At 69.5% G+C, this 54971-nt stretch carries 58 protein-coding genes and 1 pseudogene (2 of these 59 only partly in view); 42 read left to right on the top strand and 17 right to left on the bottom strand.

The window, feature by feature from the left end; genetic code table 11:
• From NF4_RS08295 to NF4_RS08280, 4 genes are all read left to right on the top strand, one after another.
• Nucleotides 1-1027 carry the 3' portion of an NAD(P)H-dependent amine dehydrogenase family protein gene (locus tag NF4_RS08295; RefSeq protein WP_063126647.1) on the top strand. Its footprint begins 50 nt before the window's first position, so only the last 1027 of its 1077 coding nucleotides appear in the window; the start codon falls outside the window, past its left edge; the stop codon is at nucleotides 1025-1027.
• A gap of 112 nt (nucleotides 1028-1139) precedes the next feature.
• On the top strand, nucleotides 1140-1328 hold the full coding sequence (locus tag NF4_RS08290) for a hypothetical protein (RefSeq protein ID WP_063126646.1): 189 nt from the start codon (nucleotides 1140-1142) through the stop codon (nucleotides 1326-1328).
• Between the two features lie 85 nt (nucleotides 1329-1413).
• Nucleotides 1414-3300 carry a hypothetical protein gene (locus NF4_RS08285; RefSeq protein ID WP_232330356.1) on the top strand — a complete coding sequence of 629 codons (1887 nt, stop codon included), beginning with the start codon at nucleotides 1414-1416 and terminating at the stop codon, nucleotides 3298-3300.
• 254 nt (nucleotides 3301-3554) lie between these two features.
• Entirely contained in the window at nucleotides 3555-4433 is an 879-nt protein-coding gene (locus NF4_RS08280; RefSeq protein WP_063126645.1) for a hypothetical protein, read from the top strand.
• A 12-nt stretch (nucleotides 4434-4445) separates the two neighbouring features.
• Here the strand turns inward: NF4_RS08280 and NF4_RS08275 are convergent, their stop codons facing one another.
• Both NF4_RS08275 and NF4_RS08270 read right to left on the bottom strand, forming a co-directional pair.
• Nucleotides 4446-4880: a ferritin-like domain-containing protein gene (locus tag NF4_RS08275; protein WP_063126644.1), complete on the bottom strand. Its 435-nt coding sequence runs from the start codon at nucleotides 4878-4880 to the stop codon at nucleotides 4446-4448.
• Nucleotides 4877-5440, bottom strand: a complete 564-nt coding sequence (locus NF4_RS08270; RefSeq protein ID WP_357981313.1) for a hypothetical protein — start codon at nucleotides 5438-5440, stop codon at nucleotides 4877-4879. Before NF4_RS08270 ends, NF4_RS08275 begins: the two co-directional genes overlap by 4 nt.
• 159 nt (nucleotides 5441-5599) lie before the next feature.
• Here NF4_RS08270 and rimP point away from each other — a divergent pair, with 159 nt between their 5' ends.
• From rimP to truB, 11 genes are all read left to right on the top strand, one after another.
• Nucleotides 5600-6223, top strand: a complete 624-nt coding sequence (gene rimP, locus NF4_RS08265; RefSeq protein ID WP_063126642.1) for a ribosome maturation factor RimP — start codon at nucleotides 5600-5602, stop codon at nucleotides 6221-6223.
• The gene (gene nusA, locus NF4_RS08260; protein ID WP_063059735.1) at nucleotides 6220-7248 is read left to right on the top strand and encodes a transcription termination factor NusA; all 1029 of its coding nucleotides are present in this window, start codon (nucleotides 6220-6222) and stop codon (nucleotides 7246-7248) included. The genes rimP and nusA overlap by 4 nt, the downstream gene beginning before the upstream one ends.
• Complete coding sequence (locus NF4_RS39970) at nucleotides 7245-7736, top strand: YlxR family protein (RefSeq protein ID WP_369690917.1); 492 nt, start codon at nucleotides 7245-7247, stop codon at nucleotides 7734-7736. Before nusA ends, NF4_RS39970 begins: the two co-directional genes overlap by 4 nt.
• Before the next feature lie 108 nt (nucleotides 7737-7844).
• Complete coding sequence (infB, locus tag NF4_RS08250; protein WP_063126640.1) at nucleotides 7845-10826, top strand: translation initiation factor IF-2; 2982 nt, start codon at nucleotides 7845-7847, stop codon at nucleotides 10824-10826.
• A 117-nt stretch (nucleotides 10827-10943) separates the two neighbouring features.
• On the top strand, nucleotides 10944-11234 hold the full coding sequence (locus NF4_RS08245) for a DUF503 domain-containing protein (protein ID WP_030521718.1): 291 nt from the start codon (nucleotides 10944-10946) through the stop codon (nucleotides 11232-11234).
• 92 nt (nucleotides 11235-11326) lie between these two features.
• Nucleotides 11327-11767: a 30S ribosome-binding factor RbfA gene (gene rbfA, locus NF4_RS08240; RefSeq protein WP_063126639.1), complete on the top strand. Its 441-nt coding sequence runs from the start codon at nucleotides 11327-11329 to the stop codon at nucleotides 11765-11767.
• 12 nt (nucleotides 11768-11779) lie between these two features.
• Nucleotides 11780-12787, top strand: a complete 1008-nt coding sequence (locus NF4_RS08235; RefSeq protein WP_063126638.1) for a DHH family phosphoesterase — start codon at nucleotides 11780-11782, stop codon at nucleotides 12785-12787.
• A gap of 99 nt (nucleotides 12788-12886) precedes the next feature.
• Nucleotides 12887-14236 carry an MATE family efflux transporter gene (locus NF4_RS08230; RefSeq protein ID WP_063126637.1) on the top strand — a complete coding sequence of 450 codons (1350 nt, stop codon included), beginning with the start codon at nucleotides 12887-12889 and terminating at the stop codon, nucleotides 14234-14236.
• A gap of 58 nt (nucleotides 14237-14294) precedes the next feature.
• Nucleotides 14295-15254: a metallophosphoesterase family protein gene (locus NF4_RS08225; protein ID WP_157120051.1), complete on the top strand. Its 960-nt coding sequence runs from the start codon at nucleotides 14295-14297 to the stop codon at nucleotides 15252-15254.
• Nucleotides 15255-15353: 99 nt separating this feature from the next.
• Nucleotides 15354-16022: a 4'-phosphopantetheinyl transferase Npt gene (gene npt / locus NF4_RS08220; protein WP_063126636.1), complete on the top strand. Its 669-nt coding sequence runs from the start codon at nucleotides 15354-15356 to the stop codon at nucleotides 16020-16022.
• Nucleotides 16022-16921: a tRNA pseudouridine(55) synthase TruB gene (gene truB / locus NF4_RS08215; RefSeq protein WP_063126635.1), complete on the top strand. Its 900-nt coding sequence runs from the start codon at nucleotides 16022-16024 to the stop codon at nucleotides 16919-16921. The genes npt and truB overlap by 1 nt, the downstream gene beginning before the upstream one ends.
• Before the next feature lie 10 nt (nucleotides 16922-16931).
• Here truB and NF4_RS08210 read toward each other — a convergent pair whose 3' ends face one another.
• From NF4_RS08210 to NF4_RS08200, 3 genes are read right to left on the bottom strand one after another with little or no spacing between them, the layout of a single operon-like run.
• Nucleotides 16932-17612 carry a GntR family transcriptional regulator gene (locus tag NF4_RS08210; RefSeq protein WP_063126634.1) on the bottom strand — a complete coding sequence of 227 codons (681 nt, stop codon included), beginning with the start codon at nucleotides 17610-17612 and terminating at the stop codon, nucleotides 16932-16934.
• Entirely contained in the window at nucleotides 17599-18330 is a 732-nt protein-coding gene (locus tag NF4_RS08205) for a maleate cis-trans isomerase family protein (RefSeq protein ID WP_063126633.1), read from the bottom strand. The genes NF4_RS08210 and NF4_RS08205 overlap by 14 nt, the downstream gene beginning before the upstream one ends.
• Before the next feature lie 45 nt (nucleotides 18331-18375).
• A complete protein-coding gene (locus NF4_RS08200; RefSeq protein ID WP_198165271.1) occupies nucleotides 18376-19095 on the bottom strand; it encodes a maleate cis-trans isomerase family protein in 720 nt (239 codons plus the stop codon).
• Nucleotides 19096-19202: 107 nt separating this feature from the next.
• On the opposite strand from NF4_RS08200, the gene NF4_RS08195 reads away from it, so the two are divergent.
• Nucleotides 19203-20168 (top strand): D-2-hydroxyacid dehydrogenase, encoded by a 966-nt coding sequence (locus NF4_RS08195; RefSeq protein WP_063126631.1) that lies wholly within the window; start codon nucleotides 19203-19205, stop codon nucleotides 20166-20168.
• 13 nt (nucleotides 20169-20181) lie between these two features.
• A complete protein-coding gene (locus NF4_RS08190) occupies nucleotides 20182-21585 on the top strand; it encodes an amidase (RefSeq protein WP_084532945.1) in 1404 nt (467 codons plus the stop codon).
• Nucleotides 21586-21626: 41 nt separating this feature from the next.
• Here NF4_RS08190 and NF4_RS08185 read toward each other — a convergent pair whose 3' ends face one another.
• The 3 genes from NF4_RS08185 to NF4_RS08175 all read right to left on the bottom strand — a co-directional run bounded on the left by NF4_RS08185 (nucleotide 21627) and on the right by NF4_RS08175 (nucleotide 24426).
• Nucleotides 21627-22121 (bottom strand): DUF3830 family protein, encoded by a 495-nt coding sequence (locus NF4_RS08185; protein WP_063126629.1) that lies wholly within the window; start codon nucleotides 22119-22121, stop codon nucleotides 21627-21629.
• A 62-nt stretch (nucleotides 22122-22183) separates the two neighbouring features.
• Nucleotides 22184-23431 (bottom strand): aspartate aminotransferase family protein, encoded by a 1248-nt coding sequence (locus NF4_RS08180; RefSeq protein ID WP_063126628.1) that lies wholly within the window; start codon nucleotides 23429-23431, stop codon nucleotides 22184-22186.
• A 251-nt stretch (nucleotides 23432-23682) separates the two neighbouring features.
• Nucleotides 23683-24426: a metal-dependent transcriptional regulator gene (locus NF4_RS08175; RefSeq protein WP_084532944.1), complete on the bottom strand. Its 744-nt coding sequence runs from the start codon at nucleotides 24424-24426 to the stop codon at nucleotides 23683-23685.
• Between the two features lie 271 nt (nucleotides 24427-24697).
• Between NF4_RS08175 and NF4_RS08170 the strand changes: the two genes are divergently transcribed.
• The 4 genes from NF4_RS08170 to NF4_RS08155 all read left to right on the top strand — a co-directional run bounded on the left by NF4_RS08170 (nucleotide 24698) and on the right by NF4_RS08155 (nucleotide 30209).
• The gene (locus NF4_RS08170; RefSeq protein ID WP_198165254.1) at nucleotides 24698-25663 is read left to right on the top strand and encodes a bifunctional riboflavin kinase/FAD synthetase; all 966 of its coding nucleotides are present in this window, start codon (nucleotides 24698-24700) and stop codon (nucleotides 25661-25663) included.
• Nucleotides 25664-25849: 186 nt separating this feature from the next.
• On the top strand, nucleotides 25850-26119 hold the full coding sequence (gene rpsO, locus NF4_RS08165; protein ID WP_030521700.1) for a 30S ribosomal protein S15: 270 nt from the start codon (nucleotides 25850-25852) through the stop codon (nucleotides 26117-26119).
• A gap of 402 nt (nucleotides 26120-26521) precedes the next feature.
• A complete protein-coding gene (locus NF4_RS08160; protein ID WP_063126626.1) occupies nucleotides 26522-28819 on the top strand; it encodes a polyribonucleotide nucleotidyltransferase in 2298 nt (765 codons plus the stop codon).
• Nucleotides 28794-30209, top strand: a complete 1416-nt coding sequence (locus NF4_RS08155; RefSeq protein WP_084532943.1) for a M16 family metallopeptidase — start codon at nucleotides 28794-28796, stop codon at nucleotides 30207-30209. Before NF4_RS08160 ends, NF4_RS08155 begins: the two co-directional genes overlap by 26 nt.
• Before the next feature lie 17 nt (nucleotides 30210-30226).
• On the opposite strand, the gene NF4_RS08150 is transcribed toward NF4_RS08155, so the two are convergent.
• Nucleotides 30227-30565 (bottom strand): ArsR/SmtB family transcription factor, encoded by a 339-nt coding sequence (locus tag NF4_RS08150; RefSeq protein WP_063126625.1) that lies wholly within the window; start codon nucleotides 30563-30565, stop codon nucleotides 30227-30229.
• Nucleotides 30566-30656: 91 nt separating this feature from the next.
• Here NF4_RS08150 and NF4_RS08145 point away from each other — a divergent pair, with 91 nt between their 5' ends.
• Nucleotides 30657-31856 (top strand): MFS transporter, encoded by a 1200-nt coding sequence (locus tag NF4_RS08145; RefSeq protein ID WP_063126624.1) that lies wholly within the window; start codon nucleotides 30657-30659, stop codon nucleotides 31854-31856.
• Between the two features lie 2 nt (nucleotides 31857-31858).
• Here NF4_RS08145 and NF4_RS08140 read toward each other — a convergent pair whose 3' ends face one another.
• Entirely contained in the window at nucleotides 31859-32254 is a 396-nt protein-coding gene (locus tag NF4_RS08140) for a VOC family protein (protein WP_063126623.1), read from the bottom strand.
• 138 nt (nucleotides 32255-32392) lie between these two features.
• Here NF4_RS08140 and NF4_RS08135 point away from each other — a divergent pair, with 138 nt between their 5' ends.
• The 4 genes from NF4_RS08135 to NF4_RS08120 all read left to right on the top strand — a co-directional run bounded on the left by NF4_RS08135 (nucleotide 32393) and on the right by NF4_RS08120 (nucleotide 35552).
• Nucleotides 32393-33493, top strand: coding sequence for an alcohol dehydrogenase catalytic domain-containing protein (locus NF4_RS08135; RefSeq protein WP_063126870.1), 1101 nt, complete (start codon nucleotides 32393-32395; stop codon nucleotides 33491-33493).
• Nucleotides 33494-33818: 325 nt separating this feature from the next.
• The gene (gene dapB / locus NF4_RS08130) at nucleotides 33819-34571 is read left to right on the top strand and encodes a 4-hydroxy-tetrahydrodipicolinate reductase (protein WP_063126622.1); all 753 of its coding nucleotides are present in this window, start codon (nucleotides 33819-33821) and stop codon (nucleotides 34569-34571) included.
• A 53-nt stretch (nucleotides 34572-34624) separates the two neighbouring features.
• A complete protein-coding gene (locus NF4_RS08125; RefSeq protein ID WP_063126869.1) occupies nucleotides 34625-35068 on the top strand; it encodes a hypothetical protein in 444 nt (147 codons plus the stop codon).
• Between the two features lie 31 nt (nucleotides 35069-35099).
• A complete protein-coding gene (locus tag NF4_RS08120) occupies nucleotides 35100-35552 on the top strand; it encodes a flavodoxin family protein (RefSeq protein WP_063126621.1) in 453 nt (150 codons plus the stop codon).
• An 85-nt stretch (nucleotides 35553-35637) separates the two neighbouring features.
• Here NF4_RS08120 and NF4_RS08115 read toward each other — a convergent pair whose 3' ends face one another.
• On the bottom strand, nucleotides 35638-36084 hold the full coding sequence (locus NF4_RS08115) for a hypothetical protein (protein ID WP_063126620.1): 447 nt from the start codon (nucleotides 36082-36084) through the stop codon (nucleotides 35638-35640).
• Between the two features lie 148 nt (nucleotides 36085-36232).
• Between NF4_RS08115 and dapA the strand changes: the two genes are divergently transcribed.
• Nucleotides 36233-37141 (top strand): 4-hydroxy-tetrahydrodipicolinate synthase, encoded by a 909-nt coding sequence (gene dapA, locus NF4_RS08110; protein WP_063059760.1) that lies wholly within the window; start codon nucleotides 36233-36235, stop codon nucleotides 37139-37141.
• Nucleotides 37138-39114: a ribonuclease J gene (locus NF4_RS08105; protein ID WP_063126619.1), complete on the top strand. Its 1977-nt coding sequence runs from the start codon at nucleotides 37138-37140 to the stop codon at nucleotides 39112-39114. Before dapA ends, NF4_RS08105 begins: the two co-directional genes overlap by 4 nt.
• A 71-nt stretch (nucleotides 39115-39185) precedes the next feature.
• Here NF4_RS08105 and NF4_RS08100 read toward each other — a convergent pair whose 3' ends face one another.
• Both NF4_RS08100 and NF4_RS08095 read right to left on the bottom strand, forming a co-directional pair.
• Entirely contained in the window at nucleotides 39186-39746 is a 561-nt protein-coding gene (locus tag NF4_RS08100; protein WP_063814525.1) for a WKL family lipoprotein, read from the bottom strand.
• 67 nt (nucleotides 39747-39813) lie between these two features.
• Complete coding sequence (locus NF4_RS08095; protein ID WP_063814524.1) at nucleotides 39814-40209, bottom strand: DUF4189 domain-containing protein; 396 nt, start codon at nucleotides 40207-40209, stop codon at nucleotides 39814-39816.
• A gap of 124 nt (nucleotides 40210-40333) precedes the next feature.
• Between NF4_RS08095 and NF4_RS08090 the strand changes: the two genes are divergently transcribed.
• The 3 genes from NF4_RS08090 to NF4_RS08080 all read left to right on the top strand — a co-directional run bounded on the left by NF4_RS08090 (nucleotide 40334) and on the right by NF4_RS08080 (nucleotide 44970).
• Entirely contained in the window at nucleotides 40334-40957 is a 624-nt protein-coding gene (locus NF4_RS08090) for a TIGR03085 family metal-binding protein (RefSeq protein WP_157120049.1), read from the top strand.
• Between the two features lie 255 nt (nucleotides 40958-41212).
• Complete coding sequence (locus tag NF4_RS08085; RefSeq protein WP_063126616.1) at nucleotides 41213-43837, top strand: DNA translocase FtsK; 2625 nt, start codon at nucleotides 41213-41215, stop codon at nucleotides 43835-43837.
• A 128-nt stretch (nucleotides 43838-43965) separates the two neighbouring features.
• The gene (locus NF4_RS08080; protein ID WP_063126615.1) at nucleotides 43966-44970 is read left to right on the top strand and encodes a TerC family protein; all 1005 of its coding nucleotides are present in this window, start codon (nucleotides 43966-43968) and stop codon (nucleotides 44968-44970) included.
• A gap of 47 nt (nucleotides 44971-45017) precedes the next feature.
• Here NF4_RS08080 and NF4_RS08075 read toward each other — a convergent pair whose 3' ends face one another.
• A complete protein-coding gene (locus NF4_RS08075; RefSeq protein ID WP_063126614.1) occupies nucleotides 45018-45302 on the bottom strand; it encodes a YciI family protein in 285 nt (94 codons plus the stop codon).
• A gap of 81 nt (nucleotides 45303-45383) precedes the next feature.
• Nucleotides 45384-45935 (bottom strand): amino-acid N-acetyltransferase, encoded by a 552-nt coding sequence (locus NF4_RS08070; RefSeq protein WP_030521678.1) that lies wholly within the window; start codon nucleotides 45933-45935, stop codon nucleotides 45384-45386.
• 110 nt (nucleotides 45936-46045) lie between these two features.
• On the opposite strand from NF4_RS08070, the gene pgsA reads away from it, so the two are divergent.
• From pgsA to NF4_RS39105, 9 genes are all read left to right on the top strand, one after another.
• The gene (gene pgsA / locus NF4_RS08065) at nucleotides 46046-46699 is read left to right on the top strand and encodes a CDP-diacylglycerol--glycerol-3-phosphate 3-phosphatidyltransferase (RefSeq protein WP_084532985.1); all 654 of its coding nucleotides are present in this window, start codon (nucleotides 46046-46048) and stop codon (nucleotides 46697-46699) included.
• Complete coding sequence (locus tag NF4_RS08060; protein WP_063126867.1) at nucleotides 46696-47211, top strand: CinA family protein; 516 nt, start codon at nucleotides 46696-46698, stop codon at nucleotides 47209-47211. Before pgsA ends, NF4_RS08060 begins: the two co-directional genes overlap by 4 nt.
• 107 nt (nucleotides 47212-47318) lie before the next feature.
• Nucleotides 47319-47753, top strand: coding sequence for a helix-turn-helix domain-containing protein (locus tag NF4_RS08055; protein ID WP_063126866.1), 435 nt, complete (start codon nucleotides 47319-47321; stop codon nucleotides 47751-47753).
• Nucleotides 47754-47975: 222 nt separating this feature from the next.
• On the top strand, nucleotides 47976-48806 hold the full coding sequence (pspA, locus tag NF4_RS08050; protein ID WP_063126613.1) for a phage shock protein PspA: 831 nt from the start codon (nucleotides 47976-47978) through the stop codon (nucleotides 48804-48806).
• 32 nt (nucleotides 48807-48838) lie between these two features.
• Nucleotides 48839-49780 (top strand): phage shock envelope stress response protein PspM, encoded by a 942-nt coding sequence (pspM, locus tag NF4_RS08045; protein WP_063814523.1) that lies wholly within the window; start codon nucleotides 48839-48841, stop codon nucleotides 49778-49780.
• Nucleotides 49781-49889: 109 nt separating this feature from the next.
• On the top strand, nucleotides 49890-50063 hold the full coding sequence (locus NF4_RS38480) for a hypothetical protein (RefSeq protein WP_030521672.1): 174 nt from the start codon (nucleotides 49890-49892) through the stop codon (nucleotides 50061-50063).
• A gap of 96 nt (nucleotides 50064-50159) precedes the next feature.
• Nucleotides 50160-50873, top strand: coding sequence for a PIG-L deacetylase family protein (locus tag NF4_RS08040; protein WP_063126612.1), 714 nt, complete (start codon nucleotides 50160-50162; stop codon nucleotides 50871-50873).
• Between the two features lie 109 nt (nucleotides 50874-50982).
• Nucleotides 50983-52146, top strand: coding sequence for a glycosyltransferase (locus tag NF4_RS08035; RefSeq protein ID WP_063126611.1), 1164 nt, complete (start codon nucleotides 50983-50985; stop codon nucleotides 52144-52146).
• Between the two features lie 42 nt (nucleotides 52147-52188).
• Complete coding sequence (locus tag NF4_RS39105) at nucleotides 52189-52383, top strand: DUF3046 domain-containing protein (protein ID WP_063126610.1); 195 nt, start codon at nucleotides 52189-52191, stop codon at nucleotides 52381-52383.
• Between the two features lie 22 nt (nucleotides 52384-52405).
• On the opposite strand, the pseudogene NF4_RS39100 reads toward NF4_RS39105, so the two are convergent.
• A pseudogene (locus tag NF4_RS39100) lies at nucleotides 52406-52600 on the bottom strand (CGNR zinc finger domain-containing protein); the annotation flags it as partial.
• A gap of 198 nt (nucleotides 52601-52798) precedes the next feature.
• Here NF4_RS39100 and recA point away from each other — a divergent pair.
• Entirely contained in the window at nucleotides 52799-53836 is a 1038-nt protein-coding gene (gene recA / locus NF4_RS08025) for a recombinase RecA (RefSeq protein WP_030521664.1), read from the top strand.
• Between the two features lie 55 nt (nucleotides 53837-53891).
• A complete protein-coding gene (gene recX, locus NF4_RS08020; RefSeq protein ID WP_084532984.1) occupies nucleotides 53892-54548 on the top strand; it encodes a recombination regulator RecX in 657 nt (218 codons plus the stop codon).
• Nucleotides 54549-54728: 180 nt separating this feature from the next.
• Here recX and NF4_RS08015 read toward each other — a convergent pair whose 3' ends face one another.
• On the bottom strand, nucleotides 54729-54971 hold the 3' end of the coding sequence (locus NF4_RS08015) for an amino acid ABC transporter permease (protein WP_063126609.1). 651 nt of this gene lie beyond the right edge of the window; 243 of the gene's 894 nt are visible here — the last part of the coding sequence; its start codon lies off the right edge, out of view; its stop codon occupies nucleotides 54729-54731.

The following is a 54971-nucleotide window of genomic DNA, read 5'->3' as shown; positions in this document are numbered from 1 at the left end:
CCTCACCCAGCTCATCACCGACGAGCGCTTCGAACTGGTCGGGGTAGGGGTGTCCGATCCGGCCAAGATCGGGATCGATGCGGGGGAACTGGCCGGGCTCGGCGCCGGTACCGGGATCACGGCGGTCGGCGACCTCGACCAGCTGCTCGCCACCCGCCCGGACTGCGCGGTGTACTGCGCCATGGGCGACACCCGGCTGGTCGAGGCGATGGCCGATATCCGCCGCATTCTCGCCGCCGGAGTGAACGTCGTGGGCACCGCGCCCGGACTGCTGATGTATCCGTGGGGGACGCTGCCGGCGAAATTCTTCGCCGAGGTGGAGGCGGCCGCCGCAGCAGGCGGCGCGAGTCTGTTCGTCAACGGGGTCGATCCGGGTTTCGTCAACGACCTGATCCCGTTCGCACTGGCCTCCACCTGCCGGCAGATCGAGCAGGTGCGCTGCCTGGAACTGGCGGACTACGCCACCTACGACGGCTCCACGGTCATGTTCGACGTCATGGGGTTCGGCACGCCGCTCGACAAGACGCCGATGCTGCTGCAACCGGGTGTGCTGGGTATCGCGTGGGGTGCGGGGATGCGGGCGCTCGCGGACGGGCTCGGCGTGCAGATCGACGAGATCACCGAAACCTACGAGCGGGAGCCCGCCCCGGAGAGCTTCCGGGTCGCGGTGGGCGAGGTGCCCGAGGGTACGCAGGCCGCGCTGCGGTTCGAGATCACCGGCCATGTGGCCGGTCGCCCCGCCATCGTGGTCGAGCACATCACCCGGCTGCGCGACGATCTGCGACCGGACTGGGCGCGGCCGGCGCAGCCCGGCGGCTCCTACCGGGTGGAGATCACCGGCGAGCCCTCCTACGCGGTGGACATCTGTCCGTCGAGCCGGCACGGCGACCACAACTACGCGGCGATCCTGGCCGGTGTGGGCCGGGTGGTCAACGCCATACCCGCCGTGGTGGCCGCCGAACCGGGTATCCGAACCACCGGTGACCTGCCGTTGTACACCGGACCGGGGCTCCGGGCTCTCGGCTGACCAGGGGGATCTCCCTGCGGATTCGGCGGCGATCCGACAACGCACCTAAGCTCGGATGCCGGAGCGTACGAGCCGCTGGCTCGGCGCCGAACCTCCAGGGAAGGTGCGCTGTATGTATGAGCCCGAACGGTCCGGCCATCGCGAGCCGAACCTGACCGAATTGCGCGAACGGGCCGCGCACGGTGATTCCGACGCCGTCGCGCAACTGCTGGATCTCGGGGACGAACGCACCGATGCCGTGGATCTGAGCGAGTACGACCTCGGCGTGGACGCCGAGCCGAAGGCCGAGGCCGACCAGTAGGACCCACCGTGGAAAACCGTCGCCGACCCGGCTGGAGCACCGATCCCACGGTGCTCCAGCCGGGTCGCTTGTAGGGTGGGTCGACATGGGAACCGCTCCGGCACTCACACCGGAGCGAACGTCTATCCGGAGCCCGGCGGCGTTCCCGGCGCACGCGCGGGCCGCGCTGGGGAACCGGCTGCGGGCCCCCGGCGTCACCGTGCTGTGGGTGGCGGCCGGGCTCATCGCGGCACAACTCGCGGTCCGTGCGTGGGTGACCGCGCACGGATACTTCTACTGGGACGATCTGATCCTGGCCGGCCGGGCCGGGACCCTGCCGCTGCTGTCCGGTGATCTGCTGCTGCACGATCACGACGGCCATTTCATGCCGCTGGCCTTCGGGGTGTCCTGGCTGGTCACCACCATCGCACCGCTGAACTGGGGGGTGACGGCGGCAGTGTTGCTGGCCGGCCAGCTGGCGGCCTCGCTCGCGGTGCTGCGCATGTTGCTGGTGCTACTCGGGCGGCGCCGGGCGCTGCTGATCCCTCTGGCGTTCTATCTGTTCTCCCCCCTGACCCTGCCCGCTTTCGCCTGGTGGTCGGCGGCGCTGAACGCCCTCCCCCTGCAGTTCGCGCTCGCCTGGGTGGTGGGCGACGCGGTGCTGCTGGACCGTACCGGCCGCCGCCGGTACGCGATCTCCGGAGTCCTGGTCACGACGGTGGGGCTGCTGTTCTTCGAAAAAGCGGCCGTGGTGCCGTTCGTGGCGTTCGCCGTGGTACTGCTGCGGCGCTACGTCGACGGGCGCCGTCCGGCCGTGCCGGAGGTACTGCGACGCGGCGCGGGGCTGTGGGCCGGGGCCGCGGCGGTCCTCGCGCTGTGGGCGGTGTGCTATCTGGCGGCAGTCGGGATTTCGAGCGGCGAGGGCGGCTCCGCCGACCTGGCCCATATGCTGCCCCGCGCGGCCTGGGCCGGAGTGGTGACCGCGCTGCTGGGTGGGCCGTGGGGCTGGGAACGGTGGGTGCCGTCGGCGCCGTGGGCGGTGGCCCCCGGCTGGGCGGTCTGGGCGGCGTGGGCGCTGCTGGCCGCCGGAATACTGCTGACCATCCGGGCCCGGCGCGTGGTCTGGCCGGTGTGGGTGGCTGCGGTGGTCTATGTACCCGCGGTGCAGATTCCGGTGGTCCTGATGCGGGCGGGGCCCAATACCGTCGACGAACTCATGATGTCGCTGCGCTATCTGGCCGATGCCGCGGTGGTACTCACCGCCGCGGGCGCCCTCATCCTGCGGGCCTTCGTGCGTGGCCGCGCGGTGGGCGGCGCCCCGCGCGGACACCCGACGGGAGACAGCCGGTGGCGCGGACCCCTTTCCGCGATCGTCGTGGTGGCGGTGTTCGTGCTGAGCAGCCTCTGGTCGACCTACACGTTCACCCGCAGCTGGTCCGAGGGGCCGACGAAAGCCTATGTGACCACGGTGAAATCGGAGTTCGCGCAGTGGGACGGGGCTCCGCTGCTCGCGCAGGAGGTGCCGTGGACCGTGCTGAATCCGACGGCCTACCCCGAGAACGAGGCGGGCCGGGTGCTCTCGTCGATCGCCCCGCCCGGCGCCTTCGCCGCCGCCACCGACCGCCTGCGCATGATCACCGACTCGGGCGAATTCGCCGACGCCCGGGTCTGGTGGAACCGCGGAATCCTGCCCGGTCCGGAACCGGGCTGCGGTTACCGGATCGGCGGGGATCGCCCGGTCCGGGTCGCTCTCGACGGCCCCATGATCGCGCACGAATGGACCGCTCAGCTCAACTATTTCGCCGATCGCGACGTGACTCTCACCGTGGGGCTCGAACGCGGTGACCGGGTCGAGGCGCCCGTGCGGGCCGGACTGAACACCGTCTACGTGCGGATCGTCGGCAGCGGCTCGGCACTGATCATCCGGAACGGGACCCCCGGATCGGTGGTGTGCCTGGGTACCGGTCCGGTCGGAGTCGCGTCGTATTCGTAGCGAGGTGCCGCCGCGTCGGCGGCTCGGGTGCCGGGTGCTTCCGCCGCCGAATTACGCTCCCCGAGCATGCCTTCCCACTCCCGGTGGTAGCAGCCGGGAGTGGCGGTGGTTACGTGTCGGATGTCGTGTGGTGTCCGGGCCCACGGCCGAAGGCCGGGTTGGTCCGCTGTCGGCGGCGCGAGGTTTCGTGCACGGTTCAGCGGTCGCGGTCGCGGTCGCGACTGCCGGCCCGATGGTGAAGTGAGGCGGTGACGATGACCGAGGACGGTGCCTCCGTGGACTCCGTCGCCGGAGAGTTGGCCACCAGGCTGGGGGCCGTCGGGGGGTACGCCGGCGAGGCGATGCGACGCGGCGTGCGGGACGCCGCCGGTGGGGCACAGACGATCGCTCGGTTGGTGCAGGCGGACGCGGAGGCCGCGCAGCACATCGAGTCGGCCGATATCGTCGCCCCGGCCGCGCCCGGCCCCGCGGAGCCCTCGGCCGTTGGGGAACGCCCCCGGCCGGAGGCGGAGACCCCGCCCCCCGGGGGTGAGCGTCTCCGCGCGGGGGAGAAGGCCACCGAAACCGGTGTGGCCGATAACCACTCCGGCTCCGGTGACCGGCCGACGGCCGACGTCCCCCCGGCGCCCCCGGCCACTGAGAGAGTGGTAGGCGACCGGCCCGTTCCGGACCCGGCCGCGGCACCGCACGCGGCGGCCGAGGCGCACCCGGAGCAGGACACCACTTCGGCCCCGAAACCACCCGAGGCCGCCCCGCACCCGCCGGACCCGGGGCAAAACCAGGCGGAGCCTGCCCCCACCGCGGGCGACCCGCCTCGGGCCGACACCGCGCTCCCGCCGGCCGAGCCGATCGCCGCGGCGGCCGGCCATCACACCCCGTGGACTCCCGCGGGAGCCGAACAGGCATCCGGTCATACGCCCGGGTCCACGCCGTGGAACTCGGGGGCGGGCTCACCGATGCCCTACCCGCCCGGTATGCCGGGCGGGCTGGGATCGCTCACCCCGCAGGAACGCCCACCGCGGGGCAGCGCGCCCTGGTCGCGTGGCCGCGGTAGCCAGGAGGAGACGGTCTTCCCCCGGCCCCGGCCCGATCGGTCGAACTCGACCAACCGCACGGAATGGGCACCGCCCTGATCCGGAATCGGATCAGGGTTGCCCGGGGAACGCGGTGGTCGCCGGGGCGATACCGGCCGCCGCCTGCCAGACGGCTCGCCGCCCGGCCGATTCGGTGAGCGCTTCCAGACCGGTGCGCCGGAGGAGCTCGGTCCCGGCGTGTTCGATCACCGCGCGCCAGGCCACTGCAGTATCGGTTTCCACCACGACGGCCAGCCGTGCGGCCGACGCCGGGTCGGTGACCTCGACGGGCGCGGTATAGGCGGGCTCGGGAGGTGGCACGGCGGCCCCGTCGCCGGTGAGGAGATCGGCGGTGCCGTCCCGGCGGGCGCGGTGCGCGGCGGTGTGCTCGTTGACCGTGCGCCGCAGCTCCGGGCTCGAATGGGCGGCGATCACGCCGTAGGCGTAGATCGCCGCGTATTCGGCATCGAGGGCGTCGCGCAGCGCCTGCTGTTCTTCCCCGCTCATACCAGCAGTACCCCCACCTGGACCGCGCAGGCGGCGCTGATCGAGGCGAGCAGGCCCGCCCGGTAGCCGGACTGGGTGACGGCGAGATCGGACGCGGCCCGCTGCGAGGACGTCAGCTGATCGCGCAGCGCGGCGATACTCGGCGGCGCGTCCGGGGCCGGGGTCGTAGTGGGCGCGGGGGTGCGTACGGCGGGGGTCGTCCCGTCGCCGTAGACGCCGATCGCCCGATCGATCTCGGTGCGTAGCGCCGCCGCGTGCGCGGTGCGTTCGGCGGCGATGACGGTGAGCGCGTCCGTGCGCTGCGGCTCGAGCGCGATGGCGGCGGTGGCCGCCGCGGCATCACTGCGGGCCGAGAACTCCTGGGCGACCAGCACATCGGGCTCGGTGATCGGATCTTCCGCGCAGGAGGCCAGGGCGCCGACGGCGAACAATCCGACCGTGCCGCCGCCCGCGACCCGTAGCGCGGTACGGCGATTCATCCGGCGGGCGCTGCCCGGCCGGTCGGGGGAGGGGCCGCGGGGACACCCGGCCGCGGGCCGGTCGGTAACGCGCTCGGTCACCGGACCATCGTGCCAGACCGGAGGTGCCACCCGGCTGCGGGCACCACCGCGTGGACTTACCGCCGACCGCTGGTCCTTTACCTTCTCCGGGCGCGTTACGCTAGGTCACCGGCACAGAACATTTCCGTCCGCGTGACAACTGAACCAGGAGCTGCCCATATGCCCATGCCGACCGAGGAGAGGGTGAGCCGGCTCGTCGCCGGACTCGTCGCCGGTCGAGGATTCGATCTCGAGGGTGTCGAGGTTTCGACCGCGGCGGGACAGACCCGGGTACGGGTTATCGTGGATAGTGACCGCAGCGCCGACCTGGACAGTATCGCCGAACTCAGCGCGCAGGTGTCGGCTTGCCTGGACGACGCGGACGACGAATTCGAGGCCGCCCGGTACCTGCTCGAGGTGACCACCCCCGGAATCGACCGCCCGCTCACCGCCCCCCGGCACTGGCGCCGGGCTCGCGGCCGGAAGGCCGAGATCACCCTGAAACCGGGCGTCGAACCGCCGGAACCCGGCCTGCCGACGCGCTTCACCGCCCGGATCGGTGTCCTCGACGACGACCGGATCGCACTGGTACTGAGTGGTAAACCCGGACCGCGCCTGGCGAGCGTCGATCTGGCGGATATCGCGCGCGCCGTGGTGGAGGTGGAGTTCTCCCCGCCGAACGCGCGCGAACTCGAACTCGCCGGGGGCGTGGCCGCCGGCCGCCCACCCGCGGGAGTGGACGCCGCGGAGCCCACCGGAACTGCTGTCGCCGCGTCCGATTCGACCGAAGGGACCATGGAATGAACATCGAAATCGAAGCCCTGCGCGCCATCGTGGCGGATAAAGGGATATCGATCGAAACCGTGATCTCCGCGATCGAATCCGCGCTGCTCACCGCCTACAAGCACACCGAGGGCCATCAACCCAACGCCCGGGTCGAGATCAATCAGCGCACCGGAGTCGTGCGGGTGCTGGCCACCGAACTCGACGCCGACGGCAATGTGATCTCCGAATGGGACGACACCCCCGAGGGTTTCGGCCGGATCGCCGCCACCACCGCGCGTCAGGTCGTACTGCAGCGGTTGCGGGACGCGGAGAACGAGAAATCCTTCGGCGAGTTCTCGACCCACGAGGGCGATATCGTCGGCGGCGTAGTGCAGCGCGACGCGCGCGCCAATGCCCGCGGCACGGTGGTGGTGCGGATCGGCAGCGAGTTGCACGGGACCGAGGGTCTGATCCCGTCCGCCGAGCAGGTGCCCGGCGAGAGCTACGAGCACGGCGACCGGATCAAGTGCTACGTGGTGGGGGTATCGCGGGGCCCGCGTGGTCCGCAGATCACGCTGTCGCGGACCCATCCCAACCTGGTCCGGCGCCTGTTCGCGCTGGAGGTGCCGGAGATCGCGGACGGGTCGGTGGAGATCGTGGCGGTGGCCCGGGAAGCGGGGCACCGGTCCAAGATCGCGGTGCGTTCCACGGTCTCCGGGGTGAACGCCAAGGGTGCCTGTATCGGTCCGATGGGGCAGCGGGTGCGCAATGTGATGAGTGAACTGGCCGGCGAGAAGATCGACATCATCGATTACGCCGACGATCCGGCGACCTTCGTCGGCAATGCGCTCTCGCCGTCGAAGGTGGTTTCCGTCACAGTTGTGGACCCGGATGCGCGGGCGGCCCGGGTGGTCGTCCCGGATTTCCAGCTGTCGCTGGCCATCGGCAAGGAGGGGCAGAACGCCCGTCTCGCGGCCCGGCTCACCGGCTGGCGGATCGATATCCGCAGCGACGCGGCCCCGGATGCCGGAGGCGCGGTGCGAACGGAGGCGCATCGCCGGTGACACCCGACCCCGAATCGGCGTCCGCGCGGCGGGCGACCCGCGACCAGCGAACACGCCGCGCCGACTCGGTCCGCGCGCCGTCATCGGGGGCGGGGTTGGAGAGCACGCAGCGGTCAGCGGTAGAGTGGTACGAGGTTCGGTCCGAGTCTTCGGTTACCGACCGCGAACGCGGCGATGAGTCGGCGGCGCTCCGGCGCCCGGCGGTTCCGGTGCGAACGTGTGTCGGTTGCCGGAAACGCGAACCGGCCCCCGAACTGCTGAGGATCGTGGTGTGCGGATGTTCGACCGGCGACGGTACGGACACTGTCACGATCGTTCCCGATCCACAGCGCAGACTTTCCGGGCGGGGTGCGTGGCTGCACCCCTTTTCGGCTTGTCTGAGCACAGCGGTCCGGCGCCGAGCGATCGGCAGAGCACTACGAGTGTCCGGACATCTGGATATCTCAGCCGTGGAGCAACACCTCGAGAACAGGCACGAGCACTCATGAGCACACCGTGAAGTACCAACGATGAACGTCCATCGGAGTTAACCCGAGGTCGTGCGGGTCCCCGCCAGCAGGCGGGCGGCACTGCTCGACCTCTCAGTGAGGAGAGCAGTGGCAGGCAAGGCCCGCGTGCACGAGTTGGCCAAAGAACTCGGTGTCACGAGCAAAGAACTACTCGCGAAGCTCAAGGAGCAGGGCGAGTTCGTGAAGTCTGCGTCGTCGACGGTGGAGGCACCCGTCGCGCGCCGGCTGCGTGAATCGTTCGCGGCGAAATCCGCCCCGGCGAAATCCGGATCCAACGGATCCAAGACCACCGCGCGCCCCGGTCCCTCGGGCGCGGCGAAACCGGCGGCGCCCGGACCGCGTCCCGGACCGCGGACCCCCGCGGCCCCGAGCCCGGCCGATACCGCGCCGACCGCCGAGTCCACCGTGGCTCCGGCCGCCGGTGACGCCCCGAAACCCGCGGGTCCGCGTCCCGGCCCCGCGGTGAAACCGGGTCCGGCGCCCGCCCGGGAGCCCGAGCGTCCCCAGGCGCAGGCCCCCGCGGCCAAACCGGCCACTTCCGGCGCGCGTCCGGTGGGTAACGCCCCGCGTCCCGGTCAGCCGCGTCCGGCCGCCGCCCCCGGCCAGAGCCCGGCCCGGCCGGGCCCGAAACCCGGCCCCAAGACCCCGCGCGTCGGCAACAACCCGTTCTCGTCGGCGCCCGAGCGTGAGCGTCCGTCCCCGCGTCCGCAGCCGGGCCCCCGCCCGACTCCGGGCCAGGGCGGCCCGCGTCCCGGTCCGGCGCAGGGCGGACCGCGCCCGCAGGGCGGTCCCCGTCCCGGCCAGAACGCCCCGCGTCCCGGCCCCGGCGGTCCCCGTCCGGCAGCCGCTCAGGGCGGTCCCCGTCCCGGCGGTCCGCGTCCGAGCCCCAACTCCATGCCCCCGCGTCCGACCCCCGGCGCGATGCCGCAGCGTTCGGCCCGTCCGGGTCCGGCAGCCGGTGGTCGTCCCGGTCGTCCCGGTGGCGGTCCCGGTGGCGGCGGTGGTCGTCCCGGTGGTGGTGGCGGCGGCGGTGGTTACCGCGGTGGCGGCGGCGCCCCCGCCGGTACCGGTGCTCCCGCCGGTGGCGGCGGTTTCCGCGGTCGTCCCGGTGGCGGCGGTGGCCGTCCGGGCGGTCCCGGTGGCCGTGGTGGTGCGGCCGGTGCGTTCGGCCGTCCCGGTGGTGCGCCCCGGCGTGGTCGCAAGTCGAAGCGGCAGAAGCGCCAGGAATACGATTCGATGCAGGCCCCCTCGGTCGGCGGCGTGCGGTTGCCCCGTGGCAACGGTGAGGTGATTCGCCTCGCTCGCGGTGCGTCGCTGTCCGATTTCGCGGAGAAGATCGACGCGAACCCGGCCGCCTTGGTGCAGGCCCTGTTCAACCTGGGCGAGATGGTCACCGCGACCCAGTCGGTCAACGACGAGACCCTCGAGCTGCTCGGCGGCGAGATGAACTACGTCGTGCACGTGGTCAGCCCCGAGGACGAGGACCGCGAGCTGCTGGAATCGTTCGACCTGACCTACGGTGAGGACGAGGGCGGCGAGGAAGACCTCGAGCAGCGTCCGCCCGTGGTCACCGTCATGGGCCACGTCGATCACGGTAAGACCCGACTGCTGGACACCATCCGTAAGGCGAATGTCCGCGAGGGCGAGGCCGGCGGTATCACCCAGCACATCGGCGCCTACCAGGTGCTCACCCATCTGGGCGACGACGACCGGCTCATCACCTTCATCGACACCCCGGGTCACGAGGCATTCACCGCCATGCGTGCCCGCGGTGCGAAGGCCACCGATATCGCGATCCTGGTGGTCGCCGCAGACGACGGCGTCATGCCGCAGACGGTGGAGGCGATCAACCACGCGCAGGCGGCCGACGTGCCGATCGTGGTGGCGGTCAACAAGATCGACAAGGAAGGCGCGAACCCGGAGAAGATCCGGCAGCAGCTGACCGAATACGGGCTGGTGGCCGAGGAATACGGTGGCGACACCATGTTCGTCGACATCTCCGCCAAACAGGGCACCAATATCGACGCCCTGCTGGAGGCCGTACTGCTCACCGCGGACGCCGCGCTCGACCTGCGGGCGAACCCGGAGCAGGACGCCCAGGGTGTGGCCATCGAGGCGCATCTGGACCGCGGTCGCGGCCCGGTCGCCACGGTGCTCATCCAGCGCGGCACGCTGCGGGTCGGCGATTCCATCGTCGCCGGCGACGCCTACGGCCGCGTCCGCCGGATGGTCGACGAGCACGGCGCCGATGTCGAGGCCGCCCTGCCGTCGCGGCCGGTGCAGGTGGTCGGCTTCACCTCGGTGCCCGGCGCCGGTGACAACCTGCTGGTGGTGGACGAGGACCGTATCGCCCGCCAGATCGCCGACCGGCGCAACGCGCGGAAGCGCAACGCGCTGGCCGCACGCAGCCGCAAGCGCATCAGCCTGGAAGATCTGGATGCCGCGCTGAAGGAGACCAGCGAGCTCAACCTCATCCTCAAGGGCGACAACTCCGGTACCGTCGAGGCGCTGGAAGAGGCCCTGCTCGGGATCGAGATCGACGACGAGGTGCGCCTGCGGGTCATCGACCGCGGTGTCGGTGGTGTCACCGAGACCAACGTCAACCTGGCGTCGGCATCGAACGCGATCATCATCGGGTTCAATGTCCGGGCCGAGGGCAAGGCCACCGAGCTGGCCAACCGCGAAGGCGTGGACATCCGGTACTACTCCGTGATCTACCAGGCCATCGACGAGATCGAGAGCGCGCTCAAGGGCATGCTCAAGCCGATCTACGAAGAGGTGGAACTGGGCCGCGCCGAGATCAGGGCGATCTTCCGGTCGTCCAAGATCGGTCTCATCGCCGGTTGCATGGTCACCTCGGGCAGCGTCAAACGCAATGCCAAGGCCCGCCTGCTGCGCGACAACGTGGTGGTCGCCGAATCCACGACGATCAGCTCGCTGCGCCGGGAGAAGGACGATGCCACCGAGGTCCGCGAGGGCTTCGAATGCGGTATGACGCTGACCTACTCCGATATCAAGGAAGGCGACATCATCGAGGCCTACGAGTTGCGCGAGAAGCCGCGCGACTGAGCTGATACGGACCGGGCGGAATTCCACCGCCCGGTCCGGCCATCGATATCGGCACAGCGGTACACCTGCCCATGGGGGTCCCGCCGGGCCGGAATGTCGCAATAACCGGGAGGTTGCGTGTACCTGGGTGCACTCGAATTCGACATCCTGCTGGGTGATGTGCACTCGCTGAAGGAGAAGCGTTCGGTGATCCGGCCGATACTGGCCGAACTCCAGCGCTTCGGGGTGAGTACCGCCGAGGCGGGGGAACACGACCGATACCGCCGCACCCTGCTCGGGGTGGCGATGGTGTCGGCCGGAATGGACCATCTGACGGCTGTGCTGGATCGATGCGAACGACATGTCGCGGCACGTCCGGAGTTACAGTTGCTGGCAGTACGCCGGCGAGTCTTCGGACCCGAGGACTGACCGGCCGCGAGTGATATCAGCGGTGGCCGCGGTCCGTGCGGCAGGTCTCGCGCGGACCGTCCCACCGTCGCTGAACAGGGAAAGGAGCGGCCATGGTGGATCAAGCCAGGGCACGCCGGCTCGCCAAGCGGATCTCCGCGATCGTGGCCACGGCAATCGAATACGAAATCAAGGATCCGCGGCTGCGTTTCGTCACCGTCACCGATGCGCGGGTGACCGGCGATCTGCACGATGCGACGATCTTCTACACGGTGATGGGTGAAACCGTCGACGCCGAACCCGACTACGACGCCGCGGCCGCCGGCCTGGAAAAGGCCAAGGGTGTGCTGCGATCGAAGGTGGGCGCGGGCACCGGGGTGAAGTTCACACCCACGCTCGGCTTCGTGCTCGATACCGTGCCGGACGCGGCGCGGCAGATGGAGAATCTGCTGGCGCGGGCCCGGGCCGCCGACGACGAAGTCGCGCGGGTGGCCGCCGAGGCCACCCCGGCGGGCGATGCGGACCCGTACAAAACACCCCGCGACGACGACTGAGTCGCGGCCGATATGACCACAACCGGTGCCGCGGTCGATTTCACCGCGGCCGTCGGGGCGCTGGACAGCGCGCGTTCGGTGACCGTCCTGTGCCATATCCAGCCCGACGCCGACACACTCGGCAGCGGTTTGGCGCTGGCTGCGGTACTGGACCGCCGCGGCGTGCCGGTACGGGTGTCGTTCGCCGAACCGGCCGAACCGGCGGCCGGACTGCGCACCCTGCCGGGGATGCGGTTCCTGGTGCCGCCCGGCGAGGTGCCGGCCGAGGTGGATCTGCTGGTCACGGTGGACTGCGGCAGCGTGGGCCGGCTCGGCGCACTCGCCGACCGGCTGCCCGGGGCGTCACGCACGCTGGTGATCGACCATCATCGGTCCAATACCCGGTTCGGGGAGATCAACCTGATCGATCCCGACGCCGTGTCCACCGCCAGTGTCATCACGGCCCTGCTGGACGCCTGGGACGAGCCGATCGACGCCGGGATCGCCCACTGCCTGTTCGCCGGGCTGGCCACCGACAGCGGGTCGTTCCGGTGGGTGACCCCCGGAACCCATGCGCTGGCCGAACGGCTGCTGGCCACCGGGATCGACGGCGCCGCCATCACCCGCACCCTGATGGACACCCATCCCTTCGCGTGGTTGCAGATGTTGTCGACGGTGCTCGCCTCGGCCCGGCTCGATCGCGCGGCGCACGGCGGAACCGGGCTGGTCGCGGCGTTCGTGCTGGCCACCGATCTCGCGGAGGTGCGGCAGGAAGAGGCCGAAAGTGTGGTCGATATCGTGCGCGCGACCGCGGAGGCCGGGATCGCGGCGGTGTTCAAAGAGGCCCGGCCGACCGATGAACGACGCCGCTGGACGGTATCGCTGCGGTCCAAGGACAGCGGTTCCGGGACCGGCGACGGCGCCGATGTCGCGGCCGTGGCCGCGGGTCTGGGCGGCGGCGGTCATCGCTACGCGGCCGGGTACACGACCTACGGTGAGCCGGCGGACATCCTGGCGCAGTTGCGCACCGCGCTGGGCTAGCGTGCGAGCCGCTCGCGACAGTTGAGGAGGCGCCCCGCGGCGCGACCCGGGGCCGCCGGGCGCGCCCGCACGGGGCGAGTAACGGACGGGAAGCCGACGATGCACACGGAGCTGACCGGGCCACCGGCCCCGGCGGTGGAGGCCGGGCCCCGGCGCATCCTGGGTCTGGCGCTGCCGACCCTGGGCGTGCTGGTGGCCGAACCGATCTACCTGTTGTTCGATCTCGCCGTGGTGGGCCGGCTGGGGGCGCTGGCGCTCGCGGGACTGGCCGTCGGTGGCCTGATCCTCGCCCAGGTCAGTTCGCAGCTGACCTTCCTCGCCTACGGGACGACCGCCCGCTCGGCGCGGCGACACGGCGCGGGGGACGAGCCGGGAGCGGTCGCGGAGGGCGTCCAGGCGAGCTGGCTGGCCGGCGGTATCGGGCTGGTGATCGTCCTGGTGGTGCAGGTGGCGGGGGTGCCGATCGCCGGCGCCGTCGCGGGGGACGCGGAGATCGCGGCCGAGGCGCTGGCCTGGTTGCGGATCGCCCTGTTCGGGGTGCCGCTGATCCTGCTGTCCATGGCCGGGAACGGGTGGATGCGGGGAGTGCAGCAGACTCGGCGACCACTCACCTATGTGGTGCTCGGGCTGGGCTTGTCGGCGGTGTTGTGCCCGCTGCTGGTGCACGGCCTCGCCGGGCTGCCACGGCTGGGACTGCCCGGGTCCGCGGTGGCCAATGTGGTGGGTCAGGCGGTGACGGCCGGGCTGTTCCTGGGTGCGCTCGCCCGGGCCCGGGTGCCGCTCGCCCCGCGGCTGCCCGTGATGCGGGCCCAGCTGGTGCTCGGCCGTGACCTGATCGTGCGCAGTCTCGCCTTCCAGGCGTGTTTCGTCTCGGCCGCCGCCGTCGCGTCCCGGTTCGGGGCGGCGTCGGTGGCGGCACATCAGCTGGTCCTGCAGCTGTGGAACTTCCTCGCCCTCACCCTGGATTCGCTGGCCATCGCGGCGCAGACGCTGGTGGGATCGGCGCTGGGTGCCCGGAACGCGGCGGGCGCGCGGGCGGTGGCCCGCCGGGTCACCGGCTGGTCGGAGGTGTTCGCGCTGGTCCTGGCCGCGGCCTTCGCGGCCGGCGCGGTGCTGATTCCGCCGCTGTTCACCACCGATGCGGCGGTCCTGGACCGGACCGGCGTCGTGTGGTGGTACTTCGTGGCCATGATTCCGGTGGCCGGTGTGGTCTTCGCGCTGGACGGGGTGCTGCTGGGCGCGGGGGACGCCGCCTATCTGCGCACCACCACCCTGGGGGCCGCCCTCGTCGGTTTCCTGCCGGCGATCTGGCTCTCGCTGGCCTTCGATTGGGGGATCGGCGGAATCTGGTGTGGGTTGATCGCGTTCATGCTGTTGCGACTGGCGGCGGTGAGCGCGCGGGCGCTGTCCGGGCGCTGGATCCGTGTCGGTGCCGAAATCCCGTCGTGAGCGGGTGGCCGGGTACAGACGTGCCGGGCGACGCAGGCGATATGCGAAGGTGGGTGTGGTGATACCCAAGTTGATGGCGGTGAGCGATATCCATGTCGGTCACCAGGGCAACAAGCCGGTGGTCGAGGACATCCGTCCCGATTCCCCGGAGGACTGGCTGATCGTCGCCGGTGATGTCGCCGAACGCAGTGACGATATCCGCTGGGCGCTGAAACTCCTGCGGGAGCGGTTCGCCACTGTGATCTGGGTGCCCGGCAACCACGAACTGTGGACCACCGCCAAGGACCCGGTACAGATGCACGGGGCGGCGCGCTACGACTACCTGGTCTCGATGTGCCGGGATCTGGACGTGCTCACCCCGGAGGACCCGTACCCGGTGTGGACCGGCGCGGGTGCCGAGGCCCACGGCGGCGCGGTGACCATCGCTCCGCTGTTCCTGCTCTACGACTACTCGTTCCGGCCCAAGGGCGCCCGCACCAAGGCCGAGGGACTGGCGATCGCGCGGGAGCGCAATGTCGTGGCCACCGACGAATTCCTGCTGTCGCCGGACCCCTACCTCACTCGCGACGCCTGGTGCGCGGCCCGGCTGCGCGCGACCCGGCGCAGGCTCGACAATCTGCCCGAGGGCACCCCGCTGGTCCTGATCAACCATTTCCCGCTGCTGCGCGAGCCCACGGATATGCTCTGGTATCCCGAGTTCGCGCTGTGGTGCGGGACCGAGCAGACCGCCGACTGGCACACTCGCTACAACGTGCTCTGCGCTGTCTACGGGCATCTGCACATCCCGCGGACCACCTTCTACGACGGGGTCCGGTTCGAGGAGGTCTCGCTCGGCTATCCGCGGGAATGGCAGAAGCGCGGTAAGCCCGACAACCTGCTGCGCCAGATCCTGCCCGACCCGAAGTACGCCCCGGGTGATCTGAACGAATGGGGCGGCCATTTCCGGGTGACGCCCGAGATGGCGGCCGCCGCGGCGGAGATGCGGGCCAAGGCACAGCGCCGGCGGGGGCTCGACTGAGATGCCCGGCCGTACCCCGCAGTCCCCGGCAGCGCCGCGCGCGGGCGGTGGGCGGTGTGCCCGGCGTCGCCGGGTGCGCACCCAGTAGGCTCGGCGACGATGATCGAGACAATCCTGCCCGCCGATGTCGCCTCCGCCGAGTTGTTCGACTATCCGGAGGATCTGAAACCGCATCCCGCCGAGGAGCACCTCATCGCGAAATCGGTGGACAAGCGGCGCCGTGACTTCATCGGTGCGCGGCACTGCGCCCGTCAGGCCCTGGCGCAGCTCGGCGAACCGGCGGTCGCGATCGGCAAGGGGGAGCGGGGCGCACCGGTGTGGCCGCGTGGAATCGTGGGCAGCCTCACGCATTGCGACGGTTTCCGCGGGGCGGCATTGGCCCACAAGATGCGCTACCGGTCGATCGGAATCGACGCCGAACCACACGACACCCTGCCCGAGGGGGTTCTCGATTCGGTGAGCCTGCCCGCCGAACGGGAATGGCTGCGCACCAGCGATTCCGCGCTGCACCTCGACCGCCTGCTGTTCTGCGCCAAGGAGGCCACCTACAAGGCGTGGTTCCCGCTCACCACCCGCTGGCTCGGTTTCGAGGACGCGCACATCTCCTTCACCGTGGACGAGGCCACCGACAACACCGGATCGGGGACTTTCCGGTCGCAGCTGCTGGTACCCGGCCAGACCGGTGACGGCGGGCTGCCGCTGACCTCCTTCGACGGGCGCTGGCGGATCACCGGCGGTTTCATCGTCACCGCGATCGCGCACAGCTGATGACGGATCTGCTGGGCGGTCTGCTGATCGTCGACAAGCCGGAGGGCCCGACCAGCCACGATATCGTGGCGAAGACGCGGAAACTGCTGCGCACCAAGAAGGTCGGGCACGCGGGCACGCTCGACCCCATGGCCACCGGGGTGCTGGTGCTCGGAGTGGAACGCGCCACCAAACTGCTGGGACTGCTCACCCTCACCACGAAGAGCTATACCGCGACCATCCGCCTGGGTCGGTCCACCACCACCGACGACGCGGAGGGTGAGGTGCTCACCACCACGGCGGCCGACGGCGTCGACGACGCCGGGATCGCCCGGGTCGTCGCCACACTCACCGGGGAGATCCAGCAGGTGCCCGCCACCGTGAGCGCGATCAAGGTCGGTGGGGAGCGTGCCTATGCCCGGCATCGCGCCGGTGAAGAGGTGAAACTCGCGGCGCGTCCGGTCACCGTTTCCCGGTTCGAGGTGCTGGCGCGCCGCGACCTGCCGGACGAGGGCCTGGTCGATCTGGACGTGGCGGTCGATTGCTCGTCGGGCACCTATGTGCGCGCGCTGGCCCGCGATCTGGGAGCGGCGCTGGGGGTGGGTGGTCATCTGACCGCGTTGCGGCGGACTCGGGTCGGGCCGTTCACGCTGGAGCACGCGCGCACCCTGGAGGAGCTGGCCGAGGATCCGGTGCCTGGCTTGGATATCGATGCCGCGGTGGCCCTGTGCTTCCCGCATCGCGCGATCGACGCCGCCGAAGCGGAGAAACTGCGGGACGGGCGCTGGCTGGAACCCGTCGGGACAGCGGGCGTGTACGCCGCCCGCACCGCGGACGAGAAGGTGATCGCGCTGCTTCAGGAGAAGGGCAATCGTGCCTCGCCGGTGCTGGTGGTGCGCCCGCGCGGGCTGATCGACTGATCGCCCGGAGTCAGCCGGGGATCGGTTCGGCGGTGTACCCCCCGCGCAGCCGCTGGACCGCGTCGTCCATATGGTCACGCAGCAGCCGGTGTACCCGGGGGGCTGTGGCCGCCCCGATCGCCTCGCGCAACGCCACATGCTCCTGGGCCTGGACTCCCAGGTCCGGGTAGGTGGTCTGCAGGGCGCCCAGGCACATCCGGGTCTCGATCAGCAGCGTGCGCGCCGCCCGGACCAGCCGCGGGCTACCGGCGGCCGCCACCAGCGCCTCGTGGAACCGCCGATCGGCATCGGAGACGCCCGCGGCATCCCCGGCCTCGGCTCGGTCGAGCATGGCCTGCACGCTGGGAGCCAGTGCCTCGTAGGCGATCTCCCGGCGGCCGTCGAGGATCAGGGTGAGCGCCCCGCCCTCGATGGCGGTGCGCGAACGGTAGATATCGACGACATCGGCGAGGGTCAGCTCGATGACGAAGATGCCGCGATTGCGGATACTGCGCAGCAATCCCTCGGACACCAGACGCTGCATGGCTTCCCGGACCGGCCCCCGGGAGACCCCGAACCGCGCGGCCAGATCGGCCTCGCCCAGCTGGGCGCCCGGTTCCAGACCGCCGCGCACGATCGCCTCGCGCAGTTTGTCCGCGATCACCTCGGCGGTGGACCGCTGATCGACCGGTTCGAAATCAACCACCGACATGGACAGACCTTTCCGCGAACAATGCGCCCAGCGATGACGATATCGGGGTGCGGCCCGCGAGTCGCAATCCTTCCCAGATGGTGACCTGGTTCGCGGTGAGCACCGGTTTGCCCAGCGCGGCCTCCAGGCGCGGCAGCACCTCGAGGGTGTGCATGGCGGTATCGGGGATCAGCAGCGCGTCCGCTTCGGGATGGTCGCTTGCGACCGCGAGTTGGAGCACCTGCTCGGCGGTCAGCGTGCCGACCTCCGCCGCGGTGTCGATACCCGCGCTCCGGAACGCCACGACCGTGATCCCGGCATCGGCCAGGAAATCGGCGAACAGCCGCGCCACGTCGTCGGGGTAGCTCGCCGCCACCGCCACCCGGCGCACCCCGAGCGCCCGGGCCGCTGCCACGAAGGCGAAACTGGTGCTGGAGGCGGGAACCCCCGCGGCGTCGGCCAATCCGCGGACCTGTTCGCGGGCTCCCTCCGGACCGTAGACGAAACTGCCGGAGGTGCAGGCCCAGACGACCGCGTCGGGACGGTGGGCGGTCAGTTGCGCCGCGCCGTCCCGGAGTTTGTCCGGGCTGCCCAGATCCAGCAGTTCCGGAATCGCGTGCAGGTCGGTGCCGTAGATATGGGCCACCGGCAGCCGGGCGTCCAGGATCGACTCCGCCCGCGGGTAGTCGTCCTCGGCGGCGTGGTCGGGGTAGATGAATCCGATCGTCGGTACCGGCATGAGGGCTCCGTTCCTGGGCTGGGTTCGGTTCGGGGACATGATGTTTCAGAAGACTTCCGAGAGCCACCGGCCGGGCCCCATCATCGGCAGTTTCATCCGCCCGAGGCAGGCCCACATGGTCAGCTGATTGGCGGTGAGGATCGGTTTGCCCAGCATCTTCTCCAGCGGCTCGATGATGTCGTAGGTGGGCAGGTTGGTACAGCTGACGAAAATCGCCTCGGCCTTCGGGTCGTCCGCGCCGAGTATGCGTTCGGCGATGGTGCGGTAGTTGACCTTCCAGATACCGCCGCCGAGGCCCAGATGCTCGGACCGGACCACGCTGCAGCCGGCCTCGTCGAGGAAGTCGCGCAGTTTGCCGGTGAGGAGTTCGTCGTAGGGGGTCATGATGGAGATCCGGCCGATATCGAGATGGCGGACGGCCTCGAGCAGGGCCCCGGATGTGGTGACCGCGTTCGCCGCACCGGCGCGGCAGATCGTTTCGCACAACGATCGCTCGTAGTCGATCCCCTTGATGAAACTGCCGGAATTGCACAGGTACGCGACGACCTCGGGTTCGACATGCAGGACATTGCGTGTCGCCGCGGTGAGGTGCACGGCATCGGAGACCAGTTCGGCCATGGCCAGCGATACGGGGACCGGTTCATACGGTGTGCGCGCCAGGTGCAGGCTCACCTCGAGGGGTATCCAGCGCCAGAGTTCCCGCTCCAATGCCAGGTCGAACGGCGCGATCACACCGATGCCCCGTTGCGCGACCGGGCCCTCCATATCGGGAAAATCGAACTCCACTGCGGCCCCTCTCGCACTCAGCCGGGAAGACCTCCGAGAACGATCGGATTGTTGACAATCATACGATGTGACCATACCGTGTCAATATGGAATCGGGACCGATTGTCACCGTTGTGCACAGTGGCCGTCCGCCCGATCCGGCCCTCATGGCGCCGGTGAGTGCGCGGGCCACGGTGCGGTACACCGACTCCGCCGGATTGGCGGCCGCGCTGTCGGGCACGCAGGTGCTCTTCGTCTACGACTTCCAGACGCGTGCGCTGCCCGCCGCCTGGCCCGCGGCCGACCGGCTGCAATGGGTGCACGTCGCCGCGACCGGTGTCGATACCGTGCTGTTTCCCGGATTACGCGACAGCGACGTGGTCGTCACCAACACCCGGGGGGTCTTCGACACCGCGATCGCCGAATACGTCCTCGGCCAGATCCTCGATTTCGCCAAGGACCTCACCGGCTCCCACCGGCTCCAGCAGCAGCAGGTTTGGCAGCACCGTGAATCCGAGCGCATCGCGGGCGCCACCGCGCTCGTCGTCGGCACCGGGGCGATCGGCCGGGCCATCGCCGGACTGTTGCGTGCCACCGGGATACAGGTACGCGCGATCGGCCGCCGCGCCCGCCGGGACGATCCGGATTTCGGCGTCGTGACCACCGACCTGTACGCCGAACTGCCCTGCGCCGACTACGTGATCGCCATCGCCCCGCTCACCGACCGCACCCGGCACATGTTCGACGCCCGCGCGTTCGGCGCCATGAAACCCCACGCCCGGTTCATTAATGTGGGCCGCGGCGAACTCGTGGTGACCGACGACCTGGTCGCCGCCCTGCGTTCGGGGGGAATCGCCGGTGCCGCGCTGGACGTGGTGGACCCGGAACCGCTACCGTCCGGCCATCCACTGTGGACCCTGCCGACCGCGCGGATCACGCCACACAACTCCGGTGATTTCATCGGCTGGCGTGCCGAGATGGTCTCCGCGTTCGCCGCCAACTTCGACCGCTGGTCGGCCGGCCGTCCGCTGGACAATGTCGTCGACAAAACGCTCGGGTACGTGCCCGGCTGAAGGAGGGCCTCAGATGAGCCGACCCGAGACCCCGCGACCGACCGACCCCGTCGAGATGACCGCGGTGGAACTGATCTCGGCCTATGCTGCCGGGACCCTGTCCCCGGTGGAAGCGACCGAGGCCGTGCTCGCCGCCATCACCGTCCGCGATACCGATATCAACGCCTACTGCCTCGTCGACCCCGACCGGGCGCTGGTGCAGGCCAAGGATTCCGAGGCGCGCTGGCAGTCCGGGCACGTCCGCGGACTGCTCGACGGTGTACCGATCTCGATCAAGGACATCTTCCTCACCGAGGACTGGCCCACCCGGCGCGGCTCCCTGAGCATCGGCCCGGAAGGCCCGTGGCCGGTGGACAGTCCCGTCGCCGCCCGGGTGCGGGAGGACGGCATGGTGATCGTCGGTAAGACGACCACACCGGAGATCGCCTGGAAGGGTGTGACGGACAGTCCGCTCACCGGGATCACCCGCAATCCCGTCGATCCCACCCGCACCGCGGGGGGATCCTCCGGCGGCAGCGCCGCGGCGGTCGCGGCCGGGATGGGCCCGGTCTCGGTCGGCACCGACGGCGGCGGCAGCGTGCGGATCCCGGCCGCGTTCTGCGGCATCGTCGGATTCAAACCCACCCACGGCCGCATCCCGCTGTACCCGGCCAGCCCGTTCGGCCCGCTGGCCCACGGCGGGCCGCTGACCCGCACGGTCGAGGACGCGGCATTGCTGCTCGATATCCTGGCCCTCCCGGACCCGCGCGATCCCACCGCGCTCGCCCCCACGCTGACCACGTTCCGCGGCCAGATCCAGCGCGAGGTCCGCGGCGTGACCGCCGCCTATTCGCCGACGCTGGGCTATGTCCGGCCCGATCCCGAGGTCGAGGCGATCGTATCCGGGGCCGTGAACGCTCTCGAGACCGCCGGGTTGCGTGTCTCGGCCGCCGACCCCGGCTTCACCGATCCGCGCGACGCCTTCGACGTGATGTGGGCGGCGGGTGCCGCGGCGATGCTGGCGAACTTCCCGGCGGGTGCGCGCGAGAACGCCGACCCCGGCCTGCGGCGGGTCTGGGAATACGGTGAAACCCTCTCCGCGACCGACTATCTCGATGCCCGCGCGGTCGCCGCCCAGGTGGCGATCACCATGGGGACGTTCCACACCGCCTACGACATCCTCCTCACTCCCACGGTCCCGATCACGGCGTTCGAAGCCGGCCACGACGTGCCGCCCGGCAGCGATATGTCGGACTGGCCGGATTGGACGCCCTACACGTATCCGTTCAATCTCACCCAGCAGCCCGCGCTCAGCATTCCGGCCGGCCGGACGAGCGACGGGATGCCGGTCGGGCTGCAGATCGTGGGGCCCCGGCACTCCGACGACCTGGTGCTCGCGATCGGACGGTACGCGGAGGCGGTGCTGGCCGGGCGCTGAGCTGTGTTTTTGGCGCGCCAGCGCGCCAAAAACACAGCCTGTCAGGCCCGGGCGAAGGCGAGCGTTTCCCCGGCCACGCCGTGCAGCCACAGCGTGTTGCAGACGGCGGCCAGTTCTGGCAGCCCCTCCTCGATGGTGGCGAAGACATTGCCGGGCACCCAGCCCAGATCGCCGTTGATGAGCAGGTTGTTGCGGCCGTAGAACAGTGCGAGATCGGTGGCGCCCTGTTCGTGGTGGGCGGTCGACCCCGGTTCGTACCCGTAGGCGGGATTGCCGATCTCCCAGGGCTCGAAGTCGAACAGGCAGACATCACCCGGAATCGGGGTGACCGTGGGGTTCTCCCGGTGCGGGGCGCCGGGGATCCGGGGCACCAGCGTATACAGCTCGTTGCGGGCGTACTTGGCGTGGAAGGCATCCCCTTCTTGGGGGAGGGCCTCCCATACCGCGGCGCAGGTGCGTGGCGCTTCGTCGTCGAGCAGGCGGGCGCGGCAGGTGAGGCCGGTCTTGGTGAGGGTGATCGTGAGGTAGCGGGCCATCGATCCGTCCTGGCGTCGTACGGGTGGGGTCGGCGACGTTGCCGGGGATTCCGCGGAGTGGGTCAGCTGCCCAGTTCGGCGAGGACCTCGGACCAGATGGTCAGGGCGTCGGCGATCTGGGCTTCGGAGACGATGAGCGGCGGGATCATCCGAACCACGTTCATATGGGCGCCGCAGGTCAGTAGCAACAGGCCCTTGGTGGCGGCCAGCTGCTGTGCGGCGGTGGCGGTTTCCCGGTCCGGCGTGCCGTCGGGGGTGGTGAACTCCGAGCCCACCAGTAGGCCGAGACCCCGGACGTCGCCGACGGCTTTCGTCTCGGCCGCGCGGACACCGGCCAGCAGCTGTTCGCCGCGGACCGCCGCGTTCTCGACCAGCCCTTCCGATTCGATCACGTCGAGGGTGGCCAGGGCGGCCGCGCAGGCCACGGCGTTACCGCCGTAGGTGCCGCCCTGCGATCCGGGCCACGCCTTGCCCATGAGCTCTGCCGAGGCGGCGATTCCGGAGATGGGGAAGCCGCTGGCCAGACCCTTCGCCATGGTGATGACATCGGGGCGGACGTCGAAATGCTGGTGGCCGAAGAACTTCCCGGTGCGGCCGAAGCCGGTCTGGATCTCGTCGAAGATCAGCAGGATGCCGTAGCGGTCGGCGCGTTCGCGCAGGCCCTGGAAGAACTCGCGGTTGCCGGGGATGTAGCCGCCCTCGCCGAGTACGGGCTCCACGATGAACGCGGCTGTTTCCGCGGGGGAGGTGAGGGTGGCGAAGAGATAGTCGAGTTCGCGCAGTGCGAAGGCGGTGGCCTCGGCCTCGGTCCAGCCGTACCGGAAGGCGGTGGGGAAGGGCGCCACGTGCACACCCGGCATCAGGGGGCTGAACCCGGCAGAGAAGCGGGTGCCGGAGGTTGTCATGGTGGCGGCGGCGACGGTGCGGCCGTGGAAACCGCCGTGGAAGACGATCACATTGGGGCGGCCGGTGGCCTGGCGGGCCAGCCGCAGCGCCGCTTCGACGGCTTCGCTACCGGAGTTGGCGTAGAACACCGAGTCCAGTCCCGCGGGCAGCACGGTGCCCAGGCGTTCGGTCAGTTCCAGCATCGGCCGGTGCATCACGGTGGTGTACTGCCCGTGGATCAGCTTGCCGACCTGCTCCTGAGCCGCCGCGACGACCCGGGGATGGCAGTGGCCGGTGCTGGTGACGCCGATACCGGCGGTGAAGTCGAGAAACCGGCGGCCGTCGACGTCGTAGAGGTAGCAGCCGGCGCCGTGATCGACGGTGACCGGTGTGGCCTGCTTCAGGATCGGGGAAAGTTCGGCCATGGTGTTCCGCCTCCCGGGACAGTCGGTGCGGCGCGCCGGACCGACGGGTGTGCGAGGCCGAGTGGAAGCCACTCGGAAATTGTCGGATTGTTGACAATATGAATAGCACGGCGGCACTGCCCGCGGCAATGGTTCACACCGCGTGAGTCGGCGGTATATCCGTTCGGCCGGCCTGTCGTCGCCCGCGTGTCGCGCGGCGGTGCGCTATGTGCGCGCCCCGGCCGTCCGGCCCGGTCGCGCCGGGCCAGGCATCACTCCCGCAGCCAGATGGCCTCGGCGGCGATACTGCCCAGATCGGTCAGGGATTCCTCGCGCCCGATCCGCACCGCGATGGTGCCCGCGAAATCTCGCCGCTCCACCACGACGATCACCGTGTCCAGGGCGATACCCACCGAATCGAAATACCGCAGCATGTCCGGATCGGAATCGGAGATACGGGCCACCCGGCCCGACTCACCGGCCTCGAAATCGCTCAACCGGCGCGCGGGCGGTGTGGGCACCGCACCGTCCACCGACGGGATCGGGTCGCCGTGTGGATCCCGGTCGGGGAACCCCAGTTTCGCGTCGATCCGGGCCATCAGCAGATCCGAGACCGCGTGTTCGAGGATCTCCGCCTCGTCGTGCACCTCGTCCCAGCCGTAACCCAGCTCGCTCACCAGGAAGGTTTCGATCAAGCGGTGCCGGCGCACCATATCGATGGCGGCGCGGCGGCCGTCCTCGGTCAGGGTGATGGAGCCGTACCGGGCGTGCTCGACCAGGCCCTGGTCCGATAATTTGCGCACGGCCTCCGACACCGTGGAGGCGGAGACGCCGATCCGCTCGGCGAGCAGTTTGGTACTCACCCGTTCCTGCGACCACTCCTGGGCGGTCCAGATGACTTTCAGATAGTCCTGGGCCACCGACGACAGTCCCGGAGCGACCGATTCCCCGGCGTCGGCGAGGTCCCGTCGGGTGGCGATATCTCGTTTTCCGGGCACAATCACGAGCTTAAGCATTCCCGGGGCAATACACCTAGATGGCGCTGGTGGGCGTAGCCCGTCCGCAGTCCGCGCACGGCCGGAGCGGATGCGGAGGTACGCCGAGGTTCTGTTCGGGTGGGGGTTGTGTGCGGTCGTGGACATGTGGTTGCGCACGGCCGGAGCGGATGCGGAGGTACGCATATTGCGCCGTCTCCGGGAAACCCGGTGTTCGCCCGGGCGTTGCGCAGTCGAACACCGGTCGCACCCGAATACGGTACGGCCGCATGTTTGCGTAGGCTTGGCGTCTGTGCAGAGGTGGCGAAGTCTCGACGACGTACCCGCGGACTGGGGGCGGTGCGTTCTCACGATCGGCGTGTTCGACGGTGTTCATCGCGGACACGCGCAGTTGATCAGCCGGGCGGTGAAGTCCGCTGCCGCCCGTGGTGTCCCGGCGGTACTGATGACTTTCGATCCGCATCCCATGGAGGTGATCCGGCCCGGTTCCCATCCGGCGCAGCTCACCACGCTCACCCGCCGCGCCGAACTCGCCGAGGAGCTGGGCGTCGACGTCTTCTGCGTCATGCCCTTCACCCACGACTTCATGAAGCTCACCCCGGGCGAGTATGTGCACGACCTGCTGGTGGAGCGGTTGCACGTCAGCGAAGTGGTGGTCGGCGACAATTTCACCTTCGGCAAGAAGGCCGCGGGCACCGTGGACACCATGCGCGAACTCGGCAGCCGGTTCGGTTTCGAGGTCGACGGCGTGACCTTGCTGGGCGAGCATGCCGTCACCTTCTCCTCCACCTACATCCGCGCCTGTGTCGACGCCGGCGATATGGCCGCCGCCGCCGACGCGCTGGGCCGCCCACACCGGGTGGAGGGTGTGGTGGTGCGCGGTGACGGCCGCGGCCGCACGCTGGGTTTCCCCACGGCCAATGTCGCGCCCCCCATGCATGCCGCCATCCCGGCCGACGGGGTCTACGCGGGATGGTTCACCGTGCTGGGCCCCGGGCCGACCATCGGCACCGTGACACCCGGCGAACCTGTGATGGCCGCGATCTCGGTCGGTACCAACCCCACCTTCTCCGGCCGGGCCCGTACGGTCGAGGCCTATGTCCTGGACCGCGAGGCCGATCTCTACGGGCAGCACGTGGCCGTGGATTTCGTGGACCATCTGCGCGGGATGCGGAAGTTCGATTCGGTCGACGAACTGGTCGCGGTCATGGGCCGGGATGTGGACGCGACCCGCAAGGTCCTCGGTTCCGGAACCTGAACCCGGCCCGGCGTGGGCGGTCGGAAACGGCTCGGGTAAGGTGGCCCGTCGGGTCTGCTGCGGTCCGCGGCGGCGCCCATCCCGGATATCCGGCCGGATCATCACGATATGCGCTGTCGGCGAATATCGAGTGCTGCGGTCACCGGGCCCCTGTGCGCGGAACTGAGAAACAGGAGTGGATGCCCCATGGCGCTGACCACCGAGCAGAAGAAGACCATTCTCGCGGAGTACGGTCTGCACGAGACGGACACCGGTTCGCCGGAGGCCCAGATCGCACTGCTGACCAAGCGTATCTCCGATATCACCGAGCACCTGAAGGTGCACAAGCACGATCACCACACCCGCCACGGGCTGATGGCGCTGATCGGTCGCCGCAAGCGGCTGTCGAAGTACCTGCAGAACAACGACATCAACCGCTACCGCAGCCTGATCGAACGCCTCGGCCTGCGGCGCTGATCGATCTTGAACACGCCCGGTTCCACGAGCCGGGCGGTACGTATGCCGACGGGGCGCATACAATCGCCTCGTCGGCATTTTCGTGTACCGGGTGACTCTCCCGGGCACGGAAACGACAGAACCAGCCGTGCACACCCGCGCTCGTGGCGTCGGTCTTCGGTAGTGGCTTTTCGGCCCGGGCGTGATACGCCGGAGAGCTTCGATCGATGACCGCCTCCGCGTCGCCGGCTCCAAGGGGAGCCCGGCCGGGTGTACGCGCCGCAGCACGAATACGGCCACCGCTGACCCCGACGGTCACCGCGGTTCCGCCGACGCGCCGCGTTCGAACCTGGTACGGCTGACACAGCCGGATCGCGCCACCGGGCGCTGTATCCGGCGAGACGAGAGGTTGAGAACAGAGAAATGCCAGAAACGATTGAACGCTCGAAGAGCTCGGCCATCGAGGTCGAACCGGGTGTTTTCGAATCCGTCGCGCTGATCGACAACGGCGCGTTCGGCACCCGCACGGTTCGCTTCGAGACGGGCCGGCTCGCGAAACAAGCCGCCGGATCGGTCGTCGCCTACCTGGACGACGAGACCATGCTGCTGTCGGCGACCACCGCCGGTAAGCACCCCAAGGACCAGTTCGACTTCTTCCCGCTGACCGTCGATGTCGAGGAGCGGATGTACGCGGCGGGCCGGATCCCCGGTTCGTTCTTCCGCCGCGAGGGCCGTCCCTCCACCGACGCGATCCTCACCTGCCGGCTGATCGACCGGCCGCTGCGCCCGTCGTTCGTCGACGGCCTGCGCAACGAGATCCAGGTCGTGGTGACCGTGCTGAGCCTCGATCCCAAGGATCTCTACGACGTGGTCGCCATCAACGCGGCTTCGGCGTCCACCCAGATCTCGGGCCTGCCGTTCTCCGGTCCGGTCGGCGGCGTGCGTGTCGCGCTGATCAACGATCCGGCGGTGGGTACCGCCGCGGGTGGCCAGTGGGTCGCCTTCCCGACCGTCGAGCAGCTGGAGAAGGCTGTTTTCGATATGGTCGTGGCCGGCCGGGTCACCGAGACCGGTGATGTGGCGATCATGATGGTCGAGGCCGAAGCCACCGACAATGTGATCGCGCTGATCGACGGTGGCGCGCAGGCGCCGACCGAGGCCGTGGTCGCCGAGGGGCTCGAGGCCGCCAAGCCGTTCATCGCGCGGCTGTGCCGGGCGCAGCAGGACCTGGCCGAGCTCGCGGCCAAGCCCACCGAGGAATTCCCGCTGTTCCCGCCGTACGCCGACGACGCGTACGCCGCCGTCGAGGACGCCGCGAAGGCGCCGCTGTCGGAGGCGCTGAGCATCGCCGGTAAGCAGGAGCGCGACGAGAAGATCGACGAGATCAAACTCGAGGTGCTGTCCCGTCTCGGCGAATCGTTCGAGGGCCGGGAGAAGGAGCTGGGGGCCGCGTTCCGCTCGGTCACCAAGAAGCTGGTCCGTCAGCGCATCCTCACCGACGGTTTCCGGATCGACGGCCGTGGACTGGCCGATATCCGGGCGCTGTCGGCCGAGGTCGCCGTGGTGCCGCGGGCCCACGGTTCGGCGCTGTTCGAGCGCGGCGAAACCCAGATCATGGGTGTGACCACCCTCGATATGGTCAAGATGGCGCAGCAGGTCGATTCGCTCGGCCCGGAAACCTCCAAGCGCTACATGCACCACTACAACTTCCCGCCGTACTCGACCGGTGAAACCGGTCGTGTCGGTTCGCCCAAGCGCCGCGAGATCGGCCACGGCGCACTGGCCGAGCGGGCGCTGATCCCGGTGCTGCCGAGCCAGGAGGAGTTCCCGTACGCGATCCGGCAGGTGTCGGAGGCGCTGGGATCCAACGGTTCGACCTCGATGGGTTCGGTCTGTGCCTCGACCCTGTCGCTGCTCAACGCCGGTGTGCCGCTGAAGGCGCCGGTTGCGGGTATCGCCATGGGCCTGGTGTCGGACACCGTCACCAACGAGGCCGGGGCGCAGGAGGTCCGCTATGTGGCGCTGACCGATATCCTCGGCGCCGAGGACGCCTTCGGTGATATGGACTTCAAGGTCGCCGGCACCCGGGGCTTCGTCACCGCCCTGCAGCTCGACACCAAGCTGGACGGTATCCCCTCGCAGGTGCTGGCCGGTGCGCTGAGCCAGGCGCACGACGCCCGCACCACGATCCTGGACGTGATGGCCGAGGCCATCGCCACCCCGGACGAGATGAGCCCCTACGCCCCGCGGGTCACCGCCATCAAGATCCCGGTCGACAAGATCGGCGAGGTGATCGGGCCCAAGGGCAAGATGATCAACCAGATCACCGAGGACACCGGCGCCAACATCTCCATCGAGGACGACGGCACCGTGTTCGTCGGTGCCACCGACGGCCCGTCGGCGCAGGCGGCGATCGACGCGATCAACGCGATTGCCAACCCGCAGCTGCCCAAGGTCGGCGAGCGGTTCCTCGGCACCGTGGTCAAGACCACCGCTTTCGGTGCGTTCGTCTCGCTGCTGCCGGGTCGTGACGGTCTGGTGCACATCTCCAAGCTGGGCAACGGCAAGCGCGTGGCCAAGGTCGAGGACGTGGTGAACGTCGGCGACAAACTGCGCGTGGAGATCGCCGATATCGACAACCGCGGCAAGATTTCGCTGATCCCCGTCGACGAGACCGCCGACGAGGCGCCCGCCGATGCGGACGCGGCGACGACCGAGTAGTACTGGTCGTGTGACGGAGCAGAAAACGACGGCCCCCCTGCGCCCGAGTGGGCAGGGGGGTTCGTCATCGGCGTGGCGGATCGGCGAAACGGTCGATATCGACAACGGAGTGCGGCGTACCGTCCTGCCGGGTGGTCTGCGCGTGGTGACCGAGCATGTACCCGGCGTGCGTTCGGCGTCCATCGGCGTATGGGTAGGGGTCGGTTCGCGCGACGAGGGCCCGACCGTCGCCGGTGCCGCGCATTTCCTGGAGCACCTGCTGTTCAAGGCCACGCCGAGTCGCTCGGCGCTGGATATCGCCGAGGCCATGGATGCCGTCGGCGGCGAACTCAACGCGTTCACCGCCAAGGAGCAGACCTGTTACTACGCCCACGTGGTGGACGAGGATCTGCCGCTGGCGGTGGACCTGGTCACCGATGTGGTGCTCAACGGCCTGTGCCGGGCGGCCGATGTCGATGTGGAACGGCAGGTCGTGCTGGAGGAGATCGCGATGCGCGACGACGATCCGGAGGATCTCGTCGGCGACGCCTTCCTCACCGCACTGTTCGGTGATCACCCGATCGGCCGGCCGATCATCGGCTCGGTGGAATCCATCGAGGGGATGCGCGCGAGCCAGCTGCGTTCCTTCCATCAGCGCCGCTACACCCCCGACCGGATGGTCGTCGCGGTCGCGGGCAATATCGAGCACGAGCACACCGTGGAACTGGTACATCGCGCGGTCGCCGGCCGGCTCGACCCCGGCGCGCTGCCCGCGCCGCGGCGCGAGGGCCGGTTCCGTACCCGGGACGAGCCGAGGCTGACCTGGTCCAACCGGGACAGCGAACAGGCGCATCTGGTGTTCGGAGTCCGGGCCTACGGGCGCCACGAAGGACAGCTGCGGTGGCCGCTGTCGGTGCTCAACACGGTGGTCGGCGGCGGTCTGAGTTCCCGGCTGTTCCAGCGGATCCGGGAGGAACGCGGGCTCGCCTACTCGGTGTACTCCAGTGTGGACACCTTCGCCGACACCGGAGCGTTCTCGGTGTACCTGGGCTGCCAGCCGGAGAACCTCGGTGAGGTGGCGACGCTGGCCCGCGGAGTGCTCGAGGAGATCGCCGCGGACGGTATCACCGATGCCGAATGCGCCCGGGCCAAGGGTTCGCTGCGCGGCGGGCTGGTGCTGGGGTTGGAGGATTCGGCGTCCCGGATGAACCGGATCGGCCGCAGTGAGCTCAGTTACGGCAACCACCGCAGTGTGTCCGAGACGCTGGCCCGGATCGATGCGGTGACCACCGAGGAGGTCGGCGAGGTCGCGGCGGCGCTGCTGTCCCGGCCGTTCGCCGCGTCGGTGGCGGGGCCGTATCAGCGGGTCCGCGATCTCCCGGCGCCGGTTCGGCGGCTGGCCGCGAACTGAACGAGGGGCCCGGACAGTCAGTCGCGCTGATCCGGGGCCGCGCGATTGGCGGCACCGACGACGGAGTCCAGCAGGCCGGGCAGGGCCCGGTCGAGGTCGGCGGTGCGCAGCCGCTGATGGGTCTGTCCGTCGATCATCAGACGTTCGATGACACCGGCTTCACGCAGCACTTTGAAGTGGTGGGTGGCGGTCGATTTGTTGATCACTTCGTACAGCGCGGCGCAGCGTACGGCGTCGTCCGCGTTGTGCAGGCGGCGGACCATTTCCAGGCGCACCGGGTCCTGGAGCGCGGCCAGGACCACGGGGAGCGGGGCCACCGGGGCCGGGGTATCCGTGGTCGGTGTGGTCTGCGTCATGATCTACTCGCTCGGGTTTGATGATCATCGAACCTCGGTTTAGGCTCGATGCAGTTCGATCAACGTCAAACTTACCTGTTTCGGGGTTCTCATGACAGCGACAGCGGCGGTACTCACCGACGACAGAACGATCCAACCCTGGGCCTACGGTCTCGTCCTCGGCGCGACGGGGGTCGCTCTCGGGGTGTCCGGTGTACCGGCCCCGCTCTACGGTCTCTACGAACAGCAATGGCACCTCTCCCCGCTCACCACCACCGTTGTTTTCGCGGTCTACGCGATCGCGGCCCTCGGTGCCGTCCTCGTCTCGGGCCGGATCTCCGATGTGGTCGGGCGCAAACCCGTCCTGCTGGGGGCGTTCGCGGTGATGATCGCCGGCCTGGTGGTGTTCGTCCTCGCCGATACCGTGCCCATGCTGCTGCTGGCCCGCGCCCTGCACGGGATGGCCGTCGGCGCCACCGTGGTCGCCGGCGCGGCGGCGCTGCTCGACCTGCGACCGCATCGCGGCGCGCGCTCGGGTCAGCTCACCGGCGTCGCGTTCAACGTGGGCATGGCGGTGGCCATCATGGGCTCGGCGCTGCTGGCCCAGTACGCACCCCATCCGCTGCGCACACCGTACGTGGTGATCAGTATCGTCTGCCTGCTCGTCACCGCCGGGGTACTGGCATTACGCGAACCGCACACGGCGCGGGTCGCCGGCCGGATCCGCATCGCCCGTCCCGCCGTACCCCGCGAGATCCGCGCCGACTTCTGGTTCGCGGCGATGGGAGTCATGGCCGCGTGGTCGGTGCTCGGCGTACTGCTGTCGCTGTATCCGTCGCTGGCCGCGCAGCAGACCGGTATCCACAACCTCGTCTTCGGCGGAGTCGTGGTGGCGGCGACCGCGACGGCGGCCGCGCTCGTCCAGTTGTTCGCCACCGCCATTCCGGCGCGGCGTGCGGCCGTCGGCGGCGATATCGGAATGGCCGTCGCCCTGGTCCTGACCGTGCCCGCGCTCGGTACGCACAACTGGGTCGCGGTGCTGACGGCCGGTGTCCTGCTCGGTGCCACCTTCGGCCTCGGATTCGGTGGGTCGCTGCGCCACCTCTCGCACGTGGTGCCCGAACACCGGCGGGGCGAGACCATGTCGGCCTACTACCTGCTCGCCTACACCTCCATGGCGCTGCCGACCGTCCTCGCGGGCTGGGCCGCCACCACCTGGGGCCTGCACACGGTGTTCCCCTGGTTCGTGGGTGTCGTCGCGGTGGCCTGCCTGGGTGCCGCGACGCTGGGATTGCGCCGCGGCACCCGGTAGGGCTAGACCGGCCATCCTCCGTAGGGCACGGTGATCAACTCCATATAGTGACCGCTGGGGTCCAAGAAGTAGACGCCGCGCCCGCCGTCGTTGTGGTTGATCTCGCCCGCGGCCTTCTGCTGCGGGTCGGCCCAGTGCTCGAGACCGTACCGCTGGATCTTGGCGTAGGCGGCGTCGAACTCCTGCTCCGAGACCAGGAACGCGTAGTGCTGGCCCTGGATCTCGGCGATATGCGGAGGAACGTTCGCGAAATCGAACGTGACCCCGTTGGCGGTGACCAGGGGAATGAAGTGGCCCCATGGGGCGCCCGGTTCCACGCCCAGGATATCGCCCCAGAATTCGGCCGATTCCCGGTTGTCACGGCATCCGACAATGGTGTGGTTGAACTGAACGGACAAAGGAATATCTCCTCGAAGTCGTGCTGGTCCCGACCCCGGGCTCGGTACAAGGCGGCCAACGGGAGCACCATCACGGCACAGGAGAATAGTCCGAACCGGATCATGATCGAAACCCGAGCGCGGCCTACCGTGGTGACCATGAGAATTCGTGGGGCAGTCCTGGAACGGATCGGCGCGCCGGTGCCGTACGCCGAGTCGGCGCCGATCACCATCAGCGAACTCGAGCTCGCCGACCCGGGGCCCGGCGAGATCCTGGTGCGCATCGAAGCCGCCGGCCTCTGCCACTCCGACCTCTCGGTGGTCGACGGCAACCGGGTGCGACCGGTGCCGATGCTGCTCGGACACGAAGCGGCGGGCAAGGTCGTCCAGGCGGGTCCCGGCGTAGACCTGCCCGTCGGCCGGCGGGTCGTGATGACCTTCCTACCGCGCTGCGGCGAATGCGCCGGATGCGCTTCCGGCGGCCGGACCCCGTGTATTCCCGGCAGCGCGGCCAACAACGCGGGCGAACTGCTCGGTGGCGGCCGGCGACTGCGCCGCGACGGCGCCGAAGTACAGCACCATCTCGGAGTCTCCGGGTTCGCGACCCACGCGGTGGTGGACCGGCGTTCCGTGGTGCCGGTGGACGACGACGTGCCGCCGGAAGTCGCCGCCGTGCTCGGCTGCGCGGTCCTGACCGGCGGCGGTGCCCTGCTGAACTCGGCGAAACCGGCCGCGACCGACCGGGTCATGGTGGTGGGCCTCGGCGGTGTGGGTATGGCGGCCGTCTTGGTGGCGGTCTCCCTGGGTGTCCGGGAGGTCATCGCCGTCGACACGGTCCCGGACAAGCTGGCGCTGGCCCGCGAACTCGGGGCCGGGAGCGCGTACACGCCCGCCGAAGTCGCCGACCAGGGTGTCCAGGCGGAAGTCGTCGTCGAAGCGGTCGGCTCCGCCCGGGCCTTCGAGAGCGCGGTCGCGGCCACCGCGCCCGGCGGTGTCACCGTGACGGTGGGTCTGCCCGCCCCCGACGCCCGCGCGACCATCTCACCCCTGGGCCTGGTGGCCCAGGGCCGCTCGATCGTCGGCAGCTACCTCGGCTCGGCGGTCCCGTCGCGCGATATCCCGGAGTACGTCCGGATGTGGCGCGACGGCCGGCTCCCGGTGGAGAAACTGATCTCCGCCCGGATCGGGCTGGCGGATGTCAACGCCGCCATGGACGAACTCGCCGCCGGACACGCCCTCCGCCAGGTGATCCTCTTCTGAGCTGCGCTCATGGCGTTGCCTTCGGCGGCGCAAGTTCGGGGTCCGACATGATGACGAATGCCGACCATCCGGGAAGGCATGAGGTGGCAGACGTGCGCCGGACACGATGGGGATCGCCATCGGGCTCAGCCCGGAACCGGCGGGCCGGCCGACCTCGCCTTGGCCCCACAAACAGGCAACCGACCCCGGTGCCGAGTTCAGCGAGGCCCTCGAAGGTCGAGGCCTGAACGGCGGGACCCAGGGGGCCTCGCCCCGCGCGCCGAAGGCGCGCAAATAAACACAGTAGGCTCGGTGCGCAGGTCGACGACGAACAGGGAGTGGCGAGGTGACGGAACCGATTCGGGTTGGCGTTCTGGGAGCACAGGGCAAGGTCGGGCAGGCCATCTGTGCCGCCGTCGAGGCGGCCGCCGATCTCGAGCTCGTCGCCGCGGTCGACAAGGGCGATCCGCTGAGCCGGTTCGTCGAATCCGGCACTCAGGTCGTCGTCGACTTCACCCACCCCGATGTGGTGATGGGCAACTTGCAGTTCCTCGTGGAGAACGGAATCCACGCGGTGGTCGGGACGACCGGCTTCGACGAGGCGCGGCTCGATCAGGTGCGGGGCTGGCTGGCCGGGCGGCCGGAGATCGGGGTGCTGATCGCGCCGAATTTCGCGATCGGTGCGGTGCTGTCCATGCGTTTCGCCGAGCAGGCCGCCCGGTTCTTCGAATCGGTCGAGGTGATCGAGCTGCATCATCCGAACAAGGCCGACGCCCCGTCGGGTACCGCCTACCGGACCGCCGGGATCATCGCCGAGGCCCGGGAGAAGGCCGGCGCCGGACCGATCCCGGATGCCACCACCACCGAACTCGAGGGTGCGCGCGGGGCGGAGGTCGGCGGGGTGCGGGTGCATTCGGTGCGGCTGGCGGGTCTGGTGGCGCATCAGGAGGTGCTGTTCGGGACGCAGGGGGAGACGCTCACCATTCGCCACGATTCGATCGACCGCTCGTCGTTCGCGCCCGGTGTACTGCTCGGGGTGCGCCAGATCGGTCTGCGGCCGGGGCTCACCGTCGGCCTCGATCCGTTCCTCGACCTGTGAGCGATTCCGCCGGTGGGTCCGGCCGCGACCGCGAGGTCTGGAAGATCGTCGCGATGGTGGCGGCGCTGGTGCTGGCGCTGGTCTTCTACTTCCTGTGGCTGGGCCGGATCGCGGTGGCGCTGCTGACCTCGGGTGAGGTCGCGGCCGTCGCGCTGGGTGCCGGGGTGCTGATCCTGCCGCTGCTGGGGGTGTGGATGGTCGTGTCCACCCTGCGGGCGGCGCTGGATCATCAGCGGCTGGCCCGCCGGATCCACGATGAGGGCCTGGAATTGGATACCGCGGATCTGCCGCGTCGCCCGTCCGGCCGGATCGAACGGGCGGCCGCCGACGCACTGTTCCTGTCGGTGAAGAAGGAGTGGGAGGCCGACCCCGACAACTGGCGGGTGTCCTACCGGCTGGCGCGTGCCTACGATTGCGCCGGCGATCGGTCCCGGGCCCGCGACACCATGCGCCGCGCCGTGGAATTGGAGAAATACGAGCGCCGCACCGGAGCCTGAACCGCCGCCGGGAGCCGTTAGGCTCGGCGAGGTGCCGAGGTTGCTGATCGTCCATCACACGCCGTCCCCGCATATGCAGGCGATGTTCGAAGCGGTTTTGGCGGGGGCGACCGACCCGGAGATCGAAGGGGTCGACGTGGTCCGCCGCGCGGCATTGGCGCTCACTCCCGGCGAAATGCTGGCCGCCGACGGCTATCTGCTGGGCACTCCGGCCAATCTGGGCTACATGTCCGGTGCGTTGAAGCACGCGTTCGACACCTGCTACTACCCGTGCCTGGACAGCACCCGTGGCCGGCCGTACGGGTTGTACATCCACGGGAACGAGGGCACCGAAGGTGCCGAGCGGGGTGTGGAATCGATAACCACCGGGCTCGGGTGGGTCAAGGCGGTGAGTCCGGTGGTGGTGATGGGCAAACCGGCGAAGGGCGATCTCGAGCGCTGCTGGGAGCTGGGCGCCACGGTGGCCGCCGGGCTGATGGGCTGATCCGGGCGGATTACTGCGCTCGGCAGTGCACGAGGTGGGCCGGGACGTCGAGTGCGGTCGGTGCTGCGGTGCCCGGTGACCAGGACTACTCTTCGCGTTTGGCGCTGCCGTAGCCGCCCCGCATCTGGTCGCGCAGCGCGCCGGACACCACTCCGGACATCCAGGAGTTCAACGACTGCCCGCTCTGCGCGGCGGCTTCCTCGGCACGCGCCTTCACCTGTTCGACCAGACGCAGGGTGACCCGGCTGATATCGCCGGTCATCTCCTCGAAGCTCGGGTTGTCGCCGGCCGGGGCGCGTCGCACTTCGATATCGGCTTCGGTGCCGTGCAGGGAGACACGCACGGTGCGGTCGCCCAGTTCGGCGCTGACGGTATCGGCGAGTTCGGTGAGGGCCGAGAGCAGGGCCAGCCGGGCCGAGTTCTCCACCGCGCCGGCCAGCGCGGCGGCCGTGGCCTGCGTTTTCTCGTCACCCAGGGCAGCTGCGGCCACCAGGTCCTCGCGGATGCCCGCGGTGTATTTGGTCAAATCCATGACACCAGTGTGACGCCATTTTTGATGTCGTTCAAGGACAGAAATGGCGGCAAGATGGCGGTATAATGCCGTCGATAGTGGGTTCGGCGGCCGAGAACACGGACGAGGGTGTCGAGCCGCACCAGGTGACCGGGTAGCCTTTCTGACCATGACGAACGGTGAATCGACGCCCCCGGTGTTGAGCGCGTCCGGCACAGTAGGTGTCGCGATGGTGACCCCCTTCAGTGCCGAGGGCAAGCTCGACATAGACACCGGCGTCTCCCTGGCACATCGTCTGGTCGATCGGGGTGTCGACCTGCTCGCGATCTCCGGAACCACCGGAGAATCGCCGACCACCACCGAATCGGAGAAGGCGGATCTGCTGCGCGCGGTCGTCGACGCGGTCGGCAACCGGGCCACCGTGATCGCCGGCGCCGGCACCTATGACACGGCGCATTCGATCGAGCTGGCGCGCAACGCCCAGCGCGCGGGCGCGCACGGCCTGCTGGTGGTGACCCCCTACTACTCGCGGCCCACCCAAGAAGGCCTGTACGCGCATTTCACCGCGGTCGCCGACGCCACCGACCTACCGGTCACCCTGTACGACATTCCGCCGCGATCGGTCGTCCCGATCGCCTCCGACACCATTCGCCGGCTCGCCGAACACCCGCGGATCGTCGCGGTCAAGGACGCCAAGGGCGATCTGAACGCGGGGGCGGCGCTCATCGCCGAAACCGATCTGGCCTTCTACTCCGGCGACGATATGCTCAACCTGCCGTGGCTGGCGATGGGCGCGGTCGGCTTCATCAGTGTGATCGGGCATCTGGTCCCGGAGCGGCTGCGCGAGATGGTGGACGCGTTCACCGCCGGAGATGTGGTGCGGGCGCGCGATATCAACACCAGTCTGCTGTGGCTCAATGCCGCGATGGCCCGCCTCGGCGGCGTCGCGATGACCAAGGGCGGGCTCCGCCTGCTCGGTATCGACGCCGGTGAACCGCGACTGCCGCAGATCATGCCCAGTCCGGAACAGCTCGAGGATCTGGCCGCGGATCTGCGGGCCGCCGGGGTGCTCGAATGAGTGAACCCACCGCCCGCCGCCCCCGCCGCACCGCCCGGCGTGAGGCCGGCCCGGCCGCACCCGCGCCCGAACCGCAGCACGAACCCGTGCCCACGCCCGTGGTGGCCGAGCCCGCCGAACCCACTGTCGAAAGGGAAACCGAGACGGTGGCAACCGAATCCGTGACCGTGACCGAAACCGCCGCACCGGAAGGCCGGGGCCAGCGATCGCGTCGCGGCGGGAGGGGCCGGCAGTCCGGCCGTGGCCGCGGCGAGCAGGCCCGTTCCGCGCCCGCTGTCACTCCGGAGGCCGCCGCCCAGGACCGGCTCTCGCTGCCCCCGAAACTCCCGAAGCAGGGCCTGCGGGTCTTCGCGCTCGGTGGTATCGGCGAAATCGGGCGCAATATGACCGTTTTCGAGTACGGTGGCAAACTGCTGATCGTCGACTGCGGAGTGCTCTTCCCCGAGGACCAGCAGCCCGGTGTAGACCTGATCCTGCCCGATTTCCGGCCGATCGAGGACCGCATCGACGATGTGGTGGCCGTGGTCCTGACCCACGGGCACGAGGACCATATCGGCGCCGTACCGTTCCTGCTGCGGTTGCGCCCGGATATCCCGGTGATCGGCTCCAAGTTCACCCTCGCGCTGGTCGCCGCGAAATGCCGGGAGCACCGGTTGCATCCGCGGCTGCTCGAGGTCACCGAGGGGGAGCGCACCGAGCACGGGCCGTTCGAATGCGAATACTTCGCGGTCAACCACTCCATTCCGGATGCCCTCGCGGTGGCCATCCGCACCCCCGCGGGGACGGTGCTGCACACCGGGGACATCAAGCTCGATCAGTTGCCGCTCGACGGCCGGCTTACCGATCTCGCCGGTTTCTCCCGCCTCGGCGACGAGGGCGTGGACCTGTTCCTGGTCGACTCCACCAACGCCGAGGTCCCGGGTTTCGTCACCCCGGAACGCGAGATCGGCGGTGTCCTGGACACCGTGATCGGTAAGGCGCGTCACCGGGTGATCGTGGCCTCCTTCGCCAGCCATGTGCACCGGATCCAGCAGGTGGTGGACGTGGCGCAGAAGTACGGGCGCCGGGTGTGCTTCGTCGGCCGGTCCATGGTGCGCAATATGCAGATCGCGCAGGATCTGGGCTATCTGTCGGTGCCCGACGGGCTCGTCGTCGATCTCGATCAGGCGGCCACCCTGCCGGGCGACAAACTGGTGCTCATCTCCACCGGTTCGCAGGGCGAGCCGCTCTCGGCGCTGTCCCGGATGGCCCGGGGTGAGCACCGGCAGATCCATATCAGGGCCGACGATCTGGTCGTGCTGGCCTCCTCGCTGATCCCGGGCAACGAGAACTCGGTGTTCACGGTCGTCAACGGCCTGGCCCGCCTCGGCGCCACCGTCATCACCCAGCAGAACGCGAAGGTGCACGTCTCCGGGCACGCGTCGGCCGGGGAACTGCTGTACCTGTACAACGCGGTCCGGCCGACCAACGCCATGCCCGTCCACGGTGAATGGCGGCATCTGCGTGCCAATGCCGCGCTCGCCGTCGCCACCGGGGTCCCCGAAGAACGGGTGGTGCTGGCCGAGGACGGTGTGGTGGTCGATCTGGTCGACGGCATCGCCTCCATCGTCGGCCGGGTCCCGGTCGGGCACGTCTACGTGGACGGCCTGTCGGTCGGCGATGTCGGCGAATCCACGCTGTCGGACCGGCTCGTGCTCGGCGAGGGCGGTTTCATCGCCATCACGGTGGCCGTCGACGAGACCACCGGTAAGGCGGTGAGTCCGCCGGAGGTCAGCGGGCGCGGGTTCTCCGACGATCCGACCGCGCTGGCGGAGGCGGCGGAGCTGGTGGAAGCCGAACTGCTGCGGCTGGCCGGTGAAGGCGTCACCGATACGCATCGCATCGCGCAGGCCGTGCGGCGTATCGTGGGCCGCTGGGTGGCCGATACCTACCGGCGGCGCCCGATGATCGTGCCGACCGTGATCGGCGTCTAGCCGAACGACCGAAAACCGCCGGAGGGCTGAGCCCTCCGGCGGTTTCTCGTCTCTGCGGCCCTAGGCGTAGCTCAGGAGTCGGCCTGGCAGGCCGCCGAATCCAGCTGCGCGGACTTGACGATATTGCACGCGAATCCGTGCGCGATCTTCCACTGATCGCCTTCGGCCACGAAATCGACGGTCGCGTTCTCCACCGGGCTGCCGCCGATGGTCACATCGGCATCGGCGGTCACCTTGCCGTCGACCGGTTCGCCGACATTGGTGATCTTGACGGTGACCTCGTTCTTCTTGGCCGCCTCGACCAGCTTGTCGACCAGCTGCGGATCCTGTTCGGCGTCCTCGATCCAGGCCAGCTTCTCGTCTTCGCCGACCGAGCCGTCGAGCGCCCGGTTGATCTTGTCGTTGAGTTCCTCGGCCGTGGGCTTGGGCAGATTCGGCGCGGGTGTGGTGGTCGGCGCCTTGCCCTCCTCCCGGCCGTCCTGGGTTTTACCCGATTCGAACTCGGCGGCGGCCTCGGTGCTGGTCGCGGCGGCCTCGGTCGAGGAGTCCTCGGTGGACGAGCACGCGGTGAAGGTCAGGGCGGCGGCGGCCATTGTCGCGGCGGCCACGACCCGGATCGGTCGAATTTTCACAGTTCTGATTCCCCTACGGTGTAGTCGGCGAGTTCGGCGCCGGCCGGAAGATGTGGTCGGTACGAACTCACAGGTCGTAGCCGGAAGTGCAGTTCCAGTGCTCGATGTAGGCGTTGCCCGGGTTGTTGGCCAGCGCCTCGGACCGGGCAGCGGCCTTGGTGGCGCCGGAGCCGTAGCTCAGCCAGCTGTCCGAAACCGCCAGCGCGCCACATCCGTTGCGCCAGGAGATCTTGGCGACGCAGTCGGCGGCACCACAGCTGTCGACCGCGGCCGACTCGGCCTCGGAGTAGCTGTCGTAGTCGTAGGACCAGCCGTAGTTGCCGGTCGACAGGGACACCGCGATGGCGCCGTAGTAACTGCTGTACTGGGCGTGCGCCGGCGTCACCGAAGCGACGAACATCGAGCCGATGGTCGCCACCAGAACGGCGGCAACGGTGAGAATCTTCTTCAAAGGTGTTCCCATCTGTGTATTTCGGTCCACGACCCTTATGGACCGAATGACAAAGTACAGAGCATCTCTGCCGGTGAGCAACCGGATCGGCAACACGTTCCCTCCCCGATGGCTGGGTCTCGGCTAGATTCATCGTGTGAACATGGCTCAGCGTGAACGCCGTGCATTGGTCGAAACGATGAAGGGCACCGGCCCGGACGCGCCCACCCTATGCGGTGAGTGGACGGTACGCGACCTCGCGGCGCACCTGGTGGTCCGGGAGCGACGGCCCGACGCCGCACCGGGAATCATGTTGGCGCCCTTCGCCGGCTATCTGCAGAAGGTGCAGGACAAAGCGGCCGGCCGGGAGTTCGACGAACTGCTGGACAAGATCCGTACCGGGCCGCCCTGGTGGTCACCGCTGCGCCCGGTGGACGCGATCGCCAATCTCGGCGAGATGTTCGTCCATCACGAGGATGTCCGCCGGGCGAGCCCGGGCTGGGAACCGCGGCAACTGCCGGCCGAGGATCAGCGGCGGCTGTGGGCGACGGTGCGCAAGATGGGGAAGATGGCGTACCGGAAATCGCCGGTACCGGTGGAGTTCTCGACGCCCGGCGGGGAACGGGCCCGGATCGTGGACGGCAGCGGGCCGGTGGTGACGCTGACCGGTGAGCCGTCCGAATTGCTGCTGCACGCCTTCGGACGCGATCAGGTCCGGATCGAAACGGCCGGCGAACCCGACGCGGTCCGGCAGGTACTAGAACTCGACCGCTCCATCTGAGCGCCGCGGGCGGAGAACACGCGCGCGGGCGAGGCGGCCCAATGTCCGAATCGGGACCGAACCCGTCGACCAACGCCTCCAGCGTGGACCGGTCGCTCGCCGGATCGACGGCGGTCCAGGCACGAATCGCCGCCGCCGATCACCCCGCGGCGACCGGCCGGCCGCTCGGCGCGGGCCGTAGGCGGACACCGCCGGGGCGGCGGTAACCAGTGTTGCGGATGGTCCGGATGGGGTTGTTGCGGCTAGCCTGAGGCCATGGCAGGTAAGTCCCGCGGCACGACCACACCTGGTGCGCGGGCGGGATCGGCTCGGGGGCGGACCACCGCGGCGCGTTCTCGTTCGGGTAGTACACGCGGCGCGGCCGGCGCGGCCGCGGCCCAGGGTCCGGCTCGTAGAACCACACGTAAGGCGGCCCCGCGCCCGGCCAACGGCGCCCGTCCCCGCCGCACCGCGGCGCGCCGGCCCACCGCCGCACGACGTTCCGACACGGCGCCGCTGGCGGTGTTCGGCCGGATGGTGGGCAGCGGCTGGACCATGGCCGCCCGTGGCCTGGGCGCCACCACCCGGGCCATCGGCCGGGCCGGGGAGATCGAGCACGGTCATCGGCGCGACGGGGTCGCTCTCGGTTTGATCGCGCTCAGCGCGGTGATCGCGGCCGCTGTCTGGTTGTCCGCCGGCGGGCCGATCGGGCGGGCCGTGGACGCGGTCATTCGTGCGGTCACCGGTTCGGCCTCGGCGCTGCTGCCGTTCGTCGCCTCCGGTATCGCGGTGGTGCTCATGCGTACCGAACCCCGCCCGGAGATCCGGCCCCGGCTGGTGCTGGGCGGTCTGCTGATCGGGTTGCCGTTGCTCGGACTGTGGCATATCGCCGACGGTGCCCCCACCGACGCCGCCGGGCGTGCCGATGGGGCCGGGTTCGTGGGATTCGTCATCGGTGGCCCGGTGACCGATGGCCTCACCGCCTGGCTGTCGGTGCCGATACTGTTGCTGGCGATGGTGTTCGGTGTGCTGCTGGTGACCGGCACGACGGTGCGCGAGGCGCCGCAGCGACTGCGCGAATTCTTCGGCGCCCCCGGTTACGAGGGCGAGGCGGACTACCGGGACGGCCACGATCCGGTCGACGAGTACGAGACCGGCGCCGGGGAGGCTCCCACCAGATCTCGCCGCCGCCGCCGCACTCCCGCCGAGAACTACCCGGCCGACGAATTCGCGGGATCCGCGGCCGAGCCGCCCCTGCGCGACGCCAAACCGATCACCGCCGCCCCGGACGGCGAACAACCCGCACAGCGCAAGAAGCGCAAACCCGCCGCGCCCGCGGTGGTCGATCAGACCCCGCCGCCGCTTCCGGATCCGGAGTTCGTCACCGACCGGGTCACCGAGGGTGATTACACACTGCCGCCGATCGATCTGCTGGTCGAGGGCGACCCGCCCCGGAAGCGCAGTGCCGCCAACGAATCGATGATCGAGGCGATCACCGAGGTACTGGTGCAGTTCAAGATCGATGCCGCGGTCACCGGTTTCGTCCGGGGCCCGACCGTCACCCGCTACGAGGTGGAACTCGGGCCCGGCGTGAAAGTCGAGAAGATCACCGCGCTGACCCGCAATATCGCCTACGCCGTGGCGACCGAGAACGTGCGCCTGCTCGCGCCGATCCCCGGGAAATCCGCCGTCGGTATCGAGGTGCCCAATGCCGACCGGGAACTGGTCCGCCTCGCCGACGTGCTCACCGCGCCGGCCACCCGCAACGATCATCATCCGCTGGTCATCGGCCTCGGTAAGAATATCGAGGGCGAGTTCGTCTCGGCCAATCTGGCCAAGATGCCGCATCTGCTGGTCGCGGGCTCCACCGGCTCCGGTAAGTCGAGTTTCGTGAACTCGATGCTGGTGTCGCTGTTGCAGCGGGCCACCCCCGACGAGGTCCGGATGATCCTGATCGACCCGAAGATGGTGGAACTGACCCCCTACGAGGGAATCCCGCATCTGATCACGCCCATCATCACCCAGCCGAAGAAGGCCGCCGCAGCGCTGGCCTGGCTGGTGGAGGAGATGGAACAGCGGTATCAGGACATGCAGGCCAGCAAGGTCCGCCATATCGACGATTTCAACCGCAAGGTGAAATCCGGTGCCATCACCACGCCGCTGGGTAGCGAACGGGTGTACCGGCCCTATCCCTACATTCTGGCCATCGTCGACGAACTCGCCGATCTGATGATGACCGCGCCCCGCGACGTCGAGGACGCCATCGTCCGGATCACCCAGAAGGCGCGGGCCGCCGGTATCCATCTGGTGCTGGCCACCCAGCGGCCGTCGGTGGATGTGGTGACCGGCCTGATCAAGACCAATGTGCCGTCACGGCTGGCGTTCGCGACCTCCTCGCTCACCGATTCCCGCGTGATCCTCGACCAGCCCGGCGCCGAGAAACTCATCGGTATGGGCGACGGCCTGTTCCTGCCGATGGGTGCCGGTAAGCCGACCCGGTTGCAGGGCGCCTTCATCAGCGACGAGGAGATCCACGGGGTCGTCGAGTTCACCAAGAATCAGGCCGAACCGGAGTACACCGAGGGCGTCACCGCGGCCAAGGCCGGGGAGAAGAAGGATGTCGACCCCGATATCGGCGACGACCTCGAGGTGTTCCTGCAGGCGGTGGAACTGGTGGTCACCTCGCAGTTCGGGTCCACGTCCATGCTGCAGCGCAAGTTGCGGGTCGGGTTCGCGAAGGCGGGCCGCCTGATGGACCTGATGGAGACCCGGGGCGTGGTCGGGCCGAGCGAAGGGTCCAAGGCGCGCGATGTGCTGGTCAAACCGGACGAACTCGACGGCCTGCTGTGGTCGATCCGGGGCGGCGGCGACGAGGAAGCACCGGCACCGGACGCCGGATGACCGGCGTGCTGCCGGTCGCCGGGCGCGCTGATATGCGACGATAGCCGGCAACCACCCCGCAAGCCGGCTGAAACGGGCATATCGGGCATGATTGGTGGTATGACTCGCACCGCTGAACGGATCGCCGTATGCAGGTAACCGCTCTTGTCTGGGGAATCACCCTCGTGGTGATCCTCGGGTTGTTCGTCTTCGATTTCTTCGCCCATGTGCGGACTCCGCACGAACCGACCTTCCGTGAGTCCGGCTTCTGGTCCGCGGTCTACATCGGGCTGGCGCTGGCCTTCGGCGGGGTGATCGCCTGGAAATGGGGCGGGACCTTCGCCGGTGAGTACTACGCCGGTTTCGTCACCGAGAAAGCGCTCTCGGTGGACAACCTGTTCATCTTCCTGATCATCATGTCCACCTTCGCGGTGCCCCGGATCTACCAGCAGAAGGTGCTGCTCATCGGCATCGTGGTGGCCCTGGTCATGCGCGGTGTCTTCATCGCGGTGGGCGCCGCCGCCATCAGCGCCTTCAGCTGGGTTTTCTACCTGTTCGGACTCTTCCTGGTCTACACCGCGGTCAAGCTCCTGAAGGAGAGCGGCCACGAGGTCGAAGAGGAACAGAAACGCGACAGCCGGATCGTCGCGCTCATCAAGCGCTTCGTGCCGACCACCGAGACCTATGACGGCGACAAGCTGGTCACCCGGATCGACGGCCGACGCGCGCTCACGCCGATGCTGCTGGCACTGGTGGCCATCGGATTCGCCGATCTGCTGTTCGCGCTCGACTCGATCCCGGCCATCTACGGCCTCACCGAGGAGCCCTACATCGTGTTCACCGCGAACGCGTTCGCGCTGATGGGGCTGCGCCAGCTCTTCTTCCTGATCGGCGGCCTGCTGGACCGGTTGGTCTACCTGTCCTACGGTCTCGCGGCCATTCTGGCCTTCATCGGCGTCAAACTGGTGTTGCACGCCCTGCACGAGAACAACCTGCCGTTCATCAACGGCGGCGAGCATGTGAACGTCCCGGAGATCTCCACCGCGCTGTCGTTGTCGGTGATCCTCGGCATCCTGGTCGTCGCGACCGTCGCCAGCCTGCTGCGTACCCGCGGGCAGGCCCGGCCGAAGTCGGCCGCCGGTTCGGGCGAGTAGCCGGTGCGTCCCGGCCGGGTCGGCGCCCGGCCGGGACGCGGCACCACTCAGTCGGCGAACGCGCCGAGTACGGGCTGCCATTCGACGGCCCGCACATCATCGATCAGCTTCTCCTGAGCGAACGGGTCCTGGGCCAGCAGCTCGTCCAGCGCCGCGGCGTCGGTCGCGCGGAACAGCAGCAGGGCGCCGGAACCGTCCGGGTACGGCCCGCTGCTCAGCAGCGCGCCCTCCGAAAGCCGGTCGGCCAGCCACGTCCGGTGACGCGGGCGATGGGTGTCCCGAGCGGGAACGGTGGCGTCGGAATAGGTGTAGTGAACAGCGAAAAGAGGCACCCGTCGACTCTAGTGCGCGGGGTGTCGCCGCGGTGCCGACCGTCCACCGCGAGTGGTAGGTACTCCTGCGGCCGGTGAATCTCAGAGCGTGAGCAGCATTCGGGTGTTGCCGAGAGTGTTGGGTTTCACAAAGCTGAGGTCCAGGAACTCCGCCACACCGGTGTCGTAGGACCGGCACATCTCCGCGTACACCTCGGCGGTCACCGGAGTGCCCTCGATCTCCGCGAAACCGTGCCGGGCGAAGAACTCGACCTCGAAGGTGAGCACGAACAACCGCCGCAGCTCGAGCTCCCGCGCCACCTCGACCAGCTGCTCCACGATGACTTTGCCCACACCGTGGCCTTTCACCTCGGGAAGAACCGCCACCGTGCGCACCTCACCGAGGTCGGCCCACAGCACGTGCAGCGCACCGCAGCCCACCACGCGGTCGCCGAGTTCGGCCACCCAGAACTCCTGTACCGACTCGTACAGATTGACGAGGTTCTTCTCCAGCAGGATGCGGCCCGCATATACATCGACGAGCGATTTGATCGCCGGGACATCGGAGGTGCGGGCGCGACGCACCCGCACGGTGGCGGTCTGCGTACCGGGTGCGTCGCTGGTCGAACCACTCAGTGGTCCCCGTGAGGTCATGGGGTGCACAGTAGTCGGCCGGGCTACCGATAGTCTGGGTGTGTGCCGCAGACTCCGCCCTCCCGCTCGATCTCGCGCGCCTGTCCCGGCGCCGCGGCGCAGAGGCGGCCATGAGCGTGCATCCCGAGGAGATCGACCGGCGTCTGACCGTGCCCGGACCACCGCGCGGTGGTCTGGTGCCCGCACCCGCCGAATCCGCGGTTCCGCTGCTGAACATCGCGAACATCCTCACCATGATCCGGATCGCGCTGGTACCGCTGTTCGTCCTGGCGCTGTTCGCCGATGGCGGTCATCAGACCGGCTGGCGGATCACCGCGACCCTGCTCTTCGCGCTCGCCGCGATCACCGACCGGTTCGACGGTCAGCTCGCCCGCAAATACGGCCTCGTCACCGATTTCGGCAAACTCGCCGATCCCATCGCGGACAAGGCGCTCATCGGCGCGGCGCTCATCGGGCTCTCGATGCTGGGCGATCTGCCGTGGTGGATGACCGTCGTCATCTGCGCGCGCGAGATCGGAATCACCCTGCTGCGGCTGGCGGTGGTGCGCCGCGGCGTCATCCCGGCCGGTCGCGGCGGGAAACTCAAAACCCTCGTCCAATCGGTGGCCATCGGGGTGCTGCTGCTACCGCTCTCGGGTGGTTTCGCCACCGCGGGAATGACGCTGATGTGGATCGCGTTGCTTCTCACAGTGGTCACGGGCCTGGACTACGTCGGTCAGGCGGCCAGGCTGTGGCTCGCCGGACCGCACCGGACTCGCGGATGACGGCCGGACACACCGGCCCGCTCACCGCCGGCAGCGCGGCCGCCGATCTCGTCGCCGCCCTGAAGGACAGCGGGCAGACCGTCGCCACCGCCGAATCACTGACCGCGGGGCTGGTGTCCGCCACGATCGCCGGTGTGCCCGGGGCCAGTGCGGTGCTGCGCGGCGGCATGGTGGTGTACGCGACCGACCTCAAACACAGTCTGGCCGGGGTCGACGAGCAGGTCCTGACCGCCGAGGGTCCGGTGGCCGCGAGTACCGCACAACAGCTCGCGGTCGGCGCCCGGACCCGCTGCGGCGCCGACTGGGGAATCGCGCTCACCGGGGTCGCCGGGCCCGACCCCCAGGCGGGGATCGAGGTCGGCACCGTCTTCCTCGGACTCGCCGGACCCGGGCATACCGAGGTGATGCGGTTGAAACTCACCGGCGACCGGTGGAATATCAGGTTCACAGCGACACAGGCCGCGGTTCGGGAACTGCTGCGGTGCGTGCGGGGCGAATCACCCACCCGGTGAGCAGTTCCGCGACCGGCCCGGGAACCCTCGGGGCGGGTTCCGACGTTGTGCGAAGAGAGAACCGCGTGCGTGCCGTGGGCGACGCCTACCGGGAGAAGGAGAACTCGATGACGCTGCTGCGAGAAGCGATCGGGGACAGTCTGCGGCGTGCGCGCCTCGCCCAGAGCCGGACCCTGCGCGAAGTATCCACCTCGGCGCGGGTGAGCCTGGGCTACCTCTCCGAAGTCGAGCGGGGTCGTAAGGAAGCGTCCAGTGAACTGCTGGCCGCGATCTGCGACGCCCTCGACATACCGCTGTCCCGGGTGCTGTGGGACGTGAGCACCGCGATCGCCGGCGAGGATCTGCCGGCGGGCGCCGCCCCGGCCCGTGAACCCGCCGAAGCGGCCACCCCGGCACCGGCGGAGCCGGCCGCCGAGCCCGCGGCCGCCGAACCCGCCGCCGCGTCGGCCGCGGCCGGTACCCGGACCCAGGTCGACGGCGAGACCCGGATCGTCATCCCGGCGCCCACCAACGGCCCGCTCGTGCTGGTCGAAGCGGCCTGATCGGTTATAGCCGTCGTATACCCGATCGTGACAATGCGCGCGGCGCCGGGGACCGGATAGATTCGTAGTATGCGTCGGCGCGGCCGTTCTCGGCGAGACGCGGCGTCGTTCGGTGGCCGGGACCCGGCGCCGCATGGTGGAGGATAGGCAGATACCGAGTGCGTGACGGTCGCGCACTCCGAGTCGCCCAGGCGGCACAGTAGATGGAGGCGGGATCAACCGATGGCTAATCCGTTCACGAAGGCCTGGAAATACCTGATGGCCCTCTTCGATGCCAAGATCGAGGAGCACGCGGATCCGAAGGTCCAGATTCAGCAGGCTATCGAAGAGGCTCAGCGTCAGCACCAGGCACTGTCCCAGCAGGCCGCCTCGGTAATCGGGAACCAGCGTCAGCTGGAGATGAAGCTGAACCGGCAGCTCGACGAGGTCGAGAAGCTCAACGCCAATGCCCGTCAGGCCGTCGTCCTCGCCGATCAGGCCAATGCCGCGGGTGATGCCGAGAAGGCCATCCAGTACACCAACGCCGCCGAGGCGTTCGCTGCGCAATTGGTCACCGCCGAACAGTCGGTCGAGGACCTGAAGGTGCTGCACGATCAGTCGCTGCAAGCCGCCGCGCAGGCCAAGAAGGCGGTGGAGCAGAACGCGATGCTGCTGCAGCAGAAGGTCGCCGAGCGCACCAAACTGCTCAGCCAGCTCGAACAGGCCAAGATGCAGGAGCAGGTCAGTGCCTCCCTGCAGCAGATGGACAGCACCCTGTCCGCCCCCGGCAGCGTCCCCAGCCTGGACGCGGTGCGGGAGAAGATCGAACGCCGCTACGCCACCGCGCTGGGGTCCGCCGAACTCGCCCAGAACACCGTCCAGGGGCGCATGCTCGAGGTCCAGCAGGCCAGCGTCCAGATGGCCGGCCACAGCCGGCTCGAGCAGATTCGCGCGTCCATGCGCGGCGATTCCCTGCCCGCCGGGAACACCGGCGCGGCGCTCGACGCCGGGAAGTCGGCGGCCGAACCCGCACAACCACAACCACAGATGGACAAGGGCCGGACCGCGCAGTAGCAGCGGCTCCACCGAGTTCGGCGAGGACAGCGATGAAGTCTGACAGGTCCCGATTCCGCACCGGGTCCCGGGAGTTCGCCCGTGCCTGGCCCGAACTGCAGCCGCAGGCGGCCTACGTCGCCGACAGTCTGCGGGAAGCCGGCGAGAACGCGCTCGTCGCGGTCCGCCGCTGGGCCGATCCGCGGGAACGCGAGCTCCGCCGGCGCCGCCGGGCCCGGCGGCGCAGTATCGGCCTCGGCACGGTCTCCGGTCTCACCACCGCCGGGGCGGTCGGGCTGGTGATTCTGTCCGCCCCCGCCTGGGCGGTCGTGGTGCTCGGCGGCGGGGCGGTCGCCCTGGTCACCGGCGCAGCCCTGAGCACCCGCCGTTACCTGCGGTTGCGGCGGGCGCCGCTGCCGATGGCCGGCTACCTCCCGCGCAAACTTCCCTCCGGCCGGTCCGCCGCCCGGCCCGCCATGGCCCGATTGGCGCGTGCCGAACGCGCGTTGCACGAGGTGGCCGGGCAGATCGCCCGGTCCCGTCGGCTACCCGCCGAGGAACTCGAAGATCTGATCGCCACCGCCGGCTCCGGTGCCGCCGCGCTGACCGCGCTGGCCGCCGATATCGCCACGATGGAAGGCGCGATCCGGACCCTCGGCGGGGGTGCGGCCGAGATCGCCGACGCGGCCGACGTGCATCGGCTCGGAGAAACACTGCAGTCGATCGTCGCCCGGCTCGACGGCGGCGTCGCCGAGTACGAGCAGGTGGTCGCCGCGGCCGCCCGAGTCCTCGCCGTCGACGAAACAGGGGCGCTCCGCTACGAGTTCGACGGTATCGTCGCCGATCTGCGGCACGCGGCCGATCGGATGGACGGCTGGGCACAGGCACTCACCGAACTCGCCGACTGGGCTCCCGGTTCGTTGCCGCCCGCCGCGGGCCACCCCTCGTGGCAGCCGCCCGTGGCCGAGGTGCCCCGCGGTCGCGCGCGCCCGTAACGGTCTCAGGGTCAACCCTGATCTTCCCCGGATATTGCTCTTCACCTGGTGATTTCCCGTGTCCGCGGTGCCATGCTCGAAGCAGGAGACAACCGCTGGGAGGCACAAAATGCTGTGGAAGATCATCGGCGTGGTGGCCGTCGTCTGGATCGCGCTGGCGGTGATCGGCGCACTGATCAAAGGGCTGTTCCCGATCCTGGTGATCAGCGCGGTGGTATTCGGGCTGTATCTGCTCTACAAGGCGATCTCCGGCTCGGACGACAACTCGGTCACCAAAGTCTGATCCGCCCACGCGACGATGCGGCCGGATGCCTCTCCGCCCGGAGGGTCATCCGGCTTTTCCGTGTCATCGGGCGGGTGCGTGTGTTCGAATGACGCCATGCAGCATCTTCCGGAGGATTGGCAGCGGGCCCTGGTGATCGTCGCTCACCCCGACGATATCGAGTACGGAGTCGCCGCCGCGGTGGCCCGCTGGACCGGCCAGGGTAAGGATGTGCGCTACCTGCTGGTGACCTCCGGGGAGGCGGGGATCGCCGGTATGCCGCCCGCCGAGGCGGGTCCGTTGCGCGAAGCCGAAGAGCGTGCCGCGGCCGCGGTCGTCGGGGTGAGCGAGGTGCAGTTCCTCGGCCATCCGGACGGCCGGATCGAAGCGAACCCGGCCTTGCGCCGCGATCTGGCCGCGGCGATCCGCCGGCACCGTCCGGAACTGGTGGTGCTGGGACATTTCGGGCCGACCTGGGCCCCCGGCATCGTCAACAGCGCCGACCACCGGGCCGTCGGCCGCGCGGCGCTCGACGCGGTATCCGATGCCGGCAACGAATGGATCTTCCCCGAGATCACCGAGCCACCACCGTGGACCGCGCGCTGGGCGGCCGTGGCCGTCCCGGCCGGCGCCACCCACGCGGTGGACGTCACCGCCACGGTCGGCGCCGCCGAGGCGTCACTGGCCGAACACCGGCGCTACCTGGAGGCGTTGAGCCCGGAACCGGTGGCCGATCAGGTGCGCGCGGTGGTCACGATGACCACGGCACCGGTGGACGGTTTCGCCGGCGAACGCGCCGTCGGGTTCGAGCTGTACACCTTCGCCGGCTGAGTTGCCGGCACGGTACCGCTGTGGCGGAACACACCTCGAGATGGGCCGGCGCCGCCACATAAGCGCGGCCCGGACTCGGCGCCTGCGGGCGCGCCGATAGCATGACCGGATGCGAGTGGCTGTCGTCGCCGGTCCCGATCCGGGTCATGCGTTTCCCGCTATCGCGCTCTGCCTGCGTTTCCGGGACGCGGGTGACGATCCTGTCCTGTTCACCGGCACCCGCTGGTTCGAGGCCGCGCGGGCGGCCGGTATCGGGGTGCGGCGGCTGAAGGGGCTGGCGCCCAGGCCGATCGACGACGACGGCGACGCCGGTGCGCGAATTCATCGACGGGCGGCCTATATCTCGACCGAGATCCTGCCCGAACTCGGCGCGATGCTGCCGGAACTGGTTGTCTCCGATGTCCTCACCGCGGGGGGCGGTATGGCCGCCGAGCGGTTGCGGGTGCCGTGGGTCGAACTGTCACCGCATCCGCTCTATCTTCCGTCGAAAGGGCTGCCGCCGATCGGCAGTGGGCTCGCGCCGGGCGCCGGCGTGCGCGGTCGTGCCCGGGACTCGGTGCTGCGGATGTTCACCGCTCGCGCGGTGCGGACCGGGCAGCGGCAGCGGGAGGCCGCCCGGGCCGGGGTGGGTCTGCCGGCCACCGACCCGGGTCCGGCGGCGCGGCTCGTCGCCACCCTGCCCGCGCTGGAGGTACCGCGGCCGGACTGGCCGGAGGAGGCCGAATTGGTCGGCCCGCTGTTGTGGGAGCCCACCGACCGGCGCCTGCAGTTACCGCCGGGGGACGACCCCTTGGTGATGGTGGCGCCGTCCACCGCGCACACCGGGGTGGCCGGGATGGCGGAGACGGTGCTGGAGGCCCTGGCGGGAGCCGGGGTCCGGGTGGCGATCTCGATGCTCGACGAGCCACCGGAATCGCTGCCGCGATGGGCTACCGCCGGGCTCGGACGGCAGGACGAACTCCTCACCCACGCCGCCGTGGTGGTCGGTGGCGGTGGACACGGGCTCCTGGCGAAATCATTGGCCGCGGGGGTACCCGTGGTGACCGTCCCGGGTGGCGGCGACCAGTGGGAGCTCGCCAATCGCGCGCAACGCCAGGGTTCGTCGCTGCTGGTCCGCCCGCTCACTCCGGAGTCGGTGCGCGCCGCGGTGCTGCGGGTGCTGGCCGAGCCGGGTTTCACCGCGGCGGCGCGGACGGCGGCCGCGGGAGCCGCCGAGGTGGCCGATCCGGTACAGATCTGTCACCGGGTCCTGGACTCGGTGCGGACGCACTGACCGTCCGCGCCCGCCGACGCCGGTGCGGGTATCTTGTGCACGGTGCGGTTGACGGAATTCCAGGAACTCATGCACACCGAATTCGGCGAGGCCCGGGGCGACACTCTGCTCAATGATCACGTTATCCCCGCGCTCGGCGGCCGGACCGGCGCCGACGCCATCGAATCCGGTGTCGATCCACGTGATGTCTGGCGTGCGCTGTGCGCCGAATTCGATGTGCCGCGCTCTCGCTGGTGACGTCGTGCCCCGGGGGCGGCCGGCTGCGGCGCGCATGATGACGTGCCGCTTTCGCCCGGTTGCCGCAGGTCGCCATCGAATGCCGGCGTCGGGTTCCGTTCTTGGACGTGTCGTGGAAGAACAGCACGCAGTCGGGATGGGCGCAGCGGCGGATGCGGGCGGGCGTTTCGGCCGGCAGATGCAGCAGGTTGTCCGCCACCGGCCGGCCGGGTAGCCAGGGGGGTCGGCGACCTTGGATACGACCGAACTCCCGCAGTGGTGAACCAGCACGTGCCGAGGGGCCGCGACGCGCGGCCACGGCGCTTGACTCGAACACCTGTTCGTCTAGGCTGAGGCCGGAACTTGTCGGTGCCGCCCTCTACTGTGGGCGCCAACCACACCACCTACCTACCACCCGGTGAAAAGGGGAGTCACGATGGCGCCACAGCCCTATGACCGCGACAAAGCACTCGAACTCGCGCTCGCGCAGGTCGAGAAGAGTTTCGGCAAGGGGGCGGTGATGCGCCTCGGCGAAGAAGCCCGCCAGCCGGTCTCGGTGATCCCGACCGGTTCCATCGCGCTCGACGTCGCCCTGGGTATCGGGGGCCTGCCCCGCGGCCGCGTCGTGGAGATCTACGGCCCGGAATCCTCCGGTAAGACCACGGTCGCGCTGCACGCGGTCGCCAATGCGCAGGCCGCCGGAGGTGTCGCGGCCTTCATCGACGCCGAGCACGCACTCGATCCCGATTACGCCGCCAAACTCGGTGTCGATACCGACGCGCTGCTGGTGTCCCAGCCCGATACCGGTGAACAGGCCCTGGAAATCGCCGATATGCTCGTCCGCTCCGGCGCCATCGACATCATCGTCATCGACTCGGTGGCCGCCCTGGTGCCCCGCGCCGAAATCGAGGGCGAAATGGGTGACAGTCACGTCGGCCTGCAGGCCCGCCTGATGAGCCAGGCGCTGCGCAAGATGACCAGTGCCCTGAACAATTCCGGCACCACCGCCATCTTCATCAACCAGCTGCGCGAGAAGATCGGCGTCATGTTCGGTTCTCCCGAAACCACCACGGGTGGTAAGGCGCTGAAGTTCTACGCGTCCGTGCGGCTGGATGTGCGCCGTATCGAAACCCTGAAGGACGGGAGTGACGCGGTCGGTAACCGGACCCGGGTCAAGGTCGTGAAGAACAAGGTCTCCCCGCCGTTCAAACAGGCCGAATTCGACATTCTGTACGGACATGGAATTTCGAAGGAGGGCTCGCTGATCGATATGGGGGTGGAGCACGGATTCATCCGCAAATCCGGCTCCTGGTACACCTACGAGGGCGATCAGCTCGGCCAGGGTAAGGAGAACGCCCGCAAGTTCCTCCTGGAGAACACCGATATCCGGGACGAGGTCGAGAAGAAGATCAAGGAGAAGCTGGGGATCGGAGCGGATGTGACCGCGACGGAAGAGACCCCGGCCGATTTCTGACCCGGTGGACGAACGGTCCGGGGCGCGCACCGAGACCACCGATCCGGTGGCGCAGATGCGGCGCCGACTCGACGAACTCCTGGCGGCCGGTGGCGTGGCCACCGATCCCGCCCGGAGTCCACGGCCGGACGAGCCCGATCCGCAGCGGGCTCGTCCGGCCGGCTCCGGTTCACCGGACGACGCGCCGATCGGCGGACGCACCGGCGACGACGCGCAGGGCAGTATCGAACAGGCGAAAGAAGCCGCTCTGCGGTTACTGGCCGTCCGCTCCCGCAGCCGGACCGAGCTCGCGCAGCGGTTGTCCGCCAAGGGGTACCCGCCAGAGGTGACCGAACAGGTACTCGACCGGCTGGCCGAGGTCGGGCTGATCGATGACGCCGATTTCGCGCGGCAGTGGGTACGGCAGCGGCACGGTTTCTCCGGCAAGGGGCGGCGTGCGCTGGAGCAGGAGCTGCGGCGTAAGGGGGTTTCGCAGGAGGACTCCGCGGCCGCGCTGGACACCGTCACGGCCGACGACGAATACGAGCGCGCCACCGAACTGGTGCGCCGCAAACTACGGAGCCTGCCGGCGGGGCTGGACCGGGAGAAGGCCATCCGGCGACTGGTCGGAATGCTCGCCCGGCGCGGCTACGGGCATTCGGTGGCATTCGCGGTGGTCAAATCCGAATACGAGTTCGCCGGGTCCGGCGACGAGGACGCTCCGCTGGATTGAGCGGTGCCTCGCGCCGATCAACCGCGGCGGCCCCGGTTTCGTGGATACCGGGCCGGCCTCCGAAGCGGAGTAGACCCAGAACACAGGATCGCGATCGGCGGAGCCGGCGCCCCTTCGCGTGGTGGTTTCTCGCCGACGATCCGCTGTGCCGGACCCCGCGAGGCCCGGCACAGCGGCGGACTACTTGGTGATATCCACTCCGGGAGCAGCGTCGGTGATGATCGAATCGGCCGCGACGACCGCGCCGCCACGTTTGCGGCGACCGGCCCGCAGGCGCTTCTCCAGTCCGGTGGCGACCGTGGAGAGGAGCACGTTCAGCACGATCATGATGATCGCGACCACGATCAGCGCGGGAATCGTATTGGATTCCGCCGCGCCGAGCTGCTGGGCGCTGCGAACGACTTCCTCGTAGGTGATCACATA

It is taken from the genome of Nocardia fusca NBRC 14340 (genome assembly GCF_001618425.1).
GTDB classification, from domain to species: Bacteria; Actinomycetota; Actinomycetes; order Mycobacteriales; family Mycobacteriaceae; genus Nocardia; species Nocardia fusca.
This window is presented reverse-complemented; position numbering and strand designations above follow the sequence as displayed.

Bases quoted from the DNA above. Each gene is read 5' to 3' on its own strand.
- NF4_RS08210 (WP_063126634.1), bottom strand. From the start codon at position 17,612: ATGTCGGTGGTTGATTTCGAACCGGTCGATCAGCGGTCCACCGCCGAG.
- npt (WP_063126636.1), top strand. From the start codon at position 15,354: ATGATCGAGACAATCCTGCCCGCCGATGTCGCCTCCGCCGAGTTGTTC.
- rbfA (WP_063126639.1), top strand. From the start codon at position 11,327: ATGGTGGATCAAGCCAGGGCACGCCGGCTCGCCAAGCGGATCTCCGCG.
- NF4_RS08070 (WP_030521678.1), bottom strand. From the start codon at position 45,935: ATGACCTCACGGGGACCACTGAGTGGTTCGACCAGCGACGCACCCGGT.
- NF4_RS08200 (WP_198165271.1), bottom strand. From the start codon at position 19,095: ATGGAGGGCCCGGTCGCGCAACGGGGCATCGGTGTGATCGCGCCGTTC.
- truB (WP_063126635.1), top strand. From the start codon at position 16,022: ATGACGGATCTGCTGGGCGGTCTGCTGATCGTCGACAAGCCGGAGGGC.
- NF4_RS08085 (WP_063126616.1), top strand. From the start codon at position 41,213: ATGGCAGGTAAGTCCCGCGGCACGACCACACCTGGTGCGCGGGCGGGA.
- NF4_RS08060 (WP_063126867.1), top strand. From the start codon at position 46,696: ATGACGGCCGGACACACCGGCCCGCTCACCGCCGGCAGCGCGGCCGCC.
- recA (WP_030521664.1), top strand. From the start codon at position 52,799: ATGGCGCCACAGCCCTATGACCGCGACAAAGCACTCGAACTCGCGCTC.
- nusA (WP_063059735.1), top strand. From the start codon at position 6,220: ATGAACATCGAAATCGAAGCCCTGCGCGCCATCGTGGCGGATAAAGGG.
- NF4_RS08035 (WP_063126611.1), top strand. From the start codon at position 50,983: ATGCGAGTGGCTGTCGTCGCCGGTCCCGATCCGGGTCATGCGTTTCCC.
- NF4_RS08145 (WP_063126624.1), top strand. From the start codon at position 30,657: ATGACAGCGACAGCGGCGGTACTCACCGACGACAGAACGATCCAACCC.
- NF4_RS08105 (WP_063126619.1), top strand. From the start codon at position 37,138: ATGAGTGAACCCACCGCCCGCCGCCCCCGCCGCACCGCCCGGCGTGAG.
- NF4_RS08280 (WP_063126645.1), top strand. From the start codon at position 3,555: ATGACCGAGGACGGTGCCTCCGTGGACTCCGTCGCCGGAGAGTTGGCC.
- NF4_RS08155 (WP_084532943.1), top strand. From the start codon at position 28,794: ATGCGGACGCGGCGACGACCGAGTAGTACTGGTCGTGTGACGGAGCAG.
- NF4_RS08095 (WP_063814524.1), bottom strand. From the start codon at position 40,209: ATGGGAACACCTTTGAAGAAGATTCTCACCGTTGCCGCCGTTCTGGTG.
- rimP (WP_063126642.1), top strand. From the start codon at position 5,600: ATGCCCATGCCGACCGAGGAGAGGGTGAGCCGGCTCGTCGCCGGACTC.
- NF4_RS08235 (WP_063126638.1), top strand. From the start codon at position 11,780: ATGACCACAACCGGTGCCGCGGTCGATTTCACCGCGGCCGTCGGGGCG.
- pspA (WP_063126613.1), top strand. From the start codon at position 47,976: ATGGCTAATCCGTTCACGAAGGCCTGGAAATACCTGATGGCCCTCTTC.
- NF4_RS08185 (WP_063126629.1), bottom strand. From the start codon at position 22,121: ATGGCCCGCTACCTCACGATCACCCTCACCAAGACCGGCCTCACCTGC.
- pspM (WP_063814523.1), top strand. From the start codon at position 48,839: ATGAAGTCTGACAGGTCCCGATTCCGCACCGGGTCCCGGGAGTTCGCC.
- NF4_RS08150 (WP_063126625.1), bottom strand. From the start codon at position 30,565: ATGACGCAGACCACACCGACCACGGATACCCCGGCCCCGGTGGCCCCG.
- NF4_RS08275 (WP_063126644.1), bottom strand. From the start codon at position 4,880: ATGAGCGGGGAAGAACAGCAGGCGCTGCGCGACGCCCTCGATGCCGAA.
- NF4_RS08290 (WP_063126646.1), top strand. From the start codon at position 1,140: ATGTATGAGCCCGAACGGTCCGGCCATCGCGAGCCGAACCTGACCGAA.
- NF4_RS08115 (WP_063126620.1), bottom strand. From the start codon at position 36,084: ATGGATTTGACCAAATACACCGCGGGCATCCGCGAGGACCTGGTGGCC.
- NF4_RS08195 (WP_063126631.1), top strand. From the start codon at position 19,203: ATGGAATCGGGACCGATTGTCACCGTTGTGCACAGTGGCCGTCCGCCC.
- NF4_RS08205 (WP_063126633.1), bottom strand. From the start codon at position 18,330: ATGCCGGTACCGACGATCGGATTCATCTACCCCGACCACGCCGCCGAG.
- NF4_RS08125 (WP_063126869.1), top strand. From the start codon at position 34,625: ATGGTGGCGGCGCTGGTGCTGGCGCTGGTCTTCTACTTCCTGTGGCTG.
- NF4_RS08160 (WP_063126626.1), top strand. From the start codon at position 26,522: ATGCCAGAAACGATTGAACGCTCGAAGAGCTCGGCCATCGAGGTCGAA.
- NF4_RS08055 (WP_063126866.1), top strand. From the start codon at position 47,319: ATGACGCTGCTGCGAGAAGCGATCGGGGACAGTCTGCGGCGTGCGCGC.
- NF4_RS08040 (WP_063126612.1), top strand. From the start codon at position 50,160: ATGCAGCATCTTCCGGAGGATTGGCAGCGGGCCCTGGTGATCGTCGCT.
- NF4_RS08080 (WP_063126615.1), top strand. From the start codon at position 43,966: ATGCAGGTAACCGCTCTTGTCTGGGGAATCACCCTCGTGGTGATCCTC.
- NF4_RS08180 (WP_063126628.1), bottom strand. From the start codon at position 23,431: ATGGCCGAACTTTCCCCGATCCTGAAGCAGGCCACACCGGTCACCGTC.
- NF4_RS38480 (WP_030521672.1), top strand. From the start codon at position 49,890: ATGCTGTGGAAGATCATCGGCGTGGTGGCCGTCGTCTGGATCGCGCTG.
- recX (WP_084532984.1), top strand. From the start codon at position 53,892: ATGCGGCGCCGACTCGACGAACTCCTGGCGGCCGGTGGCGTGGCCACC.
- rpsO (WP_030521700.1), top strand. From the start codon at position 25,850: ATGGCGCTGACCACCGAGCAGAAGAAGACCATTCTCGCGGAGTACGGT.
- NF4_RS08175 (WP_084532944.1), bottom strand. From the start codon at position 24,426: ATGCTTAAGCTCGTGATTGTGCCCGGAAAACGAGATATCGCCACCCGA.
- NF4_RS08190 (WP_084532945.1), top strand. From the start codon at position 20,182: ATGAGCCGACCCGAGACCCCGCGACCGACCGACCCCGTCGAGATGACC.
- NF4_RS08230 (WP_063126637.1), top strand. From the start codon at position 12,887: ATGCACACGGAGCTGACCGGGCCACCGGCCCCGGCGGTGGAGGCCGGG.
- NF4_RS08135 (WP_063126870.1), top strand. From the start codon at position 32,393: ATGAGAATTCGTGGGGCAGTCCTGGAACGGATCGGCGCGCCGGTGCCG.
- pgsA (WP_084532985.1), top strand. From the start codon at position 46,046: ATGAGCGTGCATCCCGAGGAGATCGACCGGCGTCTGACCGTGCCCGGA.
- dapA (WP_063059760.1), top strand. From the start codon at position 36,233: ATGACGAACGGTGAATCGACGCCCCCGGTGTTGAGCGCGTCCGGCACA.
- NF4_RS08285 (WP_232330356.1), top strand. From the start codon at position 1,414: ATGGGAACCGCTCCGGCACTCACACCGGAGCGAACGTCTATCCGGAGC.